The organism is Litorisediminivivens sp. KMU-197, assembly GCF_056858395.1.
Genome location: NZ_JBXEQG010000015.1, coordinates 1 through 57671, shown reverse-complemented (window position 1 = coordinate 57671; position 57671 = coordinate 1). Strand labels below are relative to the sequence as shown.

Annotated in this window: 52 protein-coding genes (1 of these 52 running past the window's edge); 17 read left to right on the top strand and 35 right to left on the bottom strand. The window is 65.6% G+C overall.

Annotated elements, in window-relative coordinates:
- The 6 genes from AC04PT_RS19130 to AC04PT_RS19105 all read right to left on the bottom strand — a co-directional run.
- Positions 1-1309, bottom strand: partial view of an HWE histidine kinase domain-containing protein gene (locus AC04PT_RS19130; protein WP_482875391.1) — the 5' portion only. The gene continues 611 nt to the left of window position 1, outside the view; the window shows 1309 of its 1920 coding nt (coding positions 1-1309); its start codon is at positions 1307-1309; the stop codon falls past the left edge of the window.
- A 220-nt stretch (positions 1310-1529) separates the two neighbouring features.
- Positions 1530-2345: an ABC transporter substrate-binding protein gene (locus AC04PT_RS19125; protein ID WP_482875390.1), complete on the bottom strand. Its 816-nt coding sequence runs from the start codon at positions 2343-2345 to the stop codon at positions 1530-1532.
- Positions 2342-3055, bottom strand: coding sequence for an ATP-binding cassette domain-containing protein (locus AC04PT_RS19120; protein WP_482875389.1), 714 nt, complete (start codon positions 3053-3055; stop codon positions 2342-2344). Before AC04PT_RS19120 ends, AC04PT_RS19125 begins: the two co-directional genes overlap by 4 nt.
- The gene (locus AC04PT_RS19115; protein ID WP_482875388.1) at positions 3052-3756 is read right to left on the bottom strand and encodes an ABC transporter permease; all 705 of its coding nucleotides are present in this window, start codon (positions 3754-3756) and stop codon (positions 3052-3054) included. Before AC04PT_RS19115 ends, AC04PT_RS19120 begins: the two co-directional genes overlap by 4 nt.
- Positions 3757-3978: 222 nt before the next feature.
- On the bottom strand, positions 3979-4968 hold the full coding sequence (locus AC04PT_RS19110; RefSeq protein ID WP_482875387.1) for a ParB/RepB/Spo0J family partition protein: 990 nt from the start codon (positions 4966-4968) through the stop codon (positions 3979-3981).
- A complete protein-coding gene (locus AC04PT_RS19105) occupies positions 4965-6167 on the bottom strand; it encodes an AAA family ATPase (RefSeq protein WP_482875386.1) in 1203 nt (400 codons plus the stop codon). Before AC04PT_RS19105 ends, AC04PT_RS19110 begins: the two co-directional genes overlap by 4 nt.
- A 624-nt stretch (positions 6168-6791) precedes the next feature.
- On the opposite strand from AC04PT_RS19105, the gene AC04PT_RS19100 reads away from it, so the two are divergent.
- From AC04PT_RS19100 to AC04PT_RS19045, 12 genes are all read left to right on the top strand, one after another.
- The gene (locus AC04PT_RS19100; protein ID WP_482875385.1) at positions 6792-7811 is read left to right on the top strand and encodes a RepB family plasmid replication initiator protein; all 1020 of its coding nucleotides are present in this window, start codon (positions 6792-6794) and stop codon (positions 7809-7811) included.
- A gap of 136 nt (positions 7812-7947) precedes the next feature.
- Positions 7948-9897, top strand: coding sequence for a cache domain-containing protein (locus AC04PT_RS19095; protein ID WP_482875384.1), 1950 nt, complete (start codon positions 7948-7950; stop codon positions 9895-9897).
- Between the two features lie 152 nt (positions 9898-10049).
- Complete coding sequence (locus AC04PT_RS19090; RefSeq protein WP_482875383.1) at positions 10050-12119, top strand: catalase; 2070 nt, start codon at positions 10050-10052, stop codon at positions 12117-12119.
- An 8-nt stretch (positions 12120-12127) separates the two neighbouring features.
- On the top strand, positions 12128-12676 hold the full coding sequence (locus AC04PT_RS19085; protein ID WP_482875382.1) for a DUF421 domain-containing protein: 549 nt from the start codon (positions 12128-12130) through the stop codon (positions 12674-12676).
- Positions 12677-13312 (top strand): DUF998 domain-containing protein, encoded by a 636-nt coding sequence (locus AC04PT_RS19080; RefSeq protein WP_482875381.1) that lies wholly within the window; start codon positions 12677-12679, stop codon positions 13310-13312.
- Between the two features lie 79 nt (positions 13313-13391).
- The gene (locus AC04PT_RS19075; RefSeq protein WP_482875380.1) at positions 13392-14063 is read left to right on the top strand and encodes a phosphatidylserine decarboxylase; all 672 of its coding nucleotides are present in this window, start codon (positions 13392-13394) and stop codon (positions 14061-14063) included.
- Positions 14056-14823 (top strand): CDP-diacylglycerol--serine O-phosphatidyltransferase, encoded by a 768-nt coding sequence (gene pssA / locus AC04PT_RS19070; RefSeq protein ID WP_482875379.1) that lies wholly within the window; start codon positions 14056-14058, stop codon positions 14821-14823. The genes AC04PT_RS19075 and pssA overlap by 8 nt, the downstream gene beginning before the upstream one ends.
- Before the next feature lie 211 nt (positions 14824-15034).
- Positions 15035-16219 carry a plasmid partitioning protein RepA gene (gene repA, locus AC04PT_RS19065; RefSeq protein WP_482875378.1) on the top strand — a complete coding sequence of 395 codons (1185 nt, stop codon included), beginning with the start codon at positions 15035-15037 and terminating at the stop codon, positions 16217-16219.
- Positions 16219-17151: a plasmid partitioning protein RepB gene (gene repB / locus AC04PT_RS19060; protein WP_482875377.1), complete on the top strand. Its 933-nt coding sequence runs from the start codon at positions 16219-16221 to the stop codon at positions 17149-17151. Before repA ends, repB begins: the two co-directional genes overlap by 1 nt.
- A 206-nt stretch (positions 17152-17357) precedes the next feature.
- A complete protein-coding gene (locus AC04PT_RS19055; RefSeq protein WP_482875376.1) occupies positions 17358-18545 on the top strand; it encodes a phytanoyl-CoA dioxygenase family protein in 1188 nt (395 codons plus the stop codon).
- 122 nt (positions 18546-18667) lie between these two features.
- The gene (locus AC04PT_RS19050; RefSeq protein ID WP_482875375.1) at positions 18668-18946 is read left to right on the top strand and encodes a hypothetical protein; all 279 of its coding nucleotides are present in this window, start codon (positions 18668-18670) and stop codon (positions 18944-18946) included.
- Complete coding sequence (locus AC04PT_RS19045) at positions 18946-19260, top strand: type II toxin-antitoxin system RelE/ParE family toxin (RefSeq protein ID WP_482875374.1); 315 nt, start codon at positions 18946-18948, stop codon at positions 19258-19260. Before AC04PT_RS19050 ends, AC04PT_RS19045 begins: the two co-directional genes overlap by 1 nt.
- Positions 19261-19441: 181 nt before the next feature.
- Here AC04PT_RS19045 and AC04PT_RS19040 read toward each other — a convergent pair whose 3' ends face one another.
- Positions 19442-20284 (bottom strand): UTP--glucose-1-phosphate uridylyltransferase, encoded by an 843-nt coding sequence (locus tag AC04PT_RS19040; protein ID WP_482875373.1) that lies wholly within the window; start codon positions 20282-20284, stop codon positions 19442-19444.
- Between the two features lie 305 nt (positions 20285-20589).
- On the opposite strand from AC04PT_RS19040, the gene AC04PT_RS19035 reads away from it, so the two are divergent.
- A complete protein-coding gene (locus tag AC04PT_RS19035) occupies positions 20590-21774 on the top strand; it encodes a glycosyltransferase family 4 protein (protein ID WP_482875372.1) in 1185 nt (394 codons plus the stop codon).
- 17 nt (positions 21775-21791) lie between these two features.
- Positions 21792-24062 (top strand): amylo-alpha-1,6-glucosidase, encoded by a 2271-nt coding sequence (locus tag AC04PT_RS19030; RefSeq protein ID WP_482875371.1) that lies wholly within the window; start codon positions 21792-21794, stop codon positions 24060-24062.
- 61 nt (positions 24063-24123) lie between these two features.
- Here the strand turns inward: AC04PT_RS19030 and AC04PT_RS19025 are convergent, their stop codons facing one another.
- The 18 genes from AC04PT_RS19025 to AC04PT_RS18940 all read right to left on the bottom strand — a co-directional run bounded on the left by AC04PT_RS19025 (position 24124) and on the right by AC04PT_RS18940 (position 42128).
- Positions 24124-25071: a YihY/virulence factor BrkB family protein gene (locus tag AC04PT_RS19025; RefSeq protein WP_482875370.1), complete on the bottom strand. Its 948-nt coding sequence runs from the start codon at positions 25069-25071 to the stop codon at positions 24124-24126.
- A 59-nt stretch (positions 25072-25130) separates the two neighbouring features.
- Positions 25131-26471, bottom strand: coding sequence for a DUF3618 domain-containing protein (locus tag AC04PT_RS19020; protein WP_482875369.1), 1341 nt, complete (start codon positions 26469-26471; stop codon positions 25131-25133).
- Positions 26461-26865 (bottom strand): phage holin family protein, encoded by a 405-nt coding sequence (locus tag AC04PT_RS19015; protein ID WP_482875368.1) that lies wholly within the window; start codon positions 26863-26865, stop codon positions 26461-26463. The genes AC04PT_RS19020 and AC04PT_RS19015 overlap by 11 nt, the downstream gene beginning before the upstream one ends.
- Complete coding sequence (locus tag AC04PT_RS19010; RefSeq protein WP_482875367.1) at positions 26862-27524, bottom strand: hypothetical protein; 663 nt, start codon at positions 27522-27524, stop codon at positions 26862-26864. The genes AC04PT_RS19015 and AC04PT_RS19010 overlap by 4 nt, the downstream gene beginning before the upstream one ends.
- Positions 27525-27720: 196 nt before the next feature.
- Entirely contained in the window at positions 27721-28773 is a 1053-nt protein-coding gene (locus AC04PT_RS19005; protein WP_482875366.1) for a glycosyltransferase, read from the bottom strand.
- Positions 28770-29741, bottom strand: coding sequence for a glycosyltransferase family 2 protein (locus tag AC04PT_RS19000; RefSeq protein WP_482875365.1), 972 nt, complete (start codon positions 29739-29741; stop codon positions 28770-28772). The genes AC04PT_RS19005 and AC04PT_RS19000 overlap by 4 nt, the downstream gene beginning before the upstream one ends.
- Positions 29738-31150: a glycosyltransferase family 2 protein gene (locus tag AC04PT_RS18995; RefSeq protein WP_482875364.1), complete on the bottom strand. Its 1413-nt coding sequence runs from the start codon at positions 31148-31150 to the stop codon at positions 29738-29740. Before AC04PT_RS18995 ends, AC04PT_RS19000 begins: the two co-directional genes overlap by 4 nt.
- A gap of 286 nt (positions 31151-31436) precedes the next feature.
- A complete protein-coding gene (locus AC04PT_RS18990; RefSeq protein WP_482875363.1) occupies positions 31437-32390 on the bottom strand; it encodes a LysR substrate-binding domain-containing protein in 954 nt (317 codons plus the stop codon).
- Between the two features lie 70 nt (positions 32391-32460).
- Positions 32461-32820, bottom strand: coding sequence for a cupin domain-containing protein (locus AC04PT_RS18985; RefSeq protein WP_482875362.1), 360 nt, complete (start codon positions 32818-32820; stop codon positions 32461-32463).
- Entirely contained in the window at positions 32817-33842 is a 1026-nt protein-coding gene (gene pta, locus AC04PT_RS18980; protein ID WP_482875361.1) for a phosphate acetyltransferase, read from the bottom strand. Before pta ends, AC04PT_RS18985 begins: the two co-directional genes overlap by 4 nt.
- A 12-nt stretch (positions 33843-33854) precedes the next feature.
- On the bottom strand, positions 33855-34880 hold the full coding sequence (locus AC04PT_RS18975; RefSeq protein ID WP_482875360.1) for a YeiH family protein: 1026 nt from the start codon (positions 34878-34880) through the stop codon (positions 33855-33857).
- A gap of 60 nt (positions 34881-34940) precedes the next feature.
- Positions 34941-36731 (bottom strand): sulfoacetaldehyde acetyltransferase, encoded by a 1791-nt coding sequence (xsc, locus tag AC04PT_RS18970; RefSeq protein WP_482875359.1) that lies wholly within the window; start codon positions 36729-36731, stop codon positions 34941-34943.
- A gap of 48 nt (positions 36732-36779) precedes the next feature.
- On the bottom strand, positions 36780-38177 hold the full coding sequence (locus AC04PT_RS18965) for an NAD(P)/FAD-dependent oxidoreductase (RefSeq protein WP_482875358.1): 1398 nt from the start codon (positions 38175-38177) through the stop codon (positions 36780-36782).
- Positions 38178-38219: 42 nt separating this feature from the next.
- Entirely contained in the window at positions 38220-38618 is a 399-nt protein-coding gene (locus AC04PT_RS18960) for a nuclear transport factor 2 family protein (protein WP_482875357.1), read from the bottom strand.
- An 11-nt stretch (positions 38619-38629) separates the two neighbouring features.
- Positions 38630-39139, bottom strand: a complete 510-nt coding sequence (locus AC04PT_RS18955) for a universal stress protein (protein WP_482875356.1) — start codon at positions 39137-39139, stop codon at positions 38630-38632.
- Positions 39140-39150: 11 nt separating this feature from the next.
- Complete coding sequence (locus AC04PT_RS18950) at positions 39151-40491, bottom strand: TRAP transporter large permease (protein ID WP_482875355.1); 1341 nt, start codon at positions 40489-40491, stop codon at positions 39151-39153.
- 3 nt (positions 40492-40494) lie between these two features.
- Complete coding sequence (locus AC04PT_RS18945) at positions 40495-41028, bottom strand: TRAP transporter small permease (protein WP_482875354.1); 534 nt, start codon at positions 41026-41028, stop codon at positions 40495-40497.
- Positions 41029-41111: 83 nt separating this feature from the next.
- A complete protein-coding gene (locus AC04PT_RS18940) occupies positions 41112-42128 on the bottom strand; it encodes a TRAP transporter substrate-binding protein (protein ID WP_482875353.1) in 1017 nt (338 codons plus the stop codon).
- Between the two features lie 139 nt (positions 42129-42267).
- Here AC04PT_RS18940 and AC04PT_RS18935 point away from each other — a divergent pair, with 139 nt between their 5' ends.
- Positions 42268-43191, top strand: coding sequence for a LysR family transcriptional regulator (locus AC04PT_RS18935; protein ID WP_482875352.1), 924 nt, complete (start codon positions 42268-42270; stop codon positions 43189-43191).
- A 125-nt stretch (positions 43192-43316) separates the two neighbouring features.
- On the top strand, positions 43317-45617 hold the full coding sequence (locus AC04PT_RS18930; protein WP_482875351.1) for a Tex family protein: 2301 nt from the start codon (positions 43317-43319) through the stop codon (positions 45615-45617).
- Positions 45618-46135: 518 nt separating this feature from the next.
- Here AC04PT_RS18930 and AC04PT_RS18925 read toward each other — a convergent pair.
- The 10 genes from AC04PT_RS18925 to AC04PT_RS18880 form a co-directional block, all read right to left on the bottom strand.
- A complete protein-coding gene (locus tag AC04PT_RS18925; RefSeq protein ID WP_482875350.1) occupies positions 46136-47521 on the bottom strand; it encodes a sigma-54-dependent transcriptional regulator in 1386 nt (461 codons plus the stop codon).
- Positions 47521-47646: a hypothetical protein gene (locus AC04PT_RS18920; RefSeq protein WP_482875349.1), complete on the bottom strand. Its 126-nt coding sequence runs from the start codon at positions 47644-47646 to the stop codon at positions 47521-47523. The genes AC04PT_RS18925 and AC04PT_RS18920 overlap by 1 nt, the downstream gene beginning before the upstream one ends.
- A complete protein-coding gene (locus tag AC04PT_RS18915) occupies positions 47643-48929 on the bottom strand; it encodes a c-type cytochrome (protein WP_482875348.1) in 1287 nt (428 codons plus the stop codon). The genes AC04PT_RS18920 and AC04PT_RS18915 overlap by 4 nt, the downstream gene beginning before the upstream one ends.
- A gap of 2 nt (positions 48930-48931) precedes the next feature.
- Positions 48932-50143, bottom strand: a complete 1212-nt coding sequence (locus tag AC04PT_RS18910) for a formate dehydrogenase subunit gamma (protein WP_482875347.1) — start codon at positions 50141-50143, stop codon at positions 48932-48934.
- A 149-nt stretch (positions 50144-50292) separates the two neighbouring features.
- Complete coding sequence (gene fdh3B / locus AC04PT_RS18905; protein WP_482875346.1) at positions 50293-50886, bottom strand: formate dehydrogenase FDH3 subunit beta; 594 nt, start codon at positions 50884-50886, stop codon at positions 50293-50295.
- 12 nt (positions 50887-50898) lie between these two features.
- On the bottom strand, positions 50899-54015 hold the full coding sequence (locus tag AC04PT_RS18900; RefSeq protein ID WP_482875345.1) for a formate dehydrogenase subunit alpha: 3117 nt from the start codon (positions 54013-54015) through the stop codon (positions 50899-50901).
- A 146-nt stretch (positions 54016-54161) separates the two neighbouring features.
- On the bottom strand, positions 54162-54347 hold the full coding sequence (locus AC04PT_RS18895) for a twin-arginine translocation signal domain-containing protein (RefSeq protein ID WP_482875344.1): 186 nt from the start codon (positions 54345-54347) through the stop codon (positions 54162-54164).
- A 74-nt stretch (positions 54348-54421) separates the two neighbouring features.
- On the bottom strand, positions 54422-55021 hold the full coding sequence (locus AC04PT_RS18890; protein WP_482875343.1) for a TorD/DmsD family molecular chaperone: 600 nt from the start codon (positions 55019-55021) through the stop codon (positions 54422-54424).
- A complete protein-coding gene (locus tag AC04PT_RS18885; RefSeq protein WP_482875342.1) occupies positions 55022-55681 on the bottom strand; it encodes a DUF3306 domain-containing protein in 660 nt (219 codons plus the stop codon).
- Positions 55682-55736: 55 nt separating this feature from the next.
- Positions 55737-56282 carry a DUF3305 domain-containing protein gene (locus AC04PT_RS18880; RefSeq protein WP_482875341.1) on the bottom strand — a complete coding sequence of 182 codons (546 nt, stop codon included), beginning with the start codon at positions 56280-56282 and terminating at the stop codon, positions 55737-55739.
- A 363-nt stretch (positions 56283-56645) separates the two neighbouring features.
- Between AC04PT_RS18880 and AC04PT_RS18875 the strand changes: the two genes are divergently transcribed.
- A partial coding sequence (locus AC04PT_RS18875; RefSeq protein WP_482875340.1) for an indolepyruvate ferredoxin oxidoreductase subunit alpha occupies positions 56646-57671 on the top strand: 1026 nt, incomplete at its 3' end.

The window sequence follows — 57671 nt, the reverse complement described above, 5'->3', positions numbered from 1 at the left end:
GAAAGCCATGCTTGACCGCGTTGGTCGTCAGTTCGTGCAGCACCATGGCGATCAACTGCGCCTCGCTCGGCGTCAGGGTCACCTTGGGGCCGGTCATCTCGACCCGCGCGAAAACCTCGGTGCCGTAGGGCGTCAGCTCTTCTTCGACCAGTTCGCGCAGGCTGACATCGGTCCAGCGCTTCTGGCCCATCAGCCCGTGGACCCGCGACAGCGCCGCGAAGCGTTCCAGCAGTTCGGCCTTGACCTCCTGCGCGTCGTCGCCGGTGGTCATCCGCGTCACCGCCTGCACCACGGCCAGAAGGTTGCGCGCACGGTGGTCGATCTCGCTGGCCATGACGCGTTCGCGGTCGCGGTTCCGCTCGCGTTCCATCCAGCCCATGGTTGTGGCCAGCAGCCGTTCCATCGCGTTGATCGCCAGCGCCGAGATGTCGCGCTCTTCGTCCCAGTGGACATAGAGCACCGACGTCACCTCGCCCGCTTCGACCCATGGCACCGCCATCGCCTTGGCAATCAAGCTGCTGTCCATGTACGCGCGGGTCTGCGGTTCGAGGTCGTCGCTGACGGCGACGCTGATCACCTCGCCGGACAGGAACCTGGCCTGCAACTCCGGCCCAATCATCGACAGGGCGACGTTCTCGTCCAGTTGCGGCATGCCCTCGGCGCACCATTCGCCGATCAGGGCAAAGCCGATCTCACCATTGCGCATCACCCGTTCGCGAAAGCCGACGCGCGTCGCCCTGAGCAGCGCGCCAAGCTGTGCCAGCCCGGTAGTCACCGCCTCTTGCGGGCTCGACGAGGCCCGGAACACGTTGTTGATGCCGACAAGGAACTCGGCGTTGCGGCGCTGGATGACGTTTTCTGTGATCTCGCTGCCCGAGTTGAAGATACCGACGATCTGCCCGTCCTCGCGGCGCAGCGGCGTGAAACTGTAGTTCCACCAGGTCTCTTCCTCGATGCCGTGACGGCGCATCGGCAGCATCTGCTCTTCGGCGAAAAGCCCCCGGCCCTTTTCGACAACCTCGGCGAACTGCGGTTCGATCACGTGCCAGATGTCCGACCAGACCTCCTGCGCGGGCTGGCCCAGCGCCGCGGGATGGCGCGGCCCGGGAATCGGCGCCCAGGCATCGTTGTAGAGCAGGCGCAGTTCCGGGCCCCAGTAGATCGCTGTCGGAAAGGCGGATTGCAGGCAGATCGACAGCGCCGCGCGCAGCGACTGCGGCCAGCCTGTCACCGGACCGAATGGATGGCGGGCCCAGTCGAAATCGCGGATACGCTCCGCCATTTCGCCGGATCCGGCAAGAAAATCCATCGGGTCGAATGTCTTCGGGCGTCGTCCAATCACCGCGCGGTCCCTGTACTGCCTGTATTCCCCGCCGACGCGGCGAAGACCTGCTTCAAGATAGGTCTGACACGGCGCCTTGACCACTCATCCTGTCCACGTCGCGGGCGCGGAAGTCAAGTTGCCGCGGCATGCGCCGGCGCCGCGGCCGGGCACCGTGTCGAGCCGGCCCCGGCAGGGCCGCGCCTGTCTAGGTTTCGGGGGCCTGGTCCGCGTTGAACACGAACAGCGCCTCGCCATCGATTTCGTAGCTGTCGATCAGCGCTTTCGCGGTGTCCGACACCAGCCAGTCCTCGAGCTTCAGCGCAAGGTCGTGGCTGACATGATTGTGACGCGCGGGGTTCACCGGGATGAAGGCATACTGGTTGAACAGCACCGGATCGCCGGCAAACAGCAGCGCCAGATCGCCCTTGTTGCCGAAATTCAGCCAGCTTGCGCGGTCGGCCAGAATATAGGCCCCCATCCCGGCGGCGGTGTTCAGCGCCGCGCCCATGCCCGCGCCCACCGGCTTGTACCAGCTGTGGAAGGTCTCGGTGTCCTGCCCGGCGTTGGCCCAGAGCGCCAGTTCCTTCTTGTGGGTGCCGCTGTCGTCGCCGCGCGACACGAAGGGCGCCTCGGCCGCAGCGATCCGCTGCAGCGCCTCGCGGGTGTCGGGGGCGTCCGCGATATTGGCCGGATCGGACCGGGGGCCGACGAAGACGAAATCGTTGTACATGATCTCACGCCGGTGGGTGCCGTGGCCGGCGCGCACGAAGGTTTCCTCGGCGCTGCGCGAATGCACGAGGATCGCATCGACGTCGCCCGCCTCGCCCAGCCGGATCGCCTGACCGGTGCCGACCACCAGCAACTGCACCTCAAGGTCGAGATCCGCGCGAATCCGCGGCAGCAGCACGTCGGCCAGCCCCGAATTGTGGAACGAGGTGGTGACCGCCAGCTTCACACTGTCGGCGGCACTTTCGGCGGCGCCCGTGGCGAACAGTACGAGGCTCAGAACGAGGTGTTTCATTCAACAATGTCTCCTTGTAAAAACGCCCGTGCTTGCGGCGTTGCAGGTCCGGTAAAGAACGCCGGCGCGCGCCCGTGTTCGTGCACCCGGCCATGCAGCAGGAACAGCACGTCGTCGGCCAGACGCCGCGCCTGCCCCATGTCGTGGGTCGACAGGATCAGCCGCATGCCTTGGTCGCGGGCGTGACCCAGCAATTCCTCGATCTCGCGCATCGCCCGCCCGTCGAGCGAGGCGCAGGGTTCGTCGAGAAACAGCAGTTGCGGCTCGGTGATCATGGCGCGGGCCAGCGCCAGCTTCTGCCGTTCGCCGCCCGAGAGCACCGGCGCCTGCCGGTCCAGCATCTCGCCCAGTCCGACCCGCGCCGCCCAGTCGCGGGCCTTGGACTCGGCCGGCCTGCGGGCCATGCCGTGCATTCTGAGCGGATAGATCAGGTTCTGCAACACCGTGCGGCGCAGCATCACCGGCTGCTGGAAGACAAAGCACTGGTGGTGCCGTGCCTCCTCGGTCTCGCAATTCCAGCGGATCGCGCCACCGCCCAGCCGCGCGGTGCCGTGCAGCATCCGCAGGAAGGTGGTCTTGCCCGCGCCGTTGGGTCCGATCACCACCGTCGTCCCCTCCGCGCCCAGCGTCAGGTCCACCGGCCCGACCAGCGTCTTGCCACGCCGCGTCGCCCGCGCGGCCTCCAGCGTGACCGGGAACAACTCGCTCACCACCGCCCCTCCCGCTCGGTCCGGCTGAGCGCATGGATCGCGAGGTTCACCGCGATCGCCAGCGCGATCAGAACAAAGCCCAGCGCCAGCGCCAGCGCGAAATTGCCCTTGCCGGTCTCCAGCGCGATGGCCGTGGTCAGCACCCGCGTGGCATGGTCGATATTGCCGCCGACGATCATGATCGCGCCGACTTCGCCGATGCCGCGTCCGAAGCCCGCCAGCGCGGCGGTCAGCAGCGCCCGCCGGCTGTCCCACAGCAGCGTGCGGATCTTCTGGCCCTGGGTGACGTTCATCGAAATCAGCAGGTCGTGGTATTCCTGCCAGAGATCGCGGATCGACTGGTGCGCGACCGAAGCGATCAGCGGCACGATGATGATGACCTGCGCGATCACCATCGCGGTGGGCGTGAACAGCAGCCCGAACACGCCGAGCGGCCCCGACCGCGACAGGAACACATAGACGATCAGCCCCACCACCACCGGCGGCAGGCCCATCAAGGCATTCATGACGGCGATCACGCTGCGCCGGAACCTGAACCGCTTGACCGCCAGCAGCGCCGCCAGCGGCAGGGCGATCGCGCTGGCGATCACCAGCGCCGACAGCGTCACCTGAAGCGAGCGCAGGGCGATCTCCAGCAGGTCCGCGTCCAGCGTCACCACCAGCCAGAACGCCTGCACCAGACCGCTCCAGATATCCACCATCGACTGCGCCCCTCCCGCTGATTCAGGCGCAAACTGGCACTCCCGACAAGGGGATGCCAGCCGGTTTTGCCACGGGCCGGGGTTTCGGGACATTCTGTCCGCGCGCCCAGCCGGTGCGTCGGCGCGCAGGGCCAACCTGTCTCGCACCCAGCGTCCCGACCCCCGCGCCGGGACCTCCTGCCCGTCGCCGCGCCCGATTGCCCATGGGCAAGCCGCCCGGACTTAGCCGGCGAACCGGTCTTTCAGATAGGCCTGAAACGCCGCCTCAAGCTGGGCCCGCGACAGTGAATCCTCGAACTCCACCAGCACCTTGCGACCCTTGCGGCGGACTTCGATCCCGGCCTCGCCCGCGCCGCGCCGATAGAGCTTGCCCGCGCGCGGCGCCTGCGGTTGCGCCGGGCGCCCCGCGTTGACCAGCCGCCGCATCACCGCCTGCCCGTCGAGGAACCCGCCGCGCCCCTGCCGTGCCTGCGCCTGTTCGCGCGCTACGGTCCGCGCCTCTTCCGTGACCCGCCGGGCCGACTCCGCGTCGCCCAGAAGCGGCTTCAGCTCGCGCGCGTTGCGTTCGCGGATGTCGCGGACCGAGGCGAAGGCCGCCACCACCTCTTCCGGCAGTTTCGCCAGTTGCAGGTAGCGCGACAGCCACGGCTGCGACACCTCGAGCCGTTCCGCCATCGCCTTCTGCCTGCCGCCGTAATAGCGCTGCACGGCATCGGCATAATCGATGGCGCGTTCGTAATCCGAGATATCCTCGCGGTCGCGGTTCTCAATGTCCGCCAGCCGGAAGGCCTCTTCGTCGGTCAGGTCCCGCGCCTCGACCAGATACTTGAATTGGGTGTAGTTGTTGGCCCTGAGCCAGCTGACCGCGAAATGCCGCCGGGCGCCGCAGATCACCTCATAATCGTAATCCGGATCGGCCGAGGCCCGCACGATTGCCGGAAACTCCTGCCGCCCCTGGCTGCGGATACCGTCGATCAGGTCGCGGCAATTGTCCTCGTTCAGTAGCGCATATTCGCGGTTGTGCCGGTCCCACATCCGGCAGCGCGCCGGATCGACCCAGCGCAGGGTCTTTTCCTCCAACTCGCCCGAGATGCGTTCGGAAATCGCGCTGGTGCGCTTCAGGAACCGCGCCCCGGCCCGATCGTCCGCCGGGGCCGGCGCATCCAGACCGTTCAGGACGTCATCGAAGATCGCATCGTGTTTGCGGGTCATAGCACTCCTTCCTTGCGCAATTGCGCATGATGGCTGGGCCAGGTCTTGCGGATCAGCGTCTCGATCTCGCGTCCCACCGCGTCGAGGTACGCCCGGCACCGCTTGTGGGTTTCCGTCCGCGTCGCCGCGCCGGTCAGCTCGTAGACCGTGGACAGGTTGGCCGTCGCATTGTCGATCTCGGCGCTGTCTTTCTGGACGCTCAGCATCATGTCCATGGGAAAGACCGCATCCATCATCCGTTTGATCGCCACATGCGCCGACTTGGTGTCGTTCATCTTTGTCGCGAGAATTTTAACAAAGGCATAATCCCGCGCACCCCCGGCCTCGGCCAGCTCATTCAACGTCGCCCCCAGCATCTTCAGGAAGTGCGCCGTAGAGCCGAAATCGATGTTGTTGGGTGGCGCCGGGATCACCAGCGCATTGGCCGCGCGCAGCACCGACAGCGACAACATCCCCAAAGCGGGCGGCGGATCCAGCAGGATCACGTCGAACCGGTCCTTGATGGTGTCGATGCCATGGCGCAGCCGGTCGAGCACGAAGGCCTGTTCGCGCGCCATGCGGGCGGCGAATTCGTATTCGGCATCGTAAAGCCCGAGGTTGGCGGGGATCAGCGCGATGTTGGGCCAATAGGTCGCCCGGAGCGCATAGCTGAGATCCGGCGGCCCGCCGTGGCGGAAAAACGGATAGAGCGTGTCCTCCTCCTCGTCGACGTCCACATCAGGGTTCAGCCCGAACATGCTGGTCGTCGAGGCCTGGCTGTCGCAGTCGATGACGCAGACCCGGTAGCCCTTGAGCGCGAGGTACTGCGCAAGGTGGCAGACGGTCGTCGACTTGCCCACCCCGCCCTTGAAGTTCTGTACCGCCAGCACCGTCGCCGGATCCCCGGCCGCGCGGTGCGGCAGCGTGCCGAAGATCTGCCGCATCCGGTTGACGTCGGTCAGGCTGTAGCCGGTGCGCCGCCCGGTCTTGGGGTCCTTTTCCGGCTGCGGCAGCCGCCCGTCGGCTTCGGCGTCGCGGATCGCCTTTTCGCTACGGCCCACCATCTCGGCGGCGCGGCGGACATTGAATTGCAGGTCCAGCCGCTTCTCGGTGCCCGGCGCGTAAAGCCGGTCGCGCAAACGCGAGATCACCGTCGAGGCGCGGTTGGACAATTGATCGAGTTCGCGCAGGGTGACGGGGGGAAGGGCCGACTGCTCCATATCCTACCTCTCATGGGTGGTTATGGGCGAATCATGGACTGTCGGGAGAGGTGTCTCAAGTGCGAAGTTTTGGCGGAAGCACCGAAAATACCGGAAGTTGCCGCTGTGCCGTCATATGCCGGGAAATCGCCGGCTGACGGGTGAAATAACGGTGGCGTGTACGCAGGAATGGCCTTGGGCACCCGATATGTAAGGTATAACGGTTGGCCGGGTCGCGCACCGCCCGCGCCAAGCGGCAAAAACCCCGAAATCAAAAATCGAAAAACCCCCTTGGTTCAGGATTCCTAGATTCCTTGTTCATGCCCGGCAAACCTTTGTCGAAAATGCATAATCTCGCGCAAGGCTTACGTACCGGGACGGCATGGCTTACGCCTCGGGGCGGGTGGCCTTACGCTTCGGGACGGCAATCCTTACACATCGGGCGGGGCCTGAAACCTTACCTTTCGGGTGGCGGACACAGCCCCGGAAAACCCTTGAAAAAAGCCTTGCAGGGCAAACCCTTGCGAATCGGTTGCCGGAACGACGCTGCCTCAAACCTTACGTTTCGGGTGATGGACGAAGCGACCGGGCTTTGATATCTTACGCGCAAAGGCCTACAAAAGTAAGAGCAGTCAGGTAACGCAAGTGGCCACCACCAAACCATACCGCACCCTCGAGGCGCGGCCAAACGCGGAAAGCCTCGTCAAACCCGGCGAGCTGGTCGACCTTGTCGAGGTCACGCCGCTGACGCTGGCCGACCGCCGGATCTACAACCAGCTTCTGGAAAACGCGTGGGACGCCATCGACAAGCCTGTGACCCATGTGATTGCCAAGGCCGACCTGCGCGGATCGCACAATTCCAACGACCGGGTCGGCGAAAGCGTCGAGCGGCTGATGTCGTCGATCGTCAAGGTCCGCGTCACCCGCGACGGCGAAGAGGCGATCGAGCGGGTCCAGCTTCTGGGCGGCAACATCGAGACCACGCGTCGCGACGGGCTGCTGGAATACGAGATCCCGCAGCGGCTGCGGCGGATCATCAAGGACAGCACCGTCTTCGCCCGCCTGCAACGCGAGGTGATGTTCGCGCTGTCGTCGAAATACGCGCTGACGCTGTACGAGATGATCCAGAAGCGCGGCAACCTGCGCTATCGCTCGTCCGAACGCTTCAGTCTGGAAGACCTGCGTGGCATCCTCGGCGTCGCGAAGGGCAAGCTGACCTCATGGTCGAACCTGAAGCTGCGTGCGATCGATCCCGCGGTGGCCGAAGTCAACGCGCTCAGCGATTACGTGGTCGAGATCCTGCCGGTGAAGACCGGCCGCCGCGTCACCCATGTCGAACTGCGCTGGTGGAAGAAGGACAGCGGCACCAGCGCGCAGGCGGAACGCGAGCTGACCTTTTCCAAGGTAGGGCGCAAGGCGCGGATGGCCGGCACCGGGGACACGCTGGTGCCCGAGCCGAAGCCCCGTCCCGCATGGCTGGAAACCCGCGGCACCGCGCTGCGATCCGAAACCTATGAAACCGCTCGCCTGCGCCATCCGGGCTATGACATCTATCATGTCGAGGGCGAATGGCGCGACTGGTCGAAGGGCCGCGAGCCCGCGCGCGACCCCGACCGCGCCTTCCTCGCCTTCTTCCGCAGCTATGCCGAGAAGAACCCTTTGTGACGGTCCACGACGCGGTGAGGTGAGCCGGGCAGCCGCAGGCCCAGCGCCTTCGGCTTGATTCCGGACCGAGAATACCGCAGCGGTCGGCGTGACACCCCTGCCCTCTCCCGCTAGGCTGCCTCCCGGAGGTCCCCTGATGCAATCCGTCCGCCTGCGCCTGCTGATCCTTGCGCTTGCTCCCCTTGTTATCCTGATGCCGCTGCTTCTGCTGCTGGGCATGACGCGGTGGACGTCGGATTACGACAAGGTCCTGATCGCCAATGTCGAAAGCGACCTGCGGATCGCCGAGCAATACCTCAACCGCCTGATGACCGGGACCGGCGACGATCTGGAGGCGCTGGCCAATTCCGTCGAGTTCGCCGAAGTGCTGCGCGACGGCGATCCCGCGGCCTTCTTCGCGGACCGGCAGGCGCAGCTCGGGCTGGATTTCCTCTATTATCTGCCCACCGGCGAGGCCGGCACCATGGCCGACCGTTGGCCGGTCGTCGCCACCGGTCTCAGCCGTCCCGCCACCGCCATCGATATCTTTCCCGCTGCCGCCCTGCCGCCGGACCTTGCCACGCAGGCCCGCATCCCGCTGATCGACACCGAGGCTGCCGTTCCGACAGACCGCGAGGTCGAAGATCGGGGCATGGTGGTGCATTCCGCCAGCCCGGTGCGGCTGGCTGGACAGCAAGGGGTGCTGGTTGGCGGTATCCTGTTGAACCGCAACCTCGATTTCATTGATTCCATCAATGCGCTGGTCTACCTGAACGCCGTCACTGGCGGCGAGCGGCAGGGCACGGCGACGCTGTTTCTGGATGACGTCCGTGTCAGTACAAATGTGCGCTTGTTCGAGGATGTCCGCGCGCTTGGCACGCGGGTGTCCGCCGTGGTGCGCGGGCGCGTGCTGGGTGATGGCGAAACATGGCTCGACCGCGCCTTCGTCGTCAACGATTGGTACATCTCGGCCTACATGCCGCTGACCGACAGTTTCGGAGAACGGGTGGGGATGCTTTACGTCGGCTTCCTCGAAGCGCCCTTCTCGGCGGCCAAACGGCAGGCGTTTCTGTGGATGCTGGCGGCGTTCTTCGCGGTGCTGGTGCTGTCGGCGCCGGTGTTCTTGTGGATGGCTGGTGGCATCTTCGCCCCGCTCGAGCGGATGACGCAGACCATGGCGCGGGTCGGGCGCGGCGACCTGTCGGCGCGGCTCGGGGGCATGAAACGGCGTGACGAGATTGCCGCCGTCGCCGGCCACCTCGATGACCTGCTCGACCAGGTGCAGGACCGCGACCGCCGCCTGCGCGCCTGGGCGGATGAGCTGAACACCCGCGTCGAGGAACGCACCGCTGAACTGCGCGAGGCCAACGCCAAGCTGGAGGACACCTACCGGCAGCTGGTGATGAGCGAGAAGCTGGCCTCGATTGGCGAAATCACCGCCGGCGTCGCGCATGAGATCAACAACCCCGTGGCGGTGATCCAGGGCAATCTCGACGTGGTACGCGAGGTCTTGCAGGACGACGCCGGCCCGGTCGAAACCGAGCTGAATTTGATCGACGCGCAGGTCGGCCGCATCCAAGCGATTGTCGGCAAGCTGCTGAAGTTCGCCGCCCCCGAGGAGATGGAGGATTTCGGCGGGCGGGTCGACCTTGCGCCCGTGGTGGGCGATTGCCTCGTGCTGGTGGAACACGTGATCGGCAAGGCCGGGGTGACGGTCGAGACGCAACTGGACGCGGTGCCGCCGGTGCGGATCGCGCCGGGCGAGATGCAGCAGGTGGTGGTCAACCTGATCGTCAACGCGGTGCAGGCCATGGGCGATGGCGGACGGCTGACCTTGCAGCTTCACGAAGAGACCCGCGAGGGCCAGCGCGGCACCTGCCTGCGGGTGCGCGACACCGGGCCGGGGGTGCCAGAGGCGGTGCTGGGCGCGGTCTTCGATCCTTTCTTCACGACGAAACGCGGCGAGGGCACCGGCCTCGGGCTGTCGATCTCGCAGACCCTGATCCAGCGCGCCGGTGGCTTGATCGGCGTGCGCAACCGGGCCGAGGGCGGCGCGGAATTCACCGTCTGGCTGCCCGCGGCCGAGGACGAACTGGCCGCCGAATAGCGCCGTATCGGCCAAATTGCCCACGGGCAATTTGCCATCCCGGCGGGCAATGCCGGAACCCTTTCACCTTTGAACGGTTGGCCCTTCGCGTCCCGGGCACCGAGTTTCACGCGCCGGGAAGTCCCCTTTACCAGTGCGCGAGAGGCCATGACATGACGGACCAGACCAAGGGAAACGGCGGCGAAATTCACCAGACGACCGACGACGCCGACCGGACGATGACCACGGCACAGGGGACGCCCGTCGCCGACGATCAGAACTCTCTCCGGGCGGGTCCGCGAGGCCCGGGCCTGCTTGAAGACCACATAATGCGCGAGAAGATCTTTCACTTCGATCACGAGCGCATCCCGGAACGGGTGGTGCATGCCCGGGGCTACGGTGCACATGGCTACTTTGAATTGACCGACGCGATCCCGGAGCTGTCCGCCGCCGACATCTTCCAGCGCAAAGGCGAGAAGACGCCGGTGTTCACCCGCTTTTCCACGGTGGCCGGCAACAAGGGCTCGCCCGATCTGGCGCGCGACGTGCGCGGCTTCGCGGTGAAGTTCTACACCAAGGACGGCAATTGGGACCTCGTAGGCAACAACATCCCGGTGTTCTTCATTCAGGACGCGATCAAGTTTCCCGACCTCATCCATTCGGCCAAGCCCGCGCCCGACCGTGCCTTTCCGCAGGCGCAGACCGCGCATGACAATTTCTGGGATTTCATCTCCTTGACGCCGGAAGCCACGCATATGGTGATGTGGATCATGTCCGACCGCGCCATTCCGCGCAGCTTCCGCTTTATGGAGGGCTTTGGCGTGCATACCTTTCGGCTGGTCAACGCCGAGGGCAAATCGACCTACGTCAAGTTCCACTGGAAGCCCAAGCAGGGCCTGCAATCGGTGGTCTGGAACGAGGCGCTGAAGATCAACGGCGCCGACCCGGATTTCCATCGCCGCGATCTCTGGGCCGCCATCGACAGCGGTGATTATCCCGAGTGGGAGCTGGGCGTGCAGGTGTTTGACCAGAAGTTCGCCGACAGCTTCGATTTCGACGTGCTCGACGCCACCAAGATCATTCCCGAGGAAGAGGTGCCGGTGCGCATCATCGGCCGCATGGTGCTGGACAACAACGTCGAAAACTTCTTCGCCGAGACCGAGCAGGTGGCCTTCTGCACACAGAACATCGTGCCGGGGATCGATTTCACCAACGACCCGCTGCTGCTGGGGCGGAATTTTTCGTACCTCGACACCCAGACCAAGCGGCTGGGCGGGCCGAACTTCACCCACATCCCGATCAACGCGCCGAAATGCCCGATCCACCATTACCAGCAGGACGGGCACATGGCGATGCACAACCCCAAGGGCCGCGCCAATTACGAACCCAACAGCTGGGATCAGGACAGCGGCCCGCGCGAGAACCCCAAGCGCGGGTTCCACAGCTACGCCGAGCCGCAGGAAGGGGAAAAGACCCGTCTGCGTCCCGAGAGTTTTGCCGACCACTACAGCCAGGCGCGGCAGTTCTATGTCAGCCAGACCGATCTGGAACAGAAGCACATGGCCGACGCGCTGACCTTCGAGCTGTCGAAGGTGCAGCGGATGGACATTCGGGAACGCATGGTGGGCCACCTGCGCTGGGTTGACGAGAACCTTGCGCAATCCGTGGCCGAGGGCATCGGCATGAAGGACGTGCCGAAACGCGCCGAGCCGATGCAGGAGCCGAACTGTGACCTGCCCCCCTCCCCTGCCCTGTCGATCCTGAAGAACGCGCCGGACAGCTTTGCCGGCCGCAAGCTGGGCATCTACCTTGCCAAGGGATCGGACGCCGAGGTTGTCAACGGGCTGAAGGAGGCCGCCAAGGCCGCGGGCGCTATGGTCGAGATCGTGGCACCGCATGTGGCCGGGGCCACGCTGTCGGACGGCAGCCATATCGAGGCCGACCAGAAGATCGACGGCGGGCCGTCGGTGCTTTACGACGCGGTGGCCATCGTGCTGACCGAAGAGCAGGGCAAGAAGCTGGCCGATGACAAGCCGAGCCAGGATTTCGCCAGCGACGCCTTTGCGCATGCCAAGTTCATCGCCCATACCGACGGCGCCAAGGCGCTGTTCAAATCGGTGGGCATTGCCGAGAAGATGGACGACGGGTTCGTTTCACTTACCAGTGCGGATGACGCGAAAGGCTTCATCGAGACGTGTCGCAAGCTGCGGTTCTGGGATCGTAACCCCGTCAAGCAAGCGTAGGTGGCGGGGTGTTTGTAGATAACCCGATCTTCTTTGATGGCGTTCCGGATATCCTCCGGATCGTCATCGCCACCCCAGTCATGTACTTCGGCATCATCGCGGTGATCCGCATCGCGGGCAAACGCTCGACCTCGCAGATGAACAACTTCGACTGGGTGGTGACGGTTGCCATGGGCACGATTGTCGCGTCTGGAATCCTGAACAAGGAAACCACGGTCATCGAAGCCTTCACCGCGATTGGCGGGCTGCTCGCTCTGCAATACGTGCTGACGCGGCTGATCATCCGCTCCGACAAGGTCTCTGCATTGGTCAAGGCCGAGCCCGCGCTGCTTCTCCACAAGGGAGAGTTCCTGCGTGAGGCCCTGCGGCGCGAGCGTGTCAGCACTGACGAAGTCATGGCGGCGATCCGCAGCCACGGGCTGACCTCGGTCGATGAAGTGCAGTGGGTCATCCTCGAGACAGACGCGACCATGAGTGTCCTGCCACGACAAGACGAAAAACGTGATGGATTCACAGCAATGGAAGGCGTCGACGGCTTTCCTCCGAAGGAGCAATAGATGTCATATCAACGCTATCTCGAACCGCCCGCGCTCGACACCGGGTTCCTGCGCACATTGGCGTGGTTCAGCCTGTTCGGCTGCGCCGCTTTCGCGGTGTCGATCCTGATTGCGGATTTCGTGGTGCCCGATCACGACTGGATCGCCGACACGATCAGCGACCTGGGGGCCGGAAAGTACGAATACATCGTCGATATCGGCATTTACCTGTTTTCCGCATCTTTGATTGCAACTGCGCTTGCGGCAGCACATCTGCACGTTGGCGGATGGCGCTGGAGCGCGGGAATCGTCGGTTTCGGCATCCTCGCCCTGCTGGTTTTCCTGATCGGCGCGCGCAACGAATACGGCGACGCAGACAAGGACGGCACGGTGATTCACATCTACCTCGTCTATGCGGTCGGCGTCCTGATGGTGCTGATCCCGGCCGGCATGGCTGAAGGCGCCGGACGCATCGGGCGAGCCTATGGCATGATGCTGATCGCGTTGGCCCTTCTCTGGCTGGTCTCGGCACCGGTGTTCTTCTTCCTGCCCACCGATGTGGACGGGCTTTATGAGCGCTATCTGGGGTTGATCGCCATGGCGACCGTCGGAACCCTGTCATGGATGTTCATCCGTTACGCGAGGGCCTTGGAGTGAAAGTGACCCACAGGCCCTTGAAACCGGGCGCAGGCCCGGTATGACCTTGAGGGAAAGCTGACCCTGGGAAGAAACCGTCATGCGCATGCGCGATACCTTCATCAAGCCGATGCACCCGGAGGGCCGCAAGTTCGTGGCCGCCTTTGCGGGGGTCACCCTGGTGCTGTTCCTGCTTTGGGAGCCGCTGGGCTGGATCGGCGTGCTGCTGACGGTCTGGTGTTATTACTTCTTCCGCGATCCCGAGCGGGTGACCCCTGCCCGCCCGGATCTGGTGATCAGCCCGGCTGACGGCGTGGTGTCGCTGATCGAACCGGCGGTGCCGCCAGCGGAGCTGGGCATGGAAGACCGCCCGCTGACCCGCGTCAGCGTCTTCATGAACGTCTTCAACTGCCACGTGAACCGGTCGCCTGTCGCGGGCACGCTGAAAGAGCTGGCCTATCGGCCCGGCAAGTTCTTCAACGCCTCGCTGGACAAGGCGAGCGAGGACAACGAGCGCAATTCGCTGCGCGTGACGCTGGCCGACGGGCGCGACATCGCAGTGGTGCAGATCGCCGGGCTGGTGGCGCGGCGGATCATGTGGTGGGTCAAGCCGGGCGATACGCTGGCGGCCGGGGAACGCTTCGGACTGATCCGCTTCGGGTCGCGCGTCGACGTCTATCTGCCCGACGGCGTGGAGCCGCTGGTGGAAGTGGGCCAGACCATGGTCGCGGGCGAGACGGTGCTAGCGGTGCTGGGCGATCCCAATGGATAACCCGCCCCCCGCCAAGGAACGGGCGCACCGCTCGGACCGGACGCTTGCGCTGGCACAGCTGCTGCCCAATGCGCTGACCGTGCTGGCGGTCTGTGCCGGGCTTACCGCGATCCGCTTCGGGATCGCCGGCAACTATACGCTGGCGGTGCAGTTCATCATGGCGGCGGCGGTGCTGGACGGCATCGACGGGCGTATCGCGCGGCTTGTCGGCGGCGAAAGCAAGATGGGCGCCGAACTAGATTCGCTGGCCGATTTCCTCAACTTCGGGGTGGCGCCGCCGCTGATCCTGTTCTTCTGGGGCCTTCAGGACGTGCCGGGCATCGGCTGGCTGGCGGTCTTGACCTTCTCGGTCTGCTGCGTGCTGCGGCTGGCGCGGTTCAACGTCGGGTCCAAGTCCGAAGACGCGCCGAAATCCTTTGCCTATTTCGAAGGCGTGCCTTCGCCCGCCGGCGGGCTTCTGGTGATGCTGCCGATGTACCTGACCTTTGCCTTCGACGCGCAGCCGCTTCCCGGTGTGCTGGTCAGCATCTACATCGTGTTCATCGGGTTGATGCTGATCAGCCGGGTGCCGACATGGTCGTTCAAAACCTCGCGGGTGCCGCGCGAAAACGCCAAGTACCTGCTGGTTGCGGTGGCGCTGGTGGGGGCTGCGGTGCTGACCTTCGCATGGCTCAGCCTGATCGCGCTCTGCCTGGTGTATGTGGCAACGGTGGTCTGGGCCTGGTTCGCATGGAACCGCCGCAAGAACCGCGCAGGGTGAACACAGGACAGAGACGGGGCAGGGGGCTCCGGCGCTAATTGGGGCGGCGTGCAAGCCAAACCGCCGCGCCCTGATGCCCGCTGGTGCGTCCGATAAACCGACGTCTTGTACCGCATGCACACCGATTTTCCATTGACTTGATGCAGCGAATAGCCGCTTCTGTCCACAAGTGGCGCGAAAAAGGCCACGTTGAGCAGATCAAGGCAACCAGATGATTCCCGTGACACCCCTCGTGGCCGAAAGACCTTCGGACCTGGCCACCGATATATCCGAACGGCTGATGGCCGCGATCCGTGAGCACCTGCTCACCGCCTTCGCGCCCGACAATACCAAGAGCTTGCGCAAGTTTTCGGCCCCCGAAGTGGCCGACCTGCTGGGCGTGTCGGGCCAGTTCATGCGCAAGCTGCATGGCGAGGGCACCCTGCCCGAACCCGAGGAACTGCGCGGCGGGCGACGTTATTACAGCGCGCAGGACATCCGGCAGGCGCGGACGATCCTTGAAGCCACGTCGCGGCGCAAGGGCCGCTACCTGCCCGGACGGCGCGGCGCCGACAGGTTGCAGGTCTGGCAATTGATGAACTTCAAGGGCGGCTCGTCGAAAAGCACGTCGACCATCCATCTTGCGCATTACCTCGCGCTGCGTGGCTACCGGGTGCTGGCGGTTGACCTCGATCCCCAAGGGTCGCTGTCGTCGATGTGCGGGCTCAGCCCGGAGATCGAATTCGACGGGCTGACCGTCTATGACGCGATCCGTTACGACGACCCGGTGCCGCTGTCCGACGTGGTGCAGGAAACCTATTTCCCGGGCCTATCGCTGGCCCCTGCGCGGCTGCTGCTGTCCGAGTTCGAAACCGAATCCGCGGTCCATTCCAGTCCCGACCAGCCGTTCTTCACCCGCATCCGCGCGGCGCTGGAGGAGGTGGAAAGCGACTATGACATTGTGCTGATGGACAGCCCGCCGCAGCTGGGGTTCCTGACCATCGCCGGCATGGCGGCGGCGACCTCGCTGCTGGTGCCGCTGACGCCGTCGATGCTGGATGTTTCGTCGACCGCGCAATTCATGGAATTGGTCGGCGCCTACATGACGGTGATCGAAGACGCGGGCGCATCGCTGCAATACGATCACTTCCGCTTCCTCATCACCCGCGACGAGCCGACCGACGTGCCGGCGCAGCAGTTGACCGCTTTTATGCGGGCGCTGTTCCAGGACCGGGTGATGTCGGCGACGGCGCTGAAAAGCACGGCGATCAGCGATGCGACGATGCTGAAACAGTCGATCTACGAGGTGACACGGGGCGACATGACCCGCGCCACCTATGACCGGGCCAAGGCGTCGATGGATGCGGTGGGCCACGAGGTCGAGACGATGATCCAACAGGCATGGGGGCGCGGTTGATGGCACGCAAATCATTGAACGACCTGTCCGGCATCGCCAGCACCATCGCCCGGTCGGGCAGCGCCAAGGACCGTTCCGCGCGAAATGCGGCACCGGCGCTGGGGGCCTTGCAGGGGTCTCTTTCGGCGATCCGCGAGTTGGACCCGACGCTGGTCGATGACTGGGGGCCGATGGACCGTCTGGACGAGTTTACAGCTGTAAACGACGATGACGAAGGCGGGTTCGAGGCGCTGAAGGCCAGCATCCGCGACGGAGGGCAGCAGGTGCCGATCCTCGTTCGGAAGGCGTCTGACAACCGCTACGAGGCGATCTACGGGCGGCGGCGCCTGCGGGCCTGCCGCGAACTGGGGGTCAAGGTCCGCGCCAATGTGCAGGAGATCGACGATGCCACGGCGCTGCTGGCCAAGGGGCTGGAGAATGCGGCGCGGCGCAACCTGTCATTCTATGAAAAGGCGCGGTTTGCGCAGGCGATCCGCGACGCGGGGCATGCCTCGGCTGTGGTGCGGCAGGTGCTGAACCTCTCGGCCTCGGGGCTGTCGCATCTGGTGAAGGTGACCGAGAACGTGCCGTCCGAGGTGGGGCTGAGGATCGGGGCCGCGCCGAAATCCGGGCGGCCGAAGTGGACGGCGCTGGCCGAGGCCTTTGCGGCGGGGAAGATCACGGCCAAGGCGGCGCTGTCGTGTCTGGACGGGCTGGACGGCGTGGCATCGGACGAGCGCCTTGACAGGCTGCTGAAGGAAATCCAGCGCCGCGGCAAGACCCCGGCGGAGGTGCAGGAGGTTCAGCCGGTGGAGGGTGTCACCATTCGGACGGGCAGGGCGTCGACCACCATGACGATCCGCAAGGCCGACGGCTTCGCCGATTGGCTGGAGCAGAACCTCGAACGGATGATCCGTGAGGCGCACACCGAGTTTACAGCTGTAAACGAGTGACCGCCGACCGGCGGGATCGGATGCTTTCTCTGCGGTAGTGTTGCGCCCATTTCGGCATCTTGCAGGGGAGGCCTATGAGGTCCCGGAAGGAATTTGCGTGGGGCAGGGGGGTGCAGTCGTAACGGCGACGAGACATCGGTACTGGACTTGTAGGGGCGGACGTGTTTCTTTTGCAACCGGTTGCATAGCGTTGCGGAGGAGACCTCATGCTGGACCACAGGAAACACGCACCGCAGGTTTGGCTGGGCGATGCGGACTGCGACATCGAGGTGTTCCGCCAGCATATCGCGCAAGAGGCACGGGCGGAGGATTACCCCTCGGCCGCAGAGATCGTCCGCAATATCCCGATTTACGACGGCGCGGCCATGCGGCAGGCGATGGAGGATGAGGATCCGGCGCGGGCGGTGATGGCCGAGTGGAACAAGGCGTTCCTGTCCGGGCCGGGGATCATCGCCATACGCGGCGGCCACGCGGATACGGCCCTGCTGGACGCGGTGACGGAGGCGCTGAGCGGGATCATCGCGGCGGAGGAGGCGGCGGGGGCCGGCAAGGGCGATCACTTCGCGGCCTCGGGCGCGAACAGCCGGATCTGGAACGCGCATGAAAAGCTCTGCATCCGCGCGCCCGAGCTTTACGCCCGCTACAACGCCAATGAACTGATCCGGCGGGTAAGCGAAAGCTGGCTCGGCTCGGGCTACCAGATCACCACGCAGGTCAACGTGGTGCGCCCCGGCGGCAAGGCGCAGACGGCCCACAGGGACTATCACATGGGCTTCCAGGACGTGGAAACGCTGAAGGGCTATCCGGCCTCGCAACATGCGCTGTCGGCCGCGCTGACCCTGCAGGGCGCCGTTGCCCATAGCGACATGCCGCTGGAGAGCGGGCCGACGAAGCTGCTGCCGTTTACGCAGAGCTACCTGCCGGGCTATATCGCGGTGCTTCTGCCGGAGTTCCGGTCGCTGTTCGAAGAGTCCTATGTGCAGCTGCCGCTGAAGAAGGGGGATCTGCTGTTCTTCAACCCGGCGACCTTTCATGCGGCGGGCGAGAACCGGACCGGAGATACACAGCGGTTCGCCAACCTGATGCAGATCGGATCAGCCTATGGCCGGTCGATCGAGATCGTCGATCGCAGCCGGATCACGCTGGCGGTCTACGACGACCTGAAGCGGCTGCTGGAGAGCGGCGTGCTGACCGCGCGCGAAGCGGACAAAGTGGTGGCGGCGACGGCGGAGGGCTATCCGTTTCCTGCCAACCTCGACATCGATTCGCCGTTGTCTGGGATGGCGCCGCCAAGCCAGCAGGACGTGCTGCGGCAGGCGCTTGCCGAGGGCTGGGGCAGGGCGCGGCTGGAGCAGGAAATCGCGGCGCAGGACGGGCGCAAGCGGTCGCACTAGGGGGGACGGCCGCAGTCGCTGGGGAACGTCCCGTGGTCAGGCCCGGGACGGCGTTGCGTGGGGTGTTGCGGGGCGGGCAGGGGCGCGGTACGCTGTTGGAGCACCAATCCAGAGGCCGCCCCGTGTCCGTCCACAAGCGATCCGTCAGTTTCACCGATGCCGCCATCGCATTCGCGCAAGAGCTTGTCGATGCCGGCGAGTATCCCAATGTCAGCGCCGCCGTCTCGGGCGAGTTGGCGCGGGCCAAGGCGGCGCGAGAGCGTGACGCCCGACTGCTGGAGGCCGAGGTGCAGCGCCGGCTGGCCGTTCCGGCCTCGGAGTGGGAGCCGCTGGGCGCATTGAGCGAGGTGACGCGGGGCGCACGCGACTGGCTGGACGGGTTGGACAAGCCGGGCCGGTGATGCGGCAGATCCGGCATCCGCTGGTCGACAGCGATATCCTCGGGATTGCCCGACATATCGTCGACGTGACCGATGGCGACATCGGCGCGGCGCGTCGGCGGCTGGACGAAATCGATGCCCTGATCGCAGCGATTGCGGAAAACCCCGGTTCCGGCGCGCGTCTGTCGGGGGCGCTGCAGGGCTGGCGTGTGCGGTTTGGCGGGGCAGGGCGGCGATTGACGGTAGTGTTCCGCATGGATGGAGAGGTGCTTTACATCGCGCTGGTGGCGTTCGGCGGGCGCGATTGGCTGACGTGGGCCGAAGACCGGCGGTAGACGTTCAAGCTTGGGACGTGGTGAAGGGCAGGGGGGCCTCTTCGGTCCGCCTAGATCGTTTCCACTGGACGCGAGCGGTGCGCCAACCTCCAAGCGAATCGCCCTGACCCGCAGATAACATAAACCGTGTTACCCGTACCCAAGGCGGCGGGCGGGACGCGTGGTGCGCCCCGCCCGGCTGTCATTCGGCGGCCAATTGCAGACCCTCTGTGCCGCTGGTACGGTAATGCAGGGTCGCGTCGAACAGCCCCTCTGGCCGCCCGCAATCGAACCGACGGCCTTCGATACGGCATGCGTGGATCCGACCGAGCGCCGCAATGGCGTCGGTCAGCTGGATTTCGCCGCCGCTACCCTCGCCTGTGCGATCCAGTTCGTCGAAGATCGCCTCGCCCAGCACGTAGCGGCCGACGGCGGCCAGACTGGAGGGTGCCTTGTCCGGATCCGGCTTCTCGACCAGGCCCCGCGCCGGGATGACACCGCGGCCACTGTCCTCGACGTCGAAGATGCCGTAGCTGGACACCTCTTGCCGCGCCACTTCCATCGCGCCGACGAGGCTGTTCATGCGGTCGGGATCGAAAGCGTCGACGAAATTCGACAGCTCGGAGGCACCAAGGATCAGGTCGTCGGGGAGCACCACGGCAACCGGGCCGGGCAGAACGTGCGGCCGCGCACAGAGCACGGCATGGCCGAGACCCTTCTGCTCATCCTGATAGACCATCACCACTTCGACGCCGTCGGGCGTGCCGGTGCATTGCAGACGCGACAGTTCTCGGTCCTTGCCCTTGTCGCGCAGGCTGTCCTCCAGACCCTCGTCGCGGGCAAGGAAATGTTCGATCGCGGATTTCGAGCGGTGCGAAACGATGACGACACGCTCCACCTTCGCCTCGCAGCACTCGTCTAGCGCAAATTGCAGCAGAGGGGTGTCATAGACCGGCAGCAATTCCTTGGGCACGGATTTCGAGGCCGGCAACATGCGCGTCCCCAAACCGGCCACCGGGATGATGGCAGTTCTTACCTTATTCATCGTCAATCCTCAAAACTCTCGGGCGGTTCAATTCGATTACAGCAGCGAAACAGGTGTCGGTCGGGCAATGTTCCCGCCGAATTGCGCCGTCCCAACGGGTCGGACGGCTAACCCCCGGAAGCGGTTTGAAAAAATATCCAAGCTACGTGGATGCGCCCGAATGGGGTATGATTGGTGTGTCCGCACACCCCTGCAGCGGCTGCCGTCGACGGGAACAAGCCGCGCGGCGAGTTGTTTCATCATCATCGTGATGTTGCCCGGCCTGCCGGACCGTCGTGCATTTCATAGGGGAAGGATTGTCGATCATGCGCATTGCTCTTGTCTCGCCTTTGTTGGAACGCGTCCCACCGACGGCTTACGGCGGCACCGAACGGGTGGTGGCGACGCTGGCGAATTGCCTGTCCGCCGAGGGTCACGAGGTCACGCTGTTCGCCACCTCCGACAGCTGCGTCAATGCCACCCTCGTGGGCTGCCGCGACCGGGGCATGCTGACCGACGAACGACGCCACGACCGCGTGCCGGACCACATCCTGATGATGGACGAGGTGCGCCGGCGCGAACGGTCGTTCGACATGATCCATTTTCACACCGAGTTCCTGCACTTCCCGATCTTCCGGACACTGGCCCACAAGACGCTGACCACCTGTCACATGCGCATGGACCGGCAGGGGCTGCCGAAGTTCTTCAGCGCATACAAGCAGTTCCCGCTGGTTTCGATCTCGGACGCGCAACGCAAGCCGTTGCCCGAGGCCAATTGGGTTGAGACCATCCCGCACGGCTATCCGGCGGACCAGTATCGCGCGATTCCCGGACCGCGTGGCGATGCGAACGGCGAATACCTCGCTTTTCTGGGCCGGATCACGCCGGAGAAGGGCATTGAACAGGCCATCGAGATCGCCAAGCGCAGTGGAAAACGGCTGAAGATCGCCGCGCGGATCAACATTCAGGACCGCGACTATTGGGAAAAGCGCATCGCGCCGCAGGTCGACGGCGGCCAGATCGAGTATGTTGGCGAGATCGCCGATCACGAGAAATCCGAATTTCTCAGCCGCGCCAGTGCCTTGCTGTTCCCGATCTGCTGGCCCGAGCCGTTCGGACTGGTGCTGATCGAGGCCATGGCCTGCGGCACGCCGGTGATCGCCACCCGCAGCGGCTCGGTCCCCGAAGTGATCGACGACGGGCGGACCGGCTTTATCGTCGACAGCACCGAGCAGGCGGTCGCGGCGGTCGGACGGCTGGAGGTCTTCGACCGCGCCGTCATCCGCCGGCGCTTTGAACAGCGGTATTCTGCCAAGGTCATGACCGGCCGTTACGTCGATCTTTACAGGCGGGTGCTGGCATCCCACCGTAGCGACGATATGGAAAGCCACCGTGCCGCGGCGCGCGAACACCTGCGGCGGCTGCGTGGCAACCGGGAAGCGAATGGAAACCGCCCCACCGATTCGCCCGACCGGCCACGCGGCGCGGGCGTCAAACCTGTCCAGTACTGACGAAAGCCGAATAACCCATGGACGACGCACGAGAGCCCGAAGTCACCCAGCCGCCGCTGTATCGCGGCCACCTGAAAGACGCCGTCATTCCCAACGATTTCGGTCCCGACACCCGGGACGATTACCAGGTTCTGAAGGACGGCGACCTGTTCGCCGTCTTCGATCCGGGCGGCGACATGAACGGCCGCAACGACATCGGCGAGATGCTGTCGAAGGACGGCCTGTTTCACTGCGACACCCGCTACCTGTCGCGCTTCGCGCTGACCGTCAACGGGGTGCGACCGACCGAGATGGGCCACGAGGCCTGCTATCATTCGGGCACCTTCCGCTGCGATCTGGGCAACACCCGGCTGATCGACGACCTCGGTCAGGAGGTGCGGCCCTATAAGCTGCACCTGTCGCGCGAACGCTTCCTGTCGGACGGAATGTATGAGACGCTGACCATCACCAACTTCAACCTCGAAGAGGTCAGCCTGGATGTCGTCTATGACTGCTGGGCCGATTTCCGCGATGTTTTCGAAGTGCGCGGCGTGATGGCCGACGAACGCGGCCGGTTGCGTCCGCCCGAGGCGGGCGACAACCGGCTGGTGATGTCCTACGACACCCGTGACGGGCGGCGCTTGTCGACCGAGGTGCTGTTTCTGGTGCCGGTGTTGTTTCAGGGTATCCGCCCGCATGTCACCCTGACCATCCCGCCGGGCGAGAGCCGCTGCATCGAGACCATCGTGCGCATTTCGGACGAGGCGGTCGGTGCCGAGCGTCCGGCCAGCCGGGACCGGTCGCACGGGACCAGCGACCTGCGGCAACCGCCCCGCACATTCGAGGACGCGCAGGCGGACCTGCGCAAACGTCTGAGCCGCAAGATCGCGCGCACCGCCAAGATCACCACCGACAACCCGGAGTTCAACGCCTGGCTGACCCGGTCCTCCGTCGATCTGGCGATGCTGTCGGGGACCTTGCCGACCGGGCCCTATCCCTATGCCGGGGTGCCGTGGTTTTCCGTTCCGTTCGGGCGCGACGGGATCATCAGCGCGCTTCAGGTGCTGTGGCTGAACGCCGACCTTGCGGACGGGGTGCTGGGGTTTCTTGCCTCTGTCCAATCCACCGAAAGCTCGCAGTTCCGCGACGCCGAGCCGGGCAAGATCCTGCATGAATCACGCAATGGCGAAATGGCGCGAATGGGCGAGGTGCCGTTCGAACGCTATTACGGCGGCATCGACCAGACGCTGCTGTTCATCATCCTCGCGCATGCGCATTTCCAGCGCACCGGACGGGTCGAGCGGCTGCGCGAGCTGCGCCCCAATATCGAGGCCGCGCTGGACTGGGCCAAGACCTATGGCGACCGCGACGGCGACGGCTTCATCGAGTATTTCCGCGCGCAGGATACGGGCCTGCGCAACCAGGGCTGGAAGGACAGCAACGATGCGCTGTTTCACGCGGACGGCAGCCTTGCCGACGGGCCGATCGCGCTGATCGAGGTGCAGGCCTACTACGTCGCCGCCCTGCGCGCCGCCGCTGATATCTTCGAGGCGCTGGACGCATCCGACCGGGCCGCGCCGCTGCGCAAGCAGGCGGACGATCTGGTCGAAGCCATCGACCGCGAATTCTGGGACGACGCGTTGCAGACATGGTGCATCGCGCTGGATGGCACGAAGTCGAAGGTGCGAGTGGCAAGCTCCAACGCCGGGCACGTGCTGTATTCCGGTGCGGCGAAATCCGGGCGGGTCGAGGCCTTCGTTACGCAACTGAATGAAGCCGAGATGTTCACCGGCTGGGGCGTGCGCACCATTCCGCAGGGCGCGTCGCGCTATAATCCGATGGGCTACCACACCGGCAGCATCTGGCCGCACGACAACTCGCTGATCTGTCGCGGGCTTGCCCGGTATGGACACGCGGACACCGCGCGGCGGATCACCGAGGCGCTGTTCGATGCCAGCTGTCATTTCGACGAACACCGCCTGCCGGAGTTGTGGTGCGGCTTCGAGAAAACCGACAATGGCGCGCCCATCGCCTATCCCTCGGCCTGCTCGCCGCAAGCTTGGGCCGCCGGTTCACCGTTCCTGTGTCTTGAGGCCTGTCTCGGCCTGAGGCTGGATGCACAGGCGGGCAAGATCATGATCGACGCCCCGACCCTTCCGCAGGGAGTGGATGAAGTGACCATCAAGGACCTGCCGCTGCACGACACAGGCGCCGACCTGCAGTTCCGACGTGTCGGCGACGAGATCGAGGTTCAGGTGCTGAAAGCAGAGGGCCTCGCCGTAGAGCTGGACGGTCAGCCGCTCAGGTAAAGCGGGCCGCATAGGTTTTTCGCAGGGCGCGCCCCCGCGCATGGCAAGGCGGCAAAGGGGCTCAGGCGCCCTTTGCCTCGCCCAGTCGGTCGGCCTTTTCGGCGCCGCGTTCGCCCATCGGCTCATCCGGGCCTGTTGTCGAATCCTGCGTGGTCTGGGCTTCGATCTCGGAGTTCAGTTCCGCGCCCAGCAGCACGATGAAGGACGACAGCCACAGCCACATCAACAGGATGATGATGCCCGCCATGGAGCCGAAGGTTTCGTTGTAGCTGCCGAAATTGCTGACGTAGAAGGAAAAGCCTATCGACGCCGCCAGCCACAACACGCAGGCGGTCACGCTTCCTACGGTCAGCCATTCCCATTCCGCATCGTCGCGTGACGGGCCGTAGCGATACAGGGCCGCGATCCCGGCAATCGCCAGCGCCGCCAGAAGGACCCAGCGGCCCCACACCAGAACGGTTTCCAAGGTCGGGCCGAGCCCGATGAATTCCACGATAGTCGGCACACCGATGGCGGCCATGATGCCCAGTACAAGACCCACGGTCAGCAGCAGCGTCAGTGCCAAGGTGGTCAGGGTGCGCTTGATAAAACCGCGTTCTTCGTCCTCGTCATAAGCCACGTTGAGGCCCTCCATGAGGCTGCCGACGCCCTTGGACGCGGAATAGAGCGCAAGCCCGAAACCGATGAGAAACGCCCATCCGAGGCCCTGGTCCTGGGAGCCTGTGACCGCGACGGCCTGGTCGATGATGATCTTGGCAGCTTCCTCGGGGACCACGGTGAGCATGCTGTCAAGCTGGTCGGTGACTTGCGATGGCTCGAGGATCAGCCCAGCCAGCGCCATAAGGGCCGTGACGGCAGGAAACAACGCCAGCAGACCATAGAATGCCACGCCTGCCGCAACGAGCGAGACATGGTCGGTTGCGATCTCATCCTTGACGCGAAGAAGGATGTCCTTCCAGCCGCTCATGGGGATGTCGGTGGGGCTTGTTGCGTGCCGTCCGCGTGCCATTCAGGTACTCCGTAAAAGTGCGGCCCGCCCCGGGGGCAGGCCGCTGATCGTGGTTGGGGTCAGGACTTGCTGACGTCTCCGACCTTCTGCTTCTCGGCCTCGGACTTGGCTGCATCGGCAACCCGCTGTCCGGCGGACTTGGCCTTGTTGACCGCGTCCTGCGCCGCATTGTCGGCGTCGGCCTTGCTGTCGGCGTCCTGCTTGGCCTCATCGGCGATCTTCTTCGCCTCTTCGGTCGCAGCCTGGGCCACCTTGGTCAGCTTGGACTTCTCTTCGTGGTAGACGCGTTCGGCCTCGTTGAAGAGCGCGTCGCTGTGCTCGCCCAGGTATTCGTCTTCGGTGCGGCTGCGCGGCAGCGCGGCGCCGAGGGCAGCACCGACGGCCAATGCAAGGGCACCGACGACAAGGGGATTGTCCTCGTAGAAGTCGGCGGCGCGTTCCTGACCACGGCGACCGTAGACGCCGGCCTGCTCCCAGGCCGAGATGGCCCGTTCGCGTGCGGCGATGACGCGTTCGCGTGCTTCTTCGCTCAGCTGATCGGTGCCTTCCGAGATACGGGCACGGGCGCGGCGTGCGCGCTCGGCAGCAGCAGCAGAGGCGTCACGGACACCACCGGCGACCGACGAGCCTGCCGAAGCGGCTGCGTCACGGGCCGAGCGGGCACCGCTGGCCACGGACGATCCGGCGCTGCGTGCGCCTTGCGCGACCGAGGACCCGGCGCTGCGCGCACCGCTTGCAACCGAGGACCCGGCCGATGCGGCGGCATCGCGGGTGGAACGGGCGCCATCGGCCACGGACGACCCGGCGCTGCGCGCGGTGTCGCCGACCGAAGAAGCCGCGGATTTTGCGCGGTCACCGAAACCGGGACCGTCATCGTCCGAGCCACGCGCCCAGCTGGGCAGGGTCTGCGAGCGGTATTCACCGGCGTAGTAGCGGCGCGACAGATCGCCGGGCTGCTTGGTGCTCAACTCGCTCGAGCGACGCGGGTCGCTGCCGAGAGTGGCGGTGCGACCGACGTAGAGGTCGCGACGCGAGTCACCATAGTCGCGATACGGATCGTCGTAATCGCTGTAGTCATGGCGGTCGTGGTTCTCGCCGCGATAGCTGTGGCGCACGTAACCACGGCTGTCATGACCGCCGCCACGCTGGGTCTTGTCGCCGAACATCAGCCAGGCAAGGCCGACGCCGGTCAGAGCCAGACCAAGCGGGTTGCGCTTGACCGCCTCCGACACCGAGCGGCCGATTTCGCCGCCGTGTTCGCGGAACTGCGCGGTCACTTCGCGGGCCACACCTTCGACCGAAAAACGGTCCTGCAGGTCGTCCAGCGTGTGCGACAGCCCGGCGCGCTCACGTTCGATATCGCGTTCGATCTCTTCGGGGCTGCGGGTATCATTTGTCATCGTAAACTTCCTTCACGGTTTGAGCGTCGCGCTTGACGTTCTTGGCGGTGCGCGTCGGCGCAAGGCTGCTCAGTTTCAGATCGTTGGTGCCCTTGTTGGCCATGATGAAGGCGATGATCGCAAAGGCGACGCCGACGATCAGGGCGGACCAGCCGGCGGCAATCCCGGCTTCGGTCAGGGCAGCGACGAGTGCCGCGCTCAGCACGTTCAGCGCTGTCAGGGCAACGATGACGGCACCGACCAGCAGGCCAATGGCGACACCGGCGGACTTGAGGTTTTCGTTGACCTCGGCACGCGCCAGATCAACCTCGTTGCGCACCAGCGAGCTGACGTGGCTCAGCGCGTCCGACAGCAGCGATCCGGTGGATTTTGTGGTGTTCGGGTCGGCACTCATACCTTGCCTCCTGTGGATTTGGTTGCGGGCGACGTGGTCGTCGTGGTCGAGGTGACACCGCCGACAGAAGAGCCGGTTGCAGCACCGGTCTGCGGGGTCGCGGCAACAGCGCCGGAGCGCGGGGAAGCGACCGGACGGTCCATGCTGTAGTCATCCTCGTGCACGCTGGTCGTGCCGGTGCCGCCGTAAGCGGAGCCGGTGTCGCGCGGCGAGGTCGAGGCCTTGGCGAAACGCGTGGCGGCAAAGCCCACCAGCGCGGCACCGCCGAGGAAAGCGATCGGATTGCGGCGGGCGAAACCGTTCAGGTCGCCGACGATTTCCGACAGGTCCTTGCCACGCACGGCTTCCGACGCATCGGCAAGACCGCTGGCAATCTGGCTGAGGGTGCGCTCTTGCGGCGAGCCGTCGCGCATCTCATTGGCTGCGGTCCGCAGGGCCGAAGCCACGTCCTTCACCTCATCCGCGGCGGTGTGCTTGGCTTGGTTGGCATAATTCGTGGCCTCGGTGGTCACGGTGTCGGCCATGTCGCGCGCGGTGGTTTTCGCGGTCTCGGCGGCGTCCTGCGCGGCGCGGCGGGCGTCATCCTTGAGCTCCTGACCGGTGCTCTTGCCGGTCGTGCCGGGCGTCGTGGTTCCGTATGTCTTGTCGGTCGTGTTCATTGCGGTCTCCTATGTCAAAAGACGAGGTTCAGAATGGCGAGGACGATCACGATCACGCCGATGAGGTAGAAAATTCCGTGCATCCGCTGTTCCTTTCAGATGTTGGCTCAGTGGTCTTGGAACACAACTTGGTGAGGGGTTGACGGTTCCATGCGAATCGTTCGCGAACGTCGAATTCCCCTTATCCAAAGCGTTTTCAGACCGGTTCGGGGTGTCGCACATGCAGTTCGGTCTGGTCCGCGCGGGCCAGAAGGTCGAGCCACCGGCGACGAACCGCCTGCTGGCGGAAGGCTGCGTTGGTGGTGATCTCGGGGAACCGGCGCCGCCAGATTTCGATGCGGTCGCGAATGGCCGTGGGGTCCGAGCAGTCGATCAATTGCCCCGGCCCGGTGACGACCTCGTCATTGGCCCCCAGCCCGCGCTGCGCCAGCACCGGCGTACCCACGGCATTGGCCTCGGCCAGCACCAGTCCGAAGGTTTCGGCAAAGCTCCCCTGCGGATAGAACAGGCAGAGCGAGCTGCGCATGGCACGGATCATCGCCGCATGTTTGAGCGAACCCAGCACCTCCACGCCCTCCGGCATCGGCCCGGTGTCCCACCGTAGGTATCCCGGATCGGCGACCGCCAGCGTCAATTCGGGGATGTCGCGGCGCAGTGCGTCGAACCGGGCGAAGACCTCTTTCAGGCCCTTGTGCGGCGACGAGGCAAACAGCAGCCGGTTCATGTCGCGTGGCGCGTGATCGGGGCGAAGGTGATCGGCGATCGGGTTGTACGCATGGGTGATGCGCGGCTTCGGCCCGTCGCCGAGGAAACCCTGCATCCAGCGCGCGTGGCTTTCCGACACGCAGACCACGGTGATGCTCGCGTCGCGCAAGGGCTGGCCCATGCGGCGGTTGTGCTTGCCGGGAAAAACGTGCAGCCAGAGAAAGATCGGCGCCTCCGGATGCTGCTTGCGCAGCTTCAGCGCGACCTTCCATGAGTTGATGACGATCAGCGCATCAACCTTGCCCATACGATCGAGATCCCACAAGGGACGCAAGGCACCGGCCGCACCACGGTCGGCCACGGCGCGGGCGTTCTGGAAATGCAGGAATTCGACGGTATCGTTCAGCGCGGAACTGACGCGCATGACGGTCGCCTCGGTGCCGCCGAGGACACCGTTGCGCAGATCGACCGGTCCGTACCCCTTGGGGCACATCGGATCGACAAGCGCCACGCGAAAGCGGTCGGTTGGACGGGCACGGCTCATTGTGCGGCCTCCAGCGGATAGTCGACGTCCATCCGCCCGAAGAACCGGTCGACGGCGGCGCGGGTGCGGTCGCTCATCGGCACGTCGCGGCGGCTGAGCGCGGCAGGGTTCGATACGAAGGCGATTTCGAGGTTCGGAATGTCCACCGGCACCGGGTCCATCCGGCCGGTTGCCTTCCAGTCCTCCACCTTGCGCCAGACCGCGTGGCGGTCCGCCACCCGGCGCGGGCTTTCGTAATCCGAGGATGCCGATTGCGTCAGGCTGTCGGGCGTCTCGATCTTGGTCAGCAGGATCTCGGGGACGACGCGCAGCACCTCGCCGCTCAGGATCACCCGGTTGCGGAATTCGCGGTCCTCTTCGATACAGTCGTCGAAACCGCCGAGCCGCTGGAACAGCGCTTCGCGGAACAGGCCCGAATTGACATGGGTCCATTCGCCCGGCACGCCGGAGCCCAACTGCAGGTTGGGAAACAGGTCGTCCAGCAGCGACAGGTCGCGGTTGATGACCTCGCGCCGGCCATCGGGCAGGATCAACTCGTGATGCACCAGCACCGCCGCACACTCAAGTTCGCCGCCCGGTTCACGCCCGGCCAGCTTCCAGTTGAGGCATTCGTCGGCCTTCATCCCCTGCTGGGTGATCCGGCGCACCTGTTGCAGCACCTTATCCCGGTGGGGAATGTCGTCGCTGTCGTGAAAGGTGACGGCCTCGCCGCCGGTGACCAGAAGGCCGGCGTTCTTGGCATGGGCGGTGCCGAGGTTGTTCTGAAGGCGGATGTAGTTGAACCGCCGGTGGCCGAAATACGGCCGCAGGACCTCTTGCGTGTTGTCGGTGCCGGCGTCGTCGACGACAGTGACCTGCACGTTCCACCACGACTGGTCGAGCGCGGCGCCGACAGCGGTTTCAATCAGGTGGGCGCGATTGTGCGTCGGGATGATGATGTCGACGCGCGGGGCAAGCGGGTTGGTCATGATGCAATACCTTGGGCAGATGTTTCGGTTGTCATTCGACGATAAGTGCTGAGCGCGCGATCGGTGATCAGCGCCGTCGGCAGCGGCAGCGCAATGGCGATCACCGCCAGCACCACGAGCGGTCCGGCCTGAAGCGCGGCCGGCAGGGTGGCGAGGCTGACGGCAGCCAGCACAAGGGCGCAGACCGGCAGTTGCGCGGCGGTGGCTTCATGATCCTTGTTGGTGACGGTGAACTGGCTGCGCACGCCCACCAGCCCGTCAAACGTGGCCTGTGCCGAAACCGGCGCCAGCGCGATGCGGCTGGCCAGCCCTGACAGCAGTGTCCGACCGCCAAGGCCTTCGCGGTTGCCGACGGCAGCCAGCCGCCACAGCATGTCGACAAGGCCGAGCAGGATGGTCGCGCTGGCCAGCTCGACGGCCCAGACCGCATCGCGCCCCAGCGCCAGCATCGCCAGCAGGATCGCCGCCGGAACCAGCGAGAAATTCAGCCAGGCGGTCAGCTGCGAGGCGATCGCCAGCCGCTTGCGCAGGCTGAGACGCGGGTTCGGTGCCAAGAGGCCCGGCAGGTGCAGCATCAGTGTCCGCAGGTTGCCGCTGCTCCAGCGATAGCGTTGCTTTTCAAGGTCACGCAGAGAGAACGGCAGGTAGCCGGTGCCCACCACGTTCGGAATGAAGCGGCCGGAATAGCCTTTCTGGCAGAGGCGCACGCCCAGTTCGGCATCCTCGGTCGTGGTCGCACCCGACCAGCCGCCGCTGGCGCGCAGCGCCTCCACCGAGATCACGCAGAGCGTGCCGGTCAGCAGCATCGCCTCGACACTGTCGGCCATCGGTGCGCTGGAGCAGAAGTATTCCTTGAGCTCGGTATCGACCCCCTGCGCCCCGGCCTCAGAACCGATGTAGGCCTGCGGGAATTGCACAAAATCGCCACCGGTGGCCGCCAGCGCCTCGGCGGCGCGGGTCAGGAAGGTCGGCATGACCTGATAATCGGCATCAACTGTGACGATGTGGCTGGCATCGGGGCGGCTGTGCTCCAGCGCGATGTTCAGCGCGCCGGCCTTGGCGCCCTCGACGCCGTCACGGTGCAGGAAGGTGAGATTGCGCCCGGCGCTTTTGCAGAAGGCCTCGACCGGTCGCCACAACGCCGGATCGGTGGTGTTGTTGTCGATGACGATCACCTCATAGGCGTCCTGCGGCCAGTCCTGACGCTCCAGCGCGCGCAGGGTGGCGATCACCATCTCCGGCGGTTCGTTGTGCGTCGCGACGTGGACCGAAAACACCGGCGCGGTCTCTGCGTTCATGGCAGAGGTTTCGGCCCGCCGCCGCGACCCGGCGGCGACGCGCAGGACCATGACGGCGACCTGCACCGCCAGCGCGACGCCACAGAGGGCTACGCCGACGGGAGGGAACATGAGACAGATGCCAACCAGAAAAACAAGAAACAAGCAGCCAAGCGGCATCGTTCACCCCCAAGGTGTTAGATCGGACCGACCGAAGTGTCGGGTTGTAGAGGACGGAAATTCAGCCTTCCGAGCGACCAACAGGCTTCCACGGCGGTTTGTTCCAGCGCGACTGGACGCACGAAACGCAGACGGGTGGGCCGAAAGCCTCAAACGCGCTGAAGTTGCAGTGTCTTTTCCGTGGTATCAGTGGCTCGAAAAAATTTCGGATCGGGGCACGGCCCCGGGCGCCGGCGGGTCAGCCGCCGTAATCCCGGTACCGTCCACATCCCAGCGCCTCCAGCAGGCGCAGCTGCGCGGTCTCGTGATCGGCGGCCTCGGCTTCGATCCAGTCGGCGAAGCGGCGCACCGCGCGGCGGTTCAGATGGCGCGGCGGGCAACACAGCCAATAGGTGGGAAAGTCGAGCGTGCCGAGTTCTGGCGCAAGCGGCACCAGCGCGCCAGCCTGAAGCTCGGCCATGGTCAGGGTCGCCGCCTCTAGCGCGACACCGAGCCTGTCCTGCGCCGCGCGGATCGACATCGACGACCGGTCGAAGCTGAGCCCGTGGCGATGGGGGACCCGCTCCAGCCCGTTGCCGTCCAGCCAGTCGCGCCAGCCGATCACGCCTTTGACCGAATGGATCAGCCGCAGGTTGGGCAGCGCCCCGGCCACCCCTGAGTGCGCCGCGTCCTGCGCCAGTTCCGGATGGCAGAGCGGCAGCACCCGGTCGGTGATCAGCGGCGTCGCACTCAGGCCCGGTGGCGGCGCGATGCCGTAGCGGATTTCGAGGTCCACGCTCTCCTTGTCGAAGTCGGTCAGTTCCGAAGTAGCGTCGACTCGCAGGTCGATTTCGGGGTGCGTGGTGATGAAGGCGCCCAGGCGGGGCGACAGCCAGCGCACGCCAAAACTGGGCGCCACGCGGATCACCAGCGACTGGTGCTCGCGCTTGCCGGCCACCCGCGCCCGCGCCCCGCGCAGCAGGCCCAGCGCCTCGGCGGCGGCGGCATAGTATTGTTCGCCGGCCTCGGTCAGCACCAGTTGCCGCTTGACCCGGCGAAACAGCGCCACGCCGAGGCTTTCCTCAAGCGTCTTGATCTGCTGGCTGACGGCAGAAGGCGACACCGCCAATTCCTCCGCCGCGAGGTTCACCCGCGACAGCCGCGCCGCGGCCTCGAAATAGAGCACCGCGTTCAGGTTGGGGGGCCGTGCCATGGGTCGTCCTTCGCCTTTCCGGGCGGAGACTGGCACAGTGCGGTCGGGGTGTTAAGCCCGGCTTGACGGCTCAGTCCGCGCTGAGGATGACGAAGTGCTTTTCGCAGGTCTCCAAGACCTCCCAGAAGCCGCGGAACCCGTTGGGGATCAGGAAGCTGCTGCCGGCTTCGAAGTCCTGCCGCGTCCCGTCTTCGTGGATCAGCGCGCAGCGCCCGCTGAGGATGTAGCAGTATTCGTCACGCCCGCCGAAGGCCTTCCAGCGCCCCGGAGTGGAAACCCATGTGCCCGCCTTCAGCCGCCCGCCGCCGCCGGTGTAAAGCATCCCGATCCGCTGTTCGGGGTCGCCCTCGGTCACCCGTCCGGGTTCGTCGGCCAAGCGGCGTTCGCTGGTGTCGGCGGCGGGCTGGTGCAGGTCGATGACGTGGCTCATGCGGCGTTCTCCCGCGTGTCGGTTTCGCCTGCGTCCGCCTGCGCGGCGGTGACCGCGATCATGTGCAGGATGTCCTCGGACGAACAGCCGCGCGACAGGTCGTTGGCGGGTTTCGCCAGCCCTTGCAGGATCGGGCCGATGGCCCGCGCCCCGCCGACACGCTGCGCGATCTTGTAGGCGATGTTGCCGCTTTCGAGGTTGGGGAAGACGAAGACGTTGGCCAGCCCCTCCAGCGGGGAATCTGCGGCCTTGGTCGAGGCGACCAGCGGCTCGAACGCCGCGTCGAACTGCAATTCGCCGTCGATGATCAGCGCGGGGTCCGCCGCGCGCGCCATCTCGGTCGCCTTTGAGACCTTGGACACCGACGGGTGGCTGGCGCTGCCCCGGGTCGAGAAGGACAGCATGGCGACGCGCGGTGTCTCGCCGGTCAGGGCGGCCAGCGACCGGGCCGAGGCGCGGGCGATCTCGGCCATTTCGCCGGCGTCGGGGTCGATCACCAGCCCGCTGTCGGCAAAGACATGCGCGCCCTTGCGCTGGTGGTACTGCTCGCAGAACAGCATCAGGAAGAAGCTCGACACCAGCTTGGTGCCGGGCGCGGTTCCGATCACCTGGATCGCGGTGCGCACGATTTCGGCCGTGGTGGCGACTGCGCCGCCGATGGTGCCGTCGGCATGGCCGGTGGCGACAAGGCAGGCGGCGAAGACATGCGGATCGCGCAGCGCGTCGCCGGCGGCCTCTTCGGTCATGCCCTTGTGCTTGCGGCGTTCGTGCAGATACGCGGCCAGCTCGGGCAGCAGGGGTGAGCTGGCGGGATCGTGCAGCTCCACCCCTTCCGGCGACAGCCCGGCGTCGGCAAAGCCGCAGCGGATCGCCTTTTTCGGGCCGACCAGCAGCGGACGGGCAATGGCCTTGTCCCGTGCCTCGGCGGCGGCGGCGATGACGCGGGGATCGGCACCCTCGCTCAGCACGATGCGGCGGTTCGAGCGGGCGGCGTTGGCAAGCAGCATTTCAAGCGGTTTCATGTCGGGTCTCCGTCAGAGGATCATCACGCCGCCCAGCACCAGCAGGGCGATAAACAGGGTTTCGGCGACGATCAGGGCAATCGCCTGCCCGCCGACGTCGAGGATGCGCTTGAGCGAGGTCTTCATGCCGACGGCCGCGATCGAGATCAGCAACGCCCAGCGGGAAAGGCCCGCCATGGCGTCCGACACCTGCGCCGGGATCAGCCCGAAGGAATTCAGCGTCGCGAAGATCAGGAAGCCCACCACGAAGACCGGCAGCAGCGGCGGGCGTTTGCCGTCGCCCTCGCCGGGCGCATAGCGGCGCACGAGGACCGAAATCACCAGCACCACCGGCGCCAGCATCGCCACGCGGATCAGTTTCACCAGCGTCGCCACCTCGCCGGCCTCGTCCGAGACCGAGAAGCCCGCGCCGACCACCTGCGCCACGTCGTGGATGGTCCCGCCGAGGAAGACACCGGCCACCTGATCGGAGAAGTCGAAGCTCTGCGCGAGGATCGGATAGGCGATCATGGCGATGGTCGACAGCACGGTGACCGAAAGCACCGTGAAGATCAGGTTGCGCTCGGAATGTTCGTTGCGCGGCAGCACGGCCGAGATCGCCATGGCGGCCGACGCGCCGCAGATCGCGACGGACCCGCCGGTCAGAACGCCGAAGCGCCAGCCGCGGCCCAGCAGACGGGCACCGGCAAGGCCGAAGAGGATGGTGAACACCACACCGGCGATGACCAGACCGATCAGCTCGGCGCCGAGGCCCACCATCAGCTCGGCGCTGACCCGCACGCCCAGAAGTGCCACGCCGAAGCGCAGCACCGACCGGGCGGTGAATTCGATACCGGGCTTGCAGGGGCCTTCCTCGGCCAGAAAGTGCAGCGCGATGCCCAGAAGCAGCGCCATCAGCATGGCCGGCGCGCCGTAATGCTCGGAAATAAACTGCGCGGCCACGGCGACAACCGTGGCGACGAGGAAGCCGTGCAGCTTCGGCTGCACCAGCACGCGGAACGCGGCGAGGGGGGAACGGGTGGCAATGGCCGTCTGCATGGCTGTCCTCATGATTTGAATGGGGTCCCGGCCCCCGCGTAGGAGGCCGGGAGGGTGGTCTTACTCCGCCGCCAGACGCACCGGCGCGGCCATGTCATCGGCGCTGATGCCGGCAACCTCGACCGGTTTCTTCATCGCGTCGCGGCGGAAGGGATCGCCCAGCTCCTGGTTGATCATCGCCTCGATCAGCGTGGTGGTGCCGTTCTCCATCTGCTCCTTGATGGCGGTGTTCAGCGCCTCGGTCAGCTCTTCCATGGTGCGCGCCACGACGCCCTTCAGCCCGCAGGCATTGGCGATCCCGGCATAGCTCACCTCGGTGTCCAGCTCGGTGCCGACGAAGTTGTCGTCGAACCAGAGGGTCGAGTTGCGCTTCTCTGCGCCCCACTGGTAGTTGCGGAACACGATCTGGGTGATGCCCGGCCATTCGCCACGGCCGATGGCGGTCAGCTCGTTCACCGCGATGCCGAAGGCGCCGTCACCGGCGAACCCCACGACCGGAACGTCGGGACGGCCGATCTTGGCGCCGACGATGGCCGGCAGGCCATAGCCGCAGGGACCGAACAGGCCGGGGGCGAGGTACTTGCGACCCTCTTCGAAGTCCGGGTAGGCGTTGCCGATGGCGCAGTTGTTGCCGATGTCGGACGAGATGATCGCCTCTTTCGGCAGCGCTGCGGAAATGGCGCGCCACGCCATGCGGGGGCTCATCCAGTCGGGTTTGGCTTCACGCGCACGCTCGTTCCAGGTGGTGCCGGGATCGTCCTGCTCGTGATCCATGCTGGACAGTTGCTGCGCCCACTTCGACTTGGTCTCCGCGATGCGGTTCTTGCGCTCTTCGCGGCCCTCGTCACCGGCATTGTCGCTCAGTTGCGACAGGATGCCCTTGGCCACCTTGGCGGCGTCACCGACGATGCCCACCGAAACCTTCTTGGTCAGGCCGATGCGGTCGGGGTTGATGTCGACCTGGATGATCTTGGCGTCAGTCGGCCAGTAATCCATGCCATAGCCCGGCAGCGTCGAGAACGGGTTCAGGCGGGTGCCGAGGCAGAGCACCACGTCGGCTTGGCTGATCAGCTCCATCCCGGCTTTCGAGCCGTTGTAGCCCAACGGACCGGCGAACAGCGGGTGCGAACCGGGGAAGGCGTCGTTGTGCTGGTAGCCGACGCAGACCGGCGCGGTCAGGCGCTCGGCCAGTTCCTTGGATGCGGTGATGCCGCCCTTGGACAGGACGACGCCCGCGCCGTTCAGGATCACCGGGTTCTTCGCGTTCGAGATCAGCTCCGCCGCCTTCTCGATCGAGGTCTCGCCGCCGGGCGAGGCTTCGAATTCGATCGGGTCGGGCAGTTCGATGTCGATCACCTGGGTCCAGAAGTCGCGCGGAATGTTCAGCTGCGCGGGGCCGGACAGACGCTTGGCCTGCGCGATCACGCGGGTCAGCACCTCGGCGACGCGGCTCGGGTCACGCACTTCTTCCTGATAGGCCACCATGTCCTCGAACAGTTTCATCTGCTCGACTTCCTGGAAACCGCCCTGACCGATGGTCTTGTTGGCGGCCTGCGGCGTCACCAGCAGCAGCGGGGTGTGGTTCCAGTAGGCGGTTTTGACGGCGGTGACGAAGTTGGTGATGCCGGGGCCGTTCTGCGCGATCATCATCGACATTTCGCCGGTGGCGCGGGTGTAGCCGTCGGCCATCATGCCTGCGCTGCCTTCGTGCGCGCAGTCCCAGAACTGGATGCCGGCGCGGGGGAAGAGGTCGGAAATCGGCATCATGGCCGAACCGATGATGCCAAAGGCGTGACGGATGCCGTGGCGCTGGAGAACCTTGACGAAGGCTTCTTCGGTGGTCATTTTCATGGGGATAACTCCTTGGAAAGTCTTGAATTTTCGGGGTTGGCTGGGGGGTTAGAGTTTCTCGTCGCGGAGGTGATACCAGACGTAGGCCATACGCTGGCCCAGCCGGCGGAACGGTGTCAGCAGCCCGTGGCTGGGCAGCGCCGAGTTGAAGATCGGCAGGTCGGGCGTTCTCTGCCCGGCGATCAGTTGCGCCATGCGGCGGCCCGCCTGGGCCGAATACATCACGCCGTTGCCGCCATAGCCCATCGCGTAGAAGATGCGCTCGCCCTCCTGTGCGCGGGTGATGCGGGGCATCATGTCGTGGCTGACATCGACCCAGCCCCACCACGAATAATCGAGGCTGATGCCCTCGAGCGCGGGAAACTTCCGCGCCAGACCGGCGCGCAGCATCGCCAGATGCTTCTCGTTCTCGGCGTCGCGACCGGTGACGGCGCTGCGCGATCCGATCTGCATCCGGTTGTCGGGCAGCAGGCGGTAGTAGTGGCGCAGGGTCCGCGTGTCGGTCAGCGGCGATTTCGTCCGGATGCCGCAGGCCTCCAGTTCGTCCTCGGTCAGTACCCGCGTCACCATCGAGTTCGACAGGATCGGCATCAGCCGGTGACGGGTGCGCTTGTGCAGCCCCACCGGAGTGTATCCGGCGGTGGCGATGGCGACGGTCTTGGTGCGCACCACTCCGCCGGGTGTGCGCAGGTAGTGCCATTCGCCGCGCTTCTGCCAGCCGGTTACCGGGCTCGCGGTATGCACCCGCGCGCCCAGCCGCCGCGCCATGCGCAGATAGCCGAAGGCCAGCTTGGCGGCGTGGATGCAGGTGCCGTCGGGTTCCCACAGGGCGCCGGCGGCCTCCTGGTCCTTGACGTGGGCCTCGTGCAGCTCCTCACGGCCGAGGATTTTCGCGCCGTAGCCGAAGGTCTCGTTCAGCACCGCGCATTCCTTGCGGAGACCGGCCATCACTTTGGGCCGGTGGGCGATGTAGTAATGACCGCCCGGCTGCGGATCGCAGTTGATGTCGTCGTCGGCGATCAGGTCCTCGAACAACTCGAAGGCCTCGGCCACCTCGGCGTGCATGCCGCGCGCCACGTCGACGCCCCAGCGCTTGATCCACTGCGACCGCTTCAGCCGCCCGGACGAGATCTGCGCCTGCCCGCCGTTGCGGGTGGAACAGCCCCAGGCCACCGTGTTGGCCTCCAGCACCACCGGCGTCATGCCGTGGTCCTTCGCCAGATGGATCGCCGTCGACAGCCCGGTATAACCCGAGCCGATGACGACCACCTCGGCCTCCATGTCGGCCACGACCGGGCCGTCATCGGCGGGCGGCGGGCCGGCGGTGCCGATCCAATAGGTGGGCGCGAATTCCCGGTTGTGGCCGGGTCCCGCGTCCTGGATCGGATCGTACTTGGGGTCATAGCTGGCCTTGGGCCAGGACAGGGGGATCGCACCATCAGGCATTTTATTGTCTCCTTCAGGGATGGCCGAAGCGGGCGGCGGGTATCAGGCCTTGAACGCGGGGCGCGCCTTGCGCAGCGCCTGCTTCACGACGATCTTGCCGTCAAACAGGGTGAACAGGTCGGCGCCCTCGGCCTCGACCCGCATGCCGTTGGCATCGGTGCCCGAGAAGGTCCATTCCGACACCGCGCGGTCGCCGTGCACGAAGTGCGAATGATGGTCCCAATGCGCGTCGGTCATGCCGGTCCAGACGGCACAGAACGCCTTGGCAATGGCCTCGGCGCCTTCGACCTTGGCACCGTACTTTTCGTCACCGCCGACGGTGTAGAACACGCAATCGTCGGCGAAGTGGGTCATCACGCCGTCGATGTCGTGACGGTTGAAGGCGTCGAAGGTGGCGGCCAGGTCGTCGGCGGTCAGGGTCTTTTCAAGCGTGGTGGTCATGTCAGGGCCTTTCATTTGGCGGGTGTTTCGGCGTCGTCCCGGAACGGGACGATCAGCGTGGGAATGTCGGAGCGGCGCAGCACGCGTTTGGCCACGGTGCCGAGGAAGGTGTGCGACAGCCCATGGTCCTGTGCGCCCATCACGATCAGGTCGCAGCCCAGTTCGCGGGCGCGGCGCAGGATCACCTCGGCGGGATAGCCGTCGGTCACCTCGATGCTGGTCACCTGGTCGCGCACCTTGCGGTCCTCGTCGTCGAGCGCGGCCCAGAACCGGTTCTGCCGTTCCTGCAACACTTGGCGCACCATCTCGTGCCGGCGTTTCTGCGCGGCCTGGCGCGAGCCTTCGTTGGTCACGAACAGCTCAAATGTGATCTGCGCGTCCTCGGACACCGGCTCGTTCACGTGCAGCACGTGGATGTCGGCGCCCATGGCCAGGGCGATGCTGGCGGTCTTCTTCAGCGCGTAGGTCGAATTCTTCGACAGGTTGGTGGCGAAGAGGATGTTGGTGACGGACGGTTGCATCATGCTCCTCCTCAGTAACCCAAGAGCCGCGGCAGCCAGAGCGACAGCTCGGGCACGAAGGCGATGATGAAGATCGCGATGGTGTTGATCGCGGCGAAGGGCAGCGCGCGGAGCGAGATTTCCTCGATCGAGATGTTCGAGATACCCGAGGCAATGAAAAGGTTCTCGCCCAGTGGCGGGGTCTGGAACCCGATGCCGAGCGCGCAGACCATGACCACGCCGAAGTGGATCGGGTCGATCCCCACCGAATAGGCCACCGGCAGCATCACCGGCACAAGGATCAGGATGGTCGCCAGTGTCTCCATGAACATGCCAACGAACAGCAGGAAGAAGATGATCAGCGCCCAGATGATGTAGATGTTGGTGGTCAGGTCCAGCATCGCATCGGCGATCATCGCGGGGATCTGGTTTTCCACCAACAGCCGGCCGAATACGGTGGCGGTAAACAGGATCAGCAGCACCCGCCCGGTCAGCCACGTCGTCGCCTCGAGCGACTGGAACAGCGATTTCCAGGTCAGTTCGCGGTAGATCACGACGCCGACGAACAGCGTATAGGCAATGGCGACGATGGCGGCTTCGGTCGGGGTGAAGAACCCTGTATAGATGCCGCCCAGGATCACCAGCGGCGCCATCAGCGACCAGAAGCCCCTGTAAAGCTGGGTGGTGATCAGGCCCATCGACCAGCCCTCGGCATTGCCGGAATAGCCGCGCTTCTTGGACAGCATGAAATTCATCAGCAGCAGCGATCCGGCGATCAGGAAGGCGGGCACGAACCCGGCAATGAACAGCTTGGAGATCGACACCGACTGAAAGGTGCCGTGTTCGGCCACGGCCTCAGGCGGGGGGATCATGCCGAGGGCGGCGATGCCGAAGATGACCATCGGGATCGACGGCGGAATGACGATGCCCAGGCCCCCGGAAGAGGCGGTAACCGCCGAGGCGAAGCCCTTGTCGTAGCCGCGGTTGATCATCGCCGGGATCATCAGCATGCCGACGGCGGCGGTGGTGGCCGGGCCCGAGCCCGAGATCGCGCCGAAGAACAGGCAGGCCATGACGGTGGCGGCGGAAATACCGCCGGTGAACGGCCCGGCAAAGCTCTCGGCCACGTCGATCAGCCGTTTCGAAATGCCGGCGGCCTCCATCAGCGCCCCGGCCAGGATGAAGGCGGGCAGCGCCATCAGCGGGAAGGACCCCACGGAGGTAAAGGCGATCTGCACGAACTTGATCGGGTTGTCGCCGAGGATCACGAAAGAGATCAGCGACGACACCCCCAGCGCCACGGTGATCGGGGCGCCGATCAGCAGCAGCAGCAGGAACGAGCCGAAGAGGATGGTGGTGATTTCGCCTTCCATGGATCAGGCCCCCGCTTTAACGTTGTCGGATTTGATCGCGTCAAGGTCGATCTGGTCGGGATCGGCGACCTCTTCGCCCTTGATGAGCTTGATGTAATTGACCTGAAGGATGCGGATGGTCATCAGCGCAAAGGCGATGGGCAGAACGGCGTAGATGTATTTCATCTCGATGCCCAAGGTCTGGCTTTTCCAGAACTTGTTCATCTTGTTGAACACGAAGTCGTAGCTGAGCCAGATGAAGGTCGCGTTGAACGCCAGCCAGAACAGGTCGGCGAAAGCCTCGACATACTTGATCTTGCAGGGCGGCAGGAAACGGAACTGGAAGGTCACCCGGTTGTGCGCGCCCTTCAGCGCGGCATAGCTGGCCCCGAAATAGACGAACCAGACGAACATGTAGACGCTCAGCTCCTCGATCCACGAAAACGAATGGCCAAAGACCTCACGGGCGATGATCTGGACGAACAGCAGCAGCACGAAGCCGCTCAGCAGCGTCCGGCAGATGATGCTTTCGATGTTGTTGAAGGCGCGGGCCAGCATGACGGGCACTCCTGGGGTGGTCGGAGAAGCGCACTGAGGCGCTTCTCCGGTCGGTCGGTCGGTCAGTCGGTTGGGGAGGGGGATCAGTTGGTGACCGGCTCGCGACCGATTTCGCCAAGGGCGGCGTTCAGCTTTTCGACACCGCCGATGGAGTCGTAGAATTGCGGCCAGACGGCCTGGGTGGCGAGGTCGATGAACTCCTGCTCGCCGTTGGCCGGATCGACGATCTCCATGCCGCGCTCGGTGAGCACCTTCTTGATCTCGTCTTCCTGGTCGCGCAGGTACTGCTCCGAATATTCGGTGGCTTTCTGGCCAGCCGTCAGAACTGCCTGCTGCTCTTCTTCGGAAAGGCTCTGGAACACCGCTTCCGACACCACCAGCGGCTCGATCGAGAACAGATAGCGCAGGTTGGTGACGTGGTCCTGCACCTCGTCGAACTTCATCGAGTAGACGGTGATGTAGGGGTTGTCCTGCCCGTCGACGACGCCGGTCTGAAGGCCCGCGAAGGTTTCGGACCATGCCATCGGGGTCGGGTTCACGCCCCAGGCCTTGTAGGTGGCGATCATGATTTCATTTTTGGGCACGCGGATCACCAGGTCCTGAAGGTCGGCCACGGTGGTCACCGGTTTCTTCGAGTTCGTCAGCACGCGGAAGCCCGAGTAGGCCCAGCCGACGATGCGCACGCCGCTGTCGCGGATAGTGTTTTCCACCAGTTCCTGACCCACCGGGCCCTGCGTCAGCGTCACCGCGTCCTCAAGGCTGAGGATCATGTAGGGCAGCGTCAGCACGCCGACCGAGGGCGAGAACGGCGTCACGTTGTTGATCGCGAGGATCGAGAAGTCGAGCAGGCCCATGGCAGCGTCGTTCACGGTGTCCTGCTCGGACCCAAGCTGGCCGTTGAGGAACAGCGTGCCGCTGTGTGCGCCGCCGGTTTCCTCTTCCAGCGCCGCGATGAACGCCTTGCCGAGCGCTTCCTGCGTCCCGCCCGCGCCGTCACCGACGGCGATCTTGAAATCCTTGGCCATGGCCGGTGCGGCGGCGATCAGTGCAGCCAGCGATGCGGCGGTGCCGAGGCGGGCGAGGGTGTTGAAAAAGCGCATGGGGTCCTCCCGAAGGGTATATCAATTCTGCTTCGGGCCTCCCTGCCCTGAAGCAATGACCGCATCCCTAGCTTGTGTGAAAGCGTCGAAAAATGTACGAGGATCGAAGCAAGGTTTCACGAACAGGAAACGTTTCCCGATGGCCCGCCAGCTTCTCATCCCACAAATCGGCAATGCCGATCTGAAATTGCTTCGTATCTTCAAGGCGGTATCGGAATGCGGCGGGCTTTCCGCAGCGGAAACCGAGCTCAACATCGGCCGCTCGACCATTTCCAAGAATATCTCGGACCTCGAACATCGGCTGGGCATGCGGCTCTGCAACCGGGGACCTGCAGGATTCTTCCTGACCGACGAAGGCGCGCGGGTGCTGCGCGCGACCCAGGATCTGCTCGATTCGGTAGCCGATTTCCGCACCCGCGTGAACGAGGTGCGTCAGAAACTGGTCGGCACCCTGCGGCTGGCGGTCTTCGATCAGTGCATCTCGAATCCCGAGGCGCACCTGAGCAGCGCCATCCGGGCCTTTTCCGAACGCGCCCCCGATGTCGACCTCGAATTGTCGATGCTGCCGCCCAACCTGATCGAGACCCGCCTGCACGAGGGCCAGCTCGACATCGGCATCGTCGCCATGCACCGCCCCGCGCCCGGATTCGATTACATGCCGGTCCACGGCGAGGACATGTTCCTCTATTGCGGGCGCGATCATCCGTTCTTCGACCGTTCCGAGGACGACCTGACCGTCAAGGACGTGCGCAAGGCGCGTTATGCCGGCATCGCCTTTAACTCGCCTAACCTGCAATACGGCCAGGCGCTCGACATGCAGCCCCGCGCCGTGGTGCAGAGCGAGACGATGCTGGCCGTGCTGGTGCTGTCGGGCCGATACGTCGGCTTCATGCCCGATCACATGATGGCGCCCTACGAGGCGGCAGGCGACGTGCGCCGCGTGCTGCCCGGCACCATCCGCTATCGCACCGCCTTCGCCGCCGCCACCCGCCGCGCGCCCGAGCCCAACCGCCTGACCCGCGTCTTCCTGCGCATCCTCAAGGAGCAGTCGCCCGAGGCATGAGGCGGGAAAATCCGTCAACGGATTTTCACCGATCCATCGATGGATCGGCGTCCGCGCAAGATCGCACTGGCGCGACTCCCTGACGCTGGCTATGACTTGCCTCCCGACCACGAGGAGCCTTCGCCTTGGACCAGACCGCCGACCGCATCGCCCGCACCATCGCCACCGAGATCGCCGCCAGCCCGCGACAGGTGGCCGCCGCCACCGCGCTACTCGACGAAGGTGCGACCGTTCCCTTTATCGCCCGCTACCGCAAGGAAGCCACCGGCGGACTGGACGACACGCAGTTGCGCAACCTCTCGGACCGGCTGGTCTACCTGCGCGAGATGGAAGCCCGCCGCGCCACCATCCTCGACAGCATCCGGTCGCAGGACAAGCTGACCGACGAGCTGGCGAAGAAGATCGCGCAGGCCGACAGCAAGGCGGTGCTGGAAGACATCTACCTGCCCTACAAGCCCAAGCGCCGCACCAAGGCGATGATCGCCCGCGAAAACGGGCTGGAGCCGCTGCTGCGCGCCATCATGGACGACCGCGGCGCCGATCCGGAACGGCTGGCCGAGGGTTACCTCGGTGAAAACGTCGAAACGGTGAAAGCCGCGTTGGAAGGGGCCCGCGACATCCTCGCCGAAGAGCTGACCGAAAACGCCGACCTGCTCGGTCGCCTCCGCGAGTTCATGCAGAACGAGGCGCTGGTGCTGGCCAAGGTCCAGAAGGGCAAAGAGGCCGAGGGTGCCAAGTTCTCCGACTATTTCGATCACCGGGAATCCTGGGCCAAGATCCCCGCGCATCGGGCGTTGGCCATCCTGCGGGCCTCGAAAGAGGGTATCCTGACCGTCTCGATCGAGCCGGACCCCGAGACCGGCACCGAACGCGCAACCGGCATCGTCGCCCGCGCCATCGGCATCCCCGGCGACGGTTCCGGCGACCGGTGGCTGCGCTCTGCCGCCGCCTGGACATGGCGCGTCAAGCTCAGCCTGACCATGTTCATGGACCTGCTCGCCGACCTGCGTCGCCGCGCCCATGACGAGGCGATCCGGGTGTTTTCCCGCAATCTCAAGGACCTGCTGCTCGCCGCCCCCGCCGGCGCCAAGCCGACCCTGGGCCTCGATCCCGGCATCCGCACCGGCGTCAAGGCCGCCGTGGTTGATGCCACCGGCAAGGTGCTGGACACCGCCACGCTCTATCCCTTCCCGCCGAAGCGCGATCTGCGCGGGTCCGAAGAACAGCTGCTCCACCTCGTCCGCAAGCACGGCGTGGAACTGATTGCCATCGGCAACGGCACCGCCAGCCGCGAGACCGAGAAATTCACCGCCGACACGCTCAAGATGCTGCCCGCTGGCCCGAAACCCACCACCGTCGTGGTCTCCGAGGCCGGTGCCTCGGTCTATTCCGCCAGCGAATTGGCAGCGAAGGAATTTCCCGATCTCGACGTGTCGCTGCGCGGCGCCGTCTCCATCGCTCGCCGTCTGCAGGACCCGCTGGCCGAACTGGTCAAGATCGCGCCCGAAAGCATCGGCGTCGGCCAGTACCAGCACGATGTCGACCAGCGCCAGCTGTCCCGCGCGCTGGAGGCCGTGGTCGAAGACGCCGTGAACGCCGTCGGCGTCGATCTCAACACCGCCTCCGCCCCGCTCTTGGCGCATGTCGCGGGCCTCGGGCCGCGCCTGGCCGAGGCCATCGTCGCCCACCGCGACGCCGCCGGCGCCTTCGCCTCGCGCAAGGCGCTGCTCAAGGTGGCGGGCGTCGGCCCCAAGGCCTTTGAGCAAAGCGCCGGCTTCCTGCGCATCCGCGACGGGAAAGAGCCGCTGGACGCCTCGTCGGTTCACCCCGAGGCCTATGACGTCGCCCGCCGCATCGTGAAGGCCTGCGGCCGCGATATCCGCCAGATCATGGGGCAGGAGCAGATCCTCAAGTCCATCCGCGCCGAGGATTTCGTCGATGCCAGCTTTGGCCTGCCCACGGTGCAGGACATCCTGTCGGAATTGCAGAAACCCGGCCGCGACCCGCGCCCCGAATTCAAGACCGCCAGCTTCGCCGAAGGGATCAACGAGATCACCGACCTCAAGCCCGGCATGTCGCTGGAGGGCACCGTGACGAACGTCGCGGCCTTCGGCGCCTTCGTCGACATCGGCGTGCATCAGGACGGGTTGGTCCACGTCAGCCAGTTGGCCGACCGTTTCGTCAAGGACCCGCACGAGGTGGTCAAGGCCGGCGACGTGGTGCGCGTCCGGGTGACCGAGGTCGACGTGCCGCGCAAGCGCATCGGCCTGACCATGCGCAAGGACGGCGGCGGCAAGCGCGACCAGCAACCCCGCGACAAGCCGCAACAGCGCGGCAAGGGCCCTGCCTTCAAGAGCAAGCCGCAGCGCTCCGAGACCCCCGGCGCGCTGGGTGCGGCCTTGCAGGACGCGTTCAGGAAGCGCTGAGGGGGACTATTGGACGCCCGTGCGCACTATCGGAACGGGATCAGCGGACCATCTCGACTGGGCGCCCCGCGCGGAATCAAGGGCGAAGCCCGCCGCGCAATCGCCGACCTCCCCCCGGGGAGGCGATAAGGCGGCGAAGCGCGACGGTCCGAGGGTCTACGGCAACTGGGACATAAAGTGGCTTGCACCATCGTCGCTTCGCCACCCCGAGGTCGGCGACTGCGCGGCTCGACGTTCAGACGAAGCCAAAGCGGTGCGTGAGATCACGCACCCTACGGTCCTGAGGGGGACAGCGAGCGCCAAACCTCCGTCTGCGATAGCGACCGTGCGCGTTAACAGCGGCAAAGCCACCGCGCATCGCCGGGCCGCCCTCCGGCACGGCGATATGGATGCCGACAGCGCGACTTATCGATGTTCTACGGACCTTGCCTGGATAAAGTGGGCATCACTACCGTCGGGTCGCCGCACCTCGGCCCGGCGATGCGCGGCATGCGCCCAGTTGCAACGGATTGGCACTTTCAACCCGGCCGCGACCGCGTCGACCCTATCGGCTCATGCGCCTCGCCCTCGCCCTCGCCCCACGCCGCGACCTTGCGGTCGATGGTCTTACGCGAGACACCCAGCCGCCGTGCCGCCTCGGCGCGGTTGCCGTCACACAGATCCAGCACATGCAGGATGTGGCGCTGTACCACCAGGTCGAGGTCCTCCACCGCCTGCGCCCCGGTCACCGCGCCGTGGCCGGCGAATTCCTCTGGGAAGCTGCCCAGGATCACCGACCGCTCGATCAGGTTCTTCAACTCGCGGACGTTGCCCGGCCAGTCGTAGCGGCGCAGCTTCAGCAGCGTCTCTTCGTCCAGCGCCAGCGGCGCCATGCCCAGCGTGGTGGCAAACTGCGACATGAACAGCGAGGACAGCTCGGTGATATCCTCGGACCTGTCGCGCAGGGGCGGCATCTCGATCCGCATCACGTTCATCCGGTGATAGAGGTCGGCGCGGAACCGCCCCTCCGCCACCGCCCGGTCCAGATCGGCATTGGTGGCAAACAGGAACCGCAGGTTTAGCGGGATCTCGCGCTCCGCCCCCTCGGGCCGGATCTTCTGGTCCTCCAGCACCCTGAGCAGCGCCGCCTGCAGCGCCTCGGGCATCTGCGCCACCTCGTCGAGGAACAGCGTCCCACCGTCGGCCAGCAGCAAGAGCCCCGGCTTCAGCCGCGCATCGCCCTCGACCGTGCCGAACAGTTCCGGCACGATCCGGTCCACCGCGATGGCGGCGCAGTTCACCGCAACAAAGGGCTTCTCTGCCCGGTCCGACTGCGCATGCAGATGCCGCGCCGCCAATTCCTTGCCGGTGCCGCTCTCGCCGGTAAACAGGACTGGCGTCGGCAGGGGGGCCAGCTTTTGCAGCACCCGGCGGACCTCGGCCAGCGGCGCAGAGGTGCCCAGCAGCTTCCCCTGCCCCGTCCCGGCATGAAGTTCCCGCCGCAAGAGCAGGTTGTCGCGCCGCAGGTTCTTGCGGTCCAGCGTGCGCGCCATGGCGCCGAGGATCTGGTTCGCCCGGAACGGCTTCAGCACGAAGTCCGACACCCCGGCCCGGAGCGCCGCAATCGCGGTTTCAAGGTCCGCGTAGGCGGTGATCAGGATGGTATCGGCAAAGAAACCGCGCCGCCGCTGGTCGGTCACCCACTCCAGCCCGGTCCCCCCCGGCATGATGTTGTCGAGGATCACCAGGTCGAAATGCGTCTCGTCCAGCAGCCGGGTCGCCTCGGCGGCGGATCCGGCCTCGGCCACCCGCTTGACCCTAGGGCCAAGGATTTTGACCAGGAAATTGCGCATCCCCGGCTCGTCGTCGATCACCAGCACCTGCGCTCCCGCAAGCGTACCGCCGTAATCGTCCTTCGGTGTCATCAGTCGACCCGGACGTTCGGCCCCGAATAGGCCTCCTCTGCCGAGAACCCGAGTTCGTGCAGCCCGTAGTACGCGGCGATCCCGATCAGGATGACAGCGGCAAACCCGGCAAGCATGGATTTCATTCAGTAGCCCCCTTGGTGGCAGTTTTCAGAAAGGCGATCAGGTCGGCGCGATCATCCGCGCCCGCGATCACCTGCATCGGCATCTTGGATCCCGGAATATAATGGTCCGGCCCCTCGTCGAAAAGCGCATCTATGGTGTCCTCGTCCCAGACGATCGCGGACCCGTCGAGCGTATCGGAATAGGCATAGCCTTCCAGCGTCCCCGCCCGCCGGCCGAACACGCCATGCAGCGTCGGGCCCGCCTTGCGCGACGGGCCTTCCTCCAGCGCGTGGCAGATCGAGCATTTGCGCATGAACTGCCGTTCGCCGTTGGGCATGGTTTCGGCGTCGCGCAGGAACGACCGTTCGCCGGTGATCCCCGGTTCGAAGGCATCGAGGCTGGCCACCGGCCAGCCATAGGCGACGTCGTCGATACCCCCGGCATAGATCATCTCGCCCCCCGGTCCAAAATCCAGCGCCCAAACCGGCCCGTCGCGGGTGGCGCGGAAGTCGCGGGCGATCTGCCAGGTCTCGGTGTCGACGATCATGATATAGCCCTGCCCGTCGCCCACCGCGAGCTGCGCGGTATCCTCGTGCCACGCCATCGCAAGGATCGGTCGGCGGTCGAGCGTGAAATCGGCAATCTCCCCGCCCTCCAGATCAACGATCCGGGTGCCGCCATCCACCGCGCCATAGGCGATCCAGCCGTCCCCGACGACGACGGTGTTCACTCCGAAGCCGTGTTTGACCAGCGGCAGCGCCTCGCCGGTCTGCAAATCGTACCGCAGGATCTCGCCCCCCGCCGTCCCGGCCAGCAATACCGTGTCGTCCACGCAGGCCAGCGCGTTGACCGCCGCGCCCGGTTCGGCCAGCACCCGCGCCTCGCCACCGGTCAGCGGCCAGACCCGGACGCTGCCATCCCAGCCGCCGCTGGCCAGCCAGTCGCCGGAGGGCGCGAATTCCAGCGCCGCAACCTTGCCGCGGTGGCGCCCAAGCACACCCGCGTCCTGGACCTCCGCGCCAACCTGCCAGAGCCGAACCGCGAAATCGTCGCCGCCAGAGGCCAGCACGCCTGCGGGCCCCCAGGCGACCGACACCACCGCCGCCTCATGCCCTTCCAGCCACTCAGGCTCGCGCCCTTGCCAGACCCCCACGGAATTGTCGAAACTGGCACTGGCCACGCGCCCCTCGGGCGACACGGCCAGGCCCATCACCGGCCCGCCGTGCCCCTTGAGCGTGGTGAACTCGGCCCCGGACACCGCCGTCGCCCAGACCACCGCCAGACCTGCCAGAGCCGTGCGCATGGTTACTCCGCCGGATGGGCCCTGGCGTCGTTCGGCGCCGTGCCGTCCTTGACCTTTTCGTACCAGATCGAGTGGTGCTGCTCGGCCCAGGCCTCGTCCACCTGCCCCGAACCCATGGCATCGTAAGCGCCTTCCATCCCCAGCGTCCCGATGTAGATGTGGCCAATGATCACCGCCATCAGGATAAAGCCCACGATCGCGTGCCACAGCTGAGCATATTGCATCTCTTCCTGCGGCGACAGCTCGGTCGGGAACGGCGCCATACCGACCCATTCGTTCATGCCCCAGTCGTTCATGTGGCCGAAGGTCGGGCCGAACATGTTGAACTCGAAGGGAAACAGCAGCGACAGCCCGGACACCGACACCGAGACCCCGAAGATGATCACCGACCAGAAGACGATCTTCTGCCCGGCGTTGAACTTCTTCGCCGGCGGGTGCTTCTTGCCGATGATGCCGCCGCCATAGCGGAACCAGGTCAGGTCGGTGCGGTCGGGCAGATTGTGCCAGACCCACATCACGAAGACCATCACCAGCCCCAGCATGAAGGCCCATGACACGTTGTTGTGGATGAACTTCGACACGATCAGAAGCTGCGAATTGAACCCGGCCCCGAACCAGTCGATGAAATAGGCCCGCCCGAACAGCACGAACAGCCCGGTAAAGGCCAGCAGGATGAATGAGATCGCCATCATCCAGTGTGCGAAACGCTCGATCGCCTTGAAGCGGGTCACGGTGGTGCCGGCCTTGCCGCCCTCGATGCGGACGCGGCCGCGGATCAGGAAGAATACCGCCAAGATGGCGATCGTCGCCAGCAGCAGCCAGCCGCCGTAGGTCCGCAGCGGCCCTTCCCGGAATTCCAGCCACCACATGCCACGGTCCTGCACCAGCACCGCACCTGCGGGATGCGGCGTGCTGACATTTACATCGGTGGCCTCGCCGGCCTCGTTATAGCGCAAAGCGCGCCAGAAATCGCTGTCCGACGCGCCGCCGAGGGCACCCAGTTCGGGCACGCCGGCAGGCTCGTTCAGCCGGTTGTTCCGACGAAAGCTGTCATCGACCTTCAGTCCCTCCTGCCGCCGCAGGATATCCTCCAGCGTCTGCGCGCCGCCGGTGTCGGTCCGGTCGAGCGCGGGGTCTTGGGTCATCACCTCCTGCGCGGTCAGGGTCACCGGCATGAGTGCAAGGATCAGAACGGCCATCAGGTGGCGCAACATGGGTGTCTCCCGGGATCGGTAAGGTCGCTTGCGGCGCGGCAAGCCGATGGCCGCCGCGCCGACGATAAGATAGTGCGGACGCAGGGCGTGTCACCTACGCCGGCGTCAGACGGAGAGATGGGCAAGTCCTGCCCATCCCCCGGACCGGCTCAGCCGTCCTTCTGGTCGTAGGCCGTGCCCCAGCCCCAGGCGCCCGAGCCGAAGCCGCGGGCCACCACCCGCTCGCGGTAGATGGCCGACACCACGTCGCCATCGCCCGCCAGCAGGGCCTTCGTCGAACACATCTCGGCGCAGATCGGCAGCTTGCCTTCCGCAATCCGGTTGCGCCCGTACTTCGAGAACTCGGCCTGCGAGTGGTTTTCCTCGGGTCCGCCGGCGCAGAAGGTGCACTTGTCCATCTTGCCGCGCGACCCGAAGTTGCCGGCCTGCGGATACTGCGGCGCGCCGAAGGGGCACGCGTAGAAGCAATAGCCGCAGCCGATGCACAGGTCCTTGGAGTGCAGGACGACGCCTTCCTCGTTCTGGTAGAAGCAGTCGACCGGGCACACCGCCATGCAGGGCGCGTCCGAACAGTGCATGCAGGCGACCGAGATCGACCGTTCACCCGGTGAGCCGTCCTGGATTGTGACAACCCGTCGTCGGTTGATCCCCCAAGGCACCTCGTGTTCGTTCTTGCAGGCCGTGACGCAGGCGTTGCATTCGATGCAGCGCTCGGCGTCACAGAGAAACTTCGCTCTTGCCATATCTCTTTCTCCTTACGCTGGCATGATCTTGCAGAGAGTACACTTGGTCTCCTGCATCTGTGTCACGCTGTCATAGCCATAGGTCTGGGCGGTGTTCGTCGATTCACCCAGAACATACGGATCGGCCCCGTCGGGGTATTTCGACCGCTGGTCTTCGCCCTGGAAGTGACCGCCGAAGTGGAACGGCATGAAGGCAACGCCTTCGCCGACCCGAGGCGTCACCATTGCCATGACCTTGACCTTGCCGCCTTCCGGACCTTCGACCCAGACCTGTGCCCCGTCACGCACACCAAGGTTGTTGGCGTCGCGCGGGTTGATCTCGACGAACATGTCCTGCTGCAACTCGGCCAGCCAGGGGTTGGACCGGGTTTCGTCGCCACCGCCTTCGTATTCGACCAGCCGGCCGGACGTCAGGATCATCGGGTAATCCTTGCTGAAGTCCTGCTTTTGGATCGAGGCGTACATCGTCGGCAGACGATAGAACTTGCGGTCCTCGTAGGTCGGATAGTCCTCCACCAGATCCCGCCGATTGGTATACAGCGGTTCGCGGTGAAGCGGCACCGGGTCCGGGAAGGTCCACACCACTGCCCGCGCCTTGGCATTGCCGAAGGGCGCACAGCCATGCTTGATCGCGACCCGCTGGATGCCGCCCGACAGGTCGGTCTTCCAGTTGATCGTGCTGACCTTCTCGTTGAAGTCCGACGGGAAGGGCGACATCGCCTGTTCGCCGACCTCCTCGTTGGCCCCCTGCATGCCGTCTGGTGCGGTCAGGTTCTGGCCTTCGGCCGTCTGCTGAACCTCGTCGGCCTGTCCGCCTTCGGGCGTCACGCCCTCGGCAGCATTGGCCTTCTCCTCGCCGTCGTCCTGGTTTCCGACGGCGCTGTCCTCCAGCCCCTCGATACCGGCAATCCGGCCCATGACGTTCTTCTCGAGGTCGGTCAGGTCGCTGTCCCAACCCAGGTCCACCAGCATCTGGTAGGTGAACTCGGGGTATCCGTCCTGGATCTCGGCACCGGGGTTGGACACGCCTTCCGCCAGCAGGTTGTCGCCATCCCGCTCGACGCCGAAGCGCGCCCGGAACGACAGGCCACCTTCGGCCACCGGTTTCGACATGTCATAGAGGTTCGGCGTGCCCGGGTGGTTCATCTCGGGCGTGCCCCAGCTTGGCCACGGCAGACCGTAATAGTCGCCGTCCGCCGGCCCACCGTTGGCCCGCAGCGTGGTGCGGTCGAAGGTGTGCTGGTTCTCCATGTGCATCTTCAGCCGCTCGGGCGACTGCCCGGTATAGCCGATGGTCCACATGCCGCGGTTGATCTCACGCAGGGTGTCCTCGACGTTGGGCGTCAGCCCGTCGTCCTCCAGCGCGATGTTGCGGAACATCCGGTCATGGAAGCCGAACTTCTTCGAAAACAGCGCGATGATCTCCTGATCCGGCTTCGATTCGAACAGCGGATCGACGATCTTCTCGCGCCATTGCAGCGACCGGTTCGAAGCCGTGACCGAGCCGTAGGTCTCGAACTGCGTTGCCGCCGGCAGCAGGTAGACGCCGTCGGTGCGGTCGTGCAGCACCGCCGAGACCGTCGGATATGGGTCGATGACGACAAGCATGTCGAGCATCTCCATCGCCTTCTTCATCTCGGTCATGCGGGTCTGCGAATTCGGCGCGTGGCCCCAGAGCACCATGGCCCGAACCTTGTCGGGGTTGTCCGTGTTGGCCGGGTCTTCCAGCACCCCGTCGATCCAGCGCGACACCGGAATCCCGGTGAGGTTCTGAAGCGACTTCTCCTTGCCGTCGGCACCCTCGACCTTGGCAAACTGGTTCGCCAGCCACTCGGGCTCTTCGTTCCAGACACGCGCCCAGTGGGCCCATGCGCCGGCCGACAGGCCGTAGTAGCCCGGCAGGGTGTGCGACAGCACGCCAAGGTCGGTTGCGCCCTGCACGTTGTCGTGGCCGCGGAAGATGTTGGTGCCGCCGCCCGAGGTGCCCATGTTGCCCAGCGCAAGCTGCAGGATGCAGTAGGCGCGGGTGTTGTTGTTGCCGTTGGTGTGCTGGGTGCCGCCCATGCACCAGATCACGGTGCCGGGACGGTTGTTGGCCAGCGTCATCGCCACCCGCTTGAGCTGGCTGCCCGGCGTGCCGGTGACCCGCTCGACTTCTTCGGGCGTCCACTTGGCCACCTCTTCACGGATCTGGTCCATGCCCCAGACACGGGTGCGGATGAACTCCTTGTCCTCCCAGCCGTTGTCGAAGATGTGCCACAGGATGCCCCAGATCAGCGCCACGTCCGATCCCGGGCGGAACCGCACGTATTCATCGGCATGGGCCGCGGTGCGGGTGAAGCGCGGGTCGCAGACGATCAGCGGTGCGTTGTTCTGCTCCTTCGCCTTCAGCACGTGCAGCAGCGACACCGGGTGCGCCTCGGCCGGGTTGCCGCCGATGATGAAGATCGCACGCGAATTGTGGATGTCGTTGTAGCTGTTGGTCATGGCGCCGTAGCCCCATGTGTTCGCCACACCGGCAACCGTCGTCGAGTGGCAGATCCGCGCCTGGTGGTCGACGTTGTTGGTGCCCCAGTAGGCCGCGAACTTGCGGAACAGGTAGGCCTGTTCGTTGGAATGCTTGGCCGAGCCGAGCCAGTAAACAGAATCCGGTCCGCTTTCCTCGCGGATCACGTTCATCTTGTCGCCGATCTCGTTGATCGCCTCTTCCCAGGACACGCGGACCCATTCGCCGCCGACCTTCTTCATCGGGTACTTCAGCCGCCGCTCACCATGCGCGTGCTCGCGCACCGAGGCGCCCTTGGCGCAATGCGCACCCAGGTTGAACGGGCTGTCCCAGCCGGGCTCTTGCCCGATCCAGACGCCGTCGCTGACTTCCGCCACCACGGTACAGCCGACCGAGCAGTGGGTGCAGACGGATTTCTTGATATCGACCTTGCCCATCGGCGCGGTCGCGGCCGATGCCGGCTTGACGGTGCCGCCGGTCGCGGCAATTGCGGCCAGACCACCGATCGCCAGACCCGATCCGCGCAGGAATGCGCGGCGGTCCACCGAGGCCTTGGCCACGTCAGACAGGATCGAAGTCCGCTGGGGGCGTCGCGCTACCCCGTTGGTCTTTTTCCTCAACATCTCGTTTCCCTCCCTAGCTTGCGGTCCGTAAGCCTTGCTCCAACCGCGCGCTTGGTACTGTTATTGGCCTTGATGCAGTCGGGCGTCACGCAACCAGTCGCTCTTGGCCTATCCCTCGGCCCGGGTCGTCCCGGACCGCGCTCGCGTCAGAACTTCGCGCTGGCGAAGTAGGCCCGGGTGTGGGCGGTGTCCTGCATCTTCTCCGATGTCAGGTCGGGTTCGGCGGCCTCCGCCTCGGTCCCGCTGGTCGCCACCGCGACGGCCGCAAGCGGCGCCGTGGTCCCGGCCATCTTCAGGAAATCGCGGCGGCTGGCGCCCTTTTCCTCTGCCATGGTCTCTCTCCCCATGTGTTCCGACGGTCGCCCGCCGCTCGTTGTGGGGCCCGAAGGCCCCGGATCAGTCCTGCTCAGCCAAGGCGGAACGCTTCCGCCTCGATCTCCATGAACGTCCTGCCGACGGTGCCGACCGGCGCGTAGAAGACGCTGTTCTTGGCGCCCTCGAGGTCGGCGAAGAAATGCCCGGCCCAGGGTGCGATGTGTTTCGCGAAGAAGTCCTTCTGCGCGGTCAGGTTGGCCGGATCGCGGAACCGCCCGGCAATGATCGCGCCCATCATCTCCATCAACGACGCGATATTGTCCTCGGGTTCGAACACGTTGTCCGCCCGCTCCAGCCCCAGCCGCGCCATGTCCTGACGCAGCAGCGCCAGGGGCTTCTCATTCAGGAAACCGGTCAGGTAGTACGACGCATAGGGCAGCAGCTCGCCGCGCCCCAGCCCGATGAACAGCTTGTTGTACTCGGTCTCCACCCCCTTGGGCTTCGACACCTTCGCCAGTTTCGCCAGTGTCGAGATCGCCTGCCCGAGATCGCTGTCATCGCCGGTCAGTCCGGCGGTCTGCGCCAGCAGCATCTCGTCCGGCGGCCCCGACAGGATCACGCCCAGGAAATTATACAGATCCGCGCGAAGGCGGTCTTCTTCGGCAATCGCTGGTGCAGTCGCAGTCGTCATTCAAACCCTCTCAAACGTAAAACGCATACGGCGCTGGCTGGGCGCGACCTGTTCGGTGTCCTCGAAGCGCGCCGCCTCGACCTCCGCACCATCGCCGTCCCGGACTTGATCCGGGACCTCATGGTCAGCGCCGACCGCAACCCCGTCAACACTCTCGCCGCCCTCCGCCTCATCATACTCCACGCCCCGGACCTGATCCGGGGCCTCCTCGTCAGCTTCAAACGCCGAGGTCCCGGAGCCTGTCCGGGACGCGATGATTTCCTCTTCGGCCTCTTCCCCAAGCCCCTTGAACTGCTCCAGCATCCCCTTGCCGACGGTATAGAGCGTCTGCATGTTCTCCACGCACATCGCCTTGTCGGTGAAGTCCTCGCCGTAATCGACCAGCCCGTCGATATTCGCCAGCACCGGGTTCAGCCCCCAGAGCTTCCGCAGGGCCCGTCGCTTCAGCCGGTCCGGCAGCGCGTGCTTCAGGAACGCCCGGATCTCCTCGGCGCTGATCAGTTCGTCGGGGTCCTTCAGCCCCGCCTCGGCCAGAAGCTCTGCGTCCGGCCGCTCCGCCAGAGCCTGCTCCTCGGCCTGCCGCAGGGCCGCCTGGCGTGCCTCCGCCTCGGCCCGTTCTTCGGCTGCCACCGCCGCGCGACGCTTTGCCCAAAGGCTCATGATTGCCTCCCGCGCTGCCAGACGCAAAACCGGGGTCCGCTTTTGCTGGCAGCGCTCATGACAGCCTCCTGCGCTTCAGCGCCGGCGAAGCGTAGATATCCGCCGCCTTGCCGATCCGCGGATCGCCGACGCCGTCCTGCACCAGATCCACCCGCTTCTTGTCGCGGCGGCGCTTCACAAAGACCTCGTCCTCGTGGAATTCCTCGACGAACTCGCGCACCCAGGCCACCAGCCCGTGCGGCATCGGCACCTTCTCGACGATCTCCTCGCCGCTGTCGGTGTAATCCTGCGCCTCGTAGGGCGAGGCCGTCACCAACACCACCTCGAGCGGCGGATCGCCCGCCGCCTCGCGCATCACGACATAGAGGCTGGGCACCCGCGCGCTGATCCCGTGCAGGTAGGCCTCGGTCTCCGCCCCGTGCAGTTCCAGCGTCAGGGTGGCGGCGTGATATTCCACCGCGTCGCCCTCTTCGCGCATCACGCGCCACTCCGCCGGCCCCGCACCCGGCAGGACCGCGCTGGCCGTCCAGTGCCACGCAGCCCAACGGGTCGCACCCGGCGTCTTGCGCAGCACGATGCCGACCGGCAGCGTTCGATACATGTTCGGATTGTGGATCACTTGGTTCTCGTCTCTCCCTGCGTCCACAGTCGTATACCATTCGCGCAGCCGCCAAGTGGAATCCGCACCGCTACCCGATTTTCCTGCGCCTTCGGTCAAAATGGCCGGGCCGGACAGGCCGATCGGGTCCCTTCGGACGTTTTGTCCAATCCGACGCTTTCACTCTGGTTTCCGACATGCAGCACTGCGGCGAATCACCGGGCCGAATTGCTGCTCTGCGGCGCCGGGGCGAGTCGCTGCACCGCCGAGAATTCCGGTTGCCGCCGCCCCTGAATCGCGATTAGCGTTATGCCGCGCCGGGCCTTGCGAGGGGACGTGAGGGGCGCGTTTCCGAGGGGGAAATCCATGTCCAAGTCATTGATAACGTGTACTTGCGAAGGATCGATGGAAATCGATTCGCAAGCGCTGGCCGATCACGCGGACGTGAGCGCCGCCAAGCCCTGTTCGGCGCTCTGCACGGCCCAGATCGACCGCGCCGCAGAGGCCTTGACAGGTGGCGATACGATTTTCTGCTGCACCCAGGAGGGCCGCACTTTTAGCGCTTTGGCCGAGGAGCTTGGGGTCGAAGCCCCCCCCCTGCTCGACCTCCGCGACCGGGCCGGTTGGAGCGCCGACGAGGCCCCGAAACTGCCCAAAATGTCCGCCCTTCTGGCCGAGGCGCTCCTGCCCGCGCGCCCCGATCGCACCCTCGACGTCACCTCCGAGGGGCTCTGCCTGATCCTCGGCCCCGCCGATGTGGCGCTCGAGGCCGCCGCGCAACTCAGCCCGCATCTTGGCGTCACTGTGCTGCTCGCGGACGCCCCCGACCTGACCGACCGCCCCCCCTTCGACGTCATCGTCGGGCACCTGCGCAAGGCCGGCGGCGCGCTGGGACAGTTCACCGTCACCATCGACGCGCTGCGCATGATCGACCCCGGCGGGCGCGGTCCACTGACCTTCACCGACCCCCGCGACGGCGGCCAAAGCGACTGCGACATCCTACTCGACCTGCGCGGCACGCAACCGCTGTTTCCGGCGCACGAAAAGCGCGAAGGCTATCTCCGCGCCGACCCGGCGCATCCGCCCTCGGTCGCCGCCGCCGTCATGGCCGCCTCGCATCTTGTCGGCACCTTCGAGAAGGTGCTGCATGTCCGCACCGAGCCGCTGCTCTGCGCCCATTCCCGCGCCGAGCAGACCGGTTGCACCCGTTGCCTCGACCTCTGCCCCACCAGTGCAATTTCCCCGGCCGGCGAGTTCGTCACCGTGGACCCGATGATCTGCGCCGGCTGCGGCGCCTGCTCGGCGGTCTGCCCCTCGGGCGCGATCAGCTACGATGCGCCGCCCGTCGACCTGATCATGTCGCGCATCCAGACGCTCGCCAAAGCGTATCGT

Coding starts and splice junctions, on each gene's coding strand:
- AC04PT_RS19125 (WP_482875390.1), bottom strand. CDS start 2,345: ATGAAACACCTCGTTCTGAGCCTCGTACTGTTCGCCACGGGCGCCGCC.
- AC04PT_RS19115 (WP_482875388.1), bottom strand. CDS start 3,756: ATGGTGGATATCTGGAGCGGTCTGGTGCAGGCGTTCTGGCTGGTGGTG.
- AC04PT_RS19110 (WP_482875387.1), bottom strand. CDS start 4,968: ATGACCCGCAAACACGATGCGATCTTCGATGACGTCCTGAACGGTCTG.
- AC04PT_RS19105 (WP_482875386.1), bottom strand. CDS start 6,167: ATGGAGCAGTCGGCCCTTCCCCCCGTCACCCTGCGCGAACTCGATCAA.
- AC04PT_RS19095 (WP_482875384.1), top strand. CDS start 7,948: ATGCAATCCGTCCGCCTGCGCCTGCTGATCCTTGCGCTTGCTCCCCTT.
- AC04PT_RS19090 (WP_482875383.1), top strand. CDS start 10,050: ATGACGGACCAGACCAAGGGAAACGGCGGCGAAATTCACCAGACGACC.
- AC04PT_RS19080 (WP_482875381.1), top strand. CDS start 12,677: ATGTCATATCAACGCTATCTCGAACCGCCCGCGCTCGACACCGGGTTC.
- AC04PT_RS19075 (WP_482875380.1), top strand. CDS start 13,392: ATGCGCATGCGCGATACCTTCATCAAGCCGATGCACCCGGAGGGCCGC.
- pssA (WP_482875379.1), top strand. CDS start 14,056: ATGGATAACCCGCCCCCCGCCAAGGAACGGGCGCACCGCTCGGACCGG.
- repA (WP_482875378.1), top strand. CDS start 15,035: ATGATTCCCGTGACACCCCTCGTGGCCGAAAGACCTTCGGACCTGGCC.
- repB (WP_482875377.1), top strand. CDS start 16,219: ATGGCACGCAAATCATTGAACGACCTGTCCGGCATCGCCAGCACCATC.
- AC04PT_RS19055 (WP_482875376.1), top strand. CDS start 17,358: ATGCTGGACCACAGGAAACACGCACCGCAGGTTTGGCTGGGCGATGCG.
- AC04PT_RS19045 (WP_482875374.1), top strand. CDS start 18,946: ATGCGGCAGATCCGGCATCCGCTGGTCGACAGCGATATCCTCGGGATT.
- AC04PT_RS19040 (WP_482875373.1), bottom strand. CDS start 20,284: ATGAATAAGGTAAGAACTGCCATCATCCCGGTGGCCGGTTTGGGGACG.
- AC04PT_RS19035 (WP_482875372.1), top strand. CDS start 20,590: ATGCGCATTGCTCTTGTCTCGCCTTTGTTGGAACGCGTCCCACCGACG.
- AC04PT_RS19030 (WP_482875371.1), top strand. CDS start 21,792: ATGGACGACGCACGAGAGCCCGAAGTCACCCAGCCGCCGCTGTATCGC.
- AC04PT_RS19025 (WP_482875370.1), bottom strand. CDS start 25,071: ATGGCACGCGGACGGCACGCAACAAGCCCCACCGACATCCCCATGAGC.
- AC04PT_RS19020 (WP_482875369.1), bottom strand. CDS start 26,471: ATGACAAATGATACCCGCAGCCCCGAAGAGATCGAACGCGATATCGAA.
- AC04PT_RS19015 (WP_482875368.1), bottom strand. CDS start 26,865: ATGAGTGCCGACCCGAACACCACAAAATCCACCGGATCGCTGCTGTCG.
- AC04PT_RS19010 (WP_482875367.1), bottom strand. CDS start 27,524: ATGAACACGACCGACAAGACATACGGAACCACGACGCCCGGCACGACC.
- AC04PT_RS19005 (WP_482875366.1), bottom strand. CDS start 28,773: ATGAGCCGTGCCCGTCCAACCGACCGCTTTCGCGTGGCGCTTGTCGAT.
- AC04PT_RS19000 (WP_482875365.1), bottom strand. CDS start 29,741: ATGACCAACCCGCTTGCCCCGCGCGTCGACATCATCATCCCGACGCAC.
- AC04PT_RS18995 (WP_482875364.1), bottom strand. CDS start 31,150: ATGTTCCCTCCCGTCGGCGTAGCCCTCTGTGGCGTCGCGCTGGCGGTG.
- AC04PT_RS18990 (WP_482875363.1), bottom strand. CDS start 32,390: ATGGCACGGCCCCCCAACCTGAACGCGGTGCTCTATTTCGAGGCCGCG.
- AC04PT_RS18985 (WP_482875362.1), bottom strand. CDS start 32,820: ATGAGCCACGTCATCGACCTGCACCAGCCCGCCGCCGACACCAGCGAA.
- pta (WP_482875361.1), bottom strand. CDS start 33,842: ATGAAACCGCTTGAAATGCTGCTTGCCAACGCCGCCCGCTCGAACCGC.
- AC04PT_RS18975 (WP_482875360.1), bottom strand. CDS start 34,880: ATGCAGACGGCCATTGCCACCCGTTCCCCCCTCGCCGCGTTCCGCGTG.
- xsc (WP_482875359.1), bottom strand. CDS start 36,731: ATGAAAATGACCACCGAAGAAGCCTTCGTCAAGGTTCTCCAGCGCCAC.
- AC04PT_RS18965 (WP_482875358.1), bottom strand. CDS start 38,177: ATGCCTGATGGTGCGATCCCCCTGTCCTGGCCCAAGGCCAGCTATGAC.
- AC04PT_RS18960 (WP_482875357.1), bottom strand. CDS start 38,618: ATGACCACCACGCTTGAAAAGACCCTGACCGCCGACGACCTGGCCGCC.
- AC04PT_RS18955 (WP_482875356.1), bottom strand. CDS start 39,139: ATGCAACCGTCCGTCACCAACATCCTCTTCGCCACCAACCTGTCGAAG.
- AC04PT_RS18950 (WP_482875355.1), bottom strand. CDS start 40,491: ATGGAAGGCGAAATCACCACCATCCTCTTCGGCTCGTTCCTGCTGCTG.
- AC04PT_RS18945 (WP_482875354.1), bottom strand. CDS start 41,028: ATGCTGGCCCGCGCCTTCAACAACATCGAAAGCATCATCTGCCGGACG.
- AC04PT_RS18940 (WP_482875353.1), bottom strand. CDS start 42,128: ATGCGCTTTTTCAACACCCTCGCCCGCCTCGGCACCGCCGCATCGCTG.
- AC04PT_RS18935 (WP_482875352.1), top strand. CDS start 42,268: ATGGCCCGCCAGCTTCTCATCCCACAAATCGGCAATGCCGATCTGAAA.
- AC04PT_RS18925 (WP_482875350.1), bottom strand. CDS start 47,521: ATGACACCGAAGGACGATTACGGCGGTACGCTTGCGGGAGCGCAGGTG.
- AC04PT_RS18920 (WP_482875349.1), bottom strand. CDS start 47,646: ATGAAATCCATGCTTGCCGGGTTTGCCGCTGTCATCCTGATCGGGATC.
- AC04PT_RS18915 (WP_482875348.1), bottom strand. CDS start 48,929: ATGCGCACGGCTCTGGCAGGTCTGGCGGTGGTCTGGGCGACGGCGGTG.
- AC04PT_RS18910 (WP_482875347.1), bottom strand. CDS start 50,143: ATGTTGCGCCACCTGATGGCCGTTCTGATCCTTGCACTCATGCCGGTG.
- fdh3B (WP_482875346.1), bottom strand. CDS start 50,886: ATGGCAAGAGCGAAGTTTCTCTGTGACGCCGAGCGCTGCATCGAATGC.
- AC04PT_RS18900 (WP_482875345.1), bottom strand. CDS start 54,015: ATGTTGAGGAAAAAGACCAACGGGGTAGCGCGACGCCCCCAGCGGACT.
- AC04PT_RS18895 (WP_482875344.1), bottom strand. CDS start 54,347: ATGGCAGAGGAAAAGGGCGCCAGCCGCCGCGATTTCCTGAAGATGGCC.
- AC04PT_RS18890 (WP_482875343.1), bottom strand. CDS start 55,021: ATGACGACTGCGACTGCACCAGCGATTGCCGAAGAAGACCGCCTTCGC.
- AC04PT_RS18885 (WP_482875342.1), bottom strand. CDS start 55,681: ATGAGCCTTTGGGCAAAGCGTCGCGCGGCGGTGGCAGCCGAAGAACGG.
- AC04PT_RS18880 (WP_482875341.1), bottom strand. CDS start 56,282: ATGTATCGAACGCTGCCGGTCGGCATCGTGCTGCGCAAGACGCCGGGT.